This is a genomic window from Mycobacterium sp. NGS61, assembly GCF_059812325.1.
This window is the reverse complement of record NZ_JCALCL010000005.1, coordinates 1-56,184: the sequence shown is the minus strand read 5'-3', so window position 1 is coordinate 56,184 and position 56,184 is coordinate 1. Positions and strand designations below refer to the sequence as shown.

The following is a 56,184-nucleotide window of genomic DNA, read 5'->3' as shown; positions in this document are numbered from 1 at the left end:
GCCCTGAGTGCCCAGGCGGCGCAGTTTCACCAGCAGTTTGTCCAGTTGATGAGCGGTGGTGCGGCGCAGTACGCGGCCGCTGAGGCGGCCAATGTGTTGCAGACCGCGGAGCAGGAAGTGCTCGGCGCTGTCAACGCGCCCACGATGGCGTTGCTGAACCGTCCGCTGATCGGCAATGGCGCCAACGGCGCCACCCCCGGAGCCAACGGTCAGGACGGCGGCATCCTCTGGGGCAACGGCGGGAACGGTGCGATCGGCGCGGCCGGCCAAAGCGGTGGCAACGGCGGCTCAGCTGGCTTCTTCGGCAACGGCGGGTCAGGCGGAGCCGGTGGAGCGGGTGCCAACGGTGCCACTGCGGGTTCGGCGGGCCTGGCCGGTGGCAACGGTGGCGTCGGAGGTGCCGGCGGTTGGCTGTGGGGCAACGGCGGCAGCGGCGGACTCGGCGGCGTCGGGGGAAACGCGACTGAATTCAGCAGCGGCAGTGGGGGATCTGGAGCCAACGGCGGCGTCGGCGGCAACGGTGGGGCCGGTGGTCGCGGTGGCTTGTTCTTCGGTGACGGTGGCCGCGGGGCGGCCGGCGGTGCCGGCGGGCAGGCAACCGGCGCCACAAGTCACAGTCCTTCCGCGGTGGCGGGCACCGGCGGGACCGGCGGCCTGGGCGGCGACGGTGGTCAAAGCGGATGGCTATCCGGCAACGGCGGTCGAGGCGGGGACAGCGGTGCTGGTGGCGGCGCCAACACCAGCGGGATTCCGGCAGTTGACGGTGCCAATGGTGGATCGGCCGGTCTGAGGGCCGGAGCCGGAGGCAACGCCGGGTTGTTTGGCAGGGGAGGTGCCGGCGGTAATGGGGGCCTCGGTGCGGCCGGTGTCAGTGTCGGTGCGACGTCTTACGACGGAGGCGACGGCGGTGCCGGTGGCAACGGCGGACTTGGCGGCCGGGGTGGCTACTTCCTCGGCGACGGCGGTGCCGGCGGATTCGGTGGAGGCGGTGGACAAGGGGGCAACCCGGGCGGCGCCGCCATCACTCCCGTGCCCGGCAATGGTGGCCTCGCCGGCTCCGGAGCCGCGGGTGGGGCGTCGGGGTTGATCGGCAACGGCGGCGATGGCGGCGATGGCGGCAAGGGAGGGGTCCCGGGCCAGCGAACGGTGAATGGCACGACGTATATCGGCAACACCGGCGCCAACGGCAGCGGCGGCCAGGGTGGCAACGCCAGCTTGTACGGCAACGGCGGCCGTGGCGGTCACGGCAACCCGCCGGCTGCCGGCGGCAATATGGGTTTGATTTCGGGGACCGCCGGAACACCGGGCGCGCCCCTGTAGGGGCACACTGGACCGGTGCCCGAACTCCCCGAGATCGAAGCGCTGGCTGATCATCTGCGCCGGCATGCCGTCGGCTTGACCGTCGGCCGGGTCGACGTCGCCGCGCTGAGTGTGCTCAAGACCTTCGATCCGCCCGTCAACGCGCTGCACGGCCGCGCCGTCGTCACCGCCGGCCGGTGGGGCAAGTACCTGGGCCTGCAGGCCGGCGACCTCTGGCTGATCACGCATTTGTCGCGGGCCGGCTGGCTGCGCTGGTCGGACAAATTGGCCGCGGCTCCGTTACGGCCGGGCAAGGGGCCGATCGCGCTGCGGGTGCATCTGGGCACCCCCGGTACGGCGCCAGGCTTCGACCTCACCGAAGCCGGCACCCAGAAACGGCTCGCGGTCTGGCTGGTCAACGATCCCCGGCAGGTGCCGCAGATCGCCGCACTCGGACCCGATGCGCTCGAACTCGGCCCCGATGACCTGGCCCGCATCCTGGCCGGCAACACCGGGCGGATCAAGACCGTCATCACCGACCAGAAGGTGATCGCCGGCATCGGCAACGCCTACAGCGACGAGATCCTGCACGTCGCGCGGATCTCACCGTTCGCGACCGCGGCGAAACTGTCCGACGAGCAGCTCACCGTCCTGCACGACGCGATGATTTCCGTCCTCACCGACGCGGTGAGCCGGTCCGTCGGGCAGGGCGCTGCCATGCTCAAAGGAGAGAAGCGCTCTGGGCTGCGGGTACACGCCCGCACCGGACTGCCCTGCCCGGTCTGCGGCGACACCGTGCGCGAAGTGTCGTTCGCGGACAAGTCTTTTCAATACTGTGCGACCTGTCAGACCGGCGGCAAAGTGCTGGCCGACCGGCGCATGTCCCGGCTGCTCAAATAGCCCCGATATGCTGCCCGGGTGACTCGCCAGAGAATCCTGATCACCGGAGCCAGCTCCGGCCTGGGCGCCGGCATGGCCCGCGCCTTCGCCGCCAAAGGCCGCGACCTGGCCTTGTGTGCCCGCCGCACCGACCGGCTCGAGGAATTGAAAGCCGAACTGTCGCAGCAGTATCCGTCGGTCAAGATCGCGCTGGCGGCGCTGGATGTCAACGACCACGAACAGGTGCCGAAGGTGTTCGCCGAACTCAGCGACGCGCTGGGCGGTATCGACCGGGTAATCGTCAATGCCGGTATCGGCAAGGGCGCCAAGCTGGGCTCGGGCAAGGTGTGGGCGAACAAGGCGACGCTGGAGACCAATTTGATCGCCGCGCTGGTGCAGATCGAGACCGCGCTGGAGATCTTCAACAAGAGCGGATCCGGTCACCTGGTGCTCATCTCCTCGGTGCTGGGCAACCGCGGTGTGCCGGGCGTCAAAGCCGCCTACTGCGCCAGCAAGGCTGGGCTGACGTCGCTGGGCGAGTCGCTGCGCGCCGAGTACGCCAAAGGTCCCATCAGGGTGACCTCCATCGAGCCGGGCTACATCGAGTCGGAGATGACGGCCAAATCCAACAGCACAATGTTGATGGTGGACAACGAAACCGGCGTCAAGGCACTCGTCGCCGCCATCGAACGCGAGCCGGGCCGCGCCGTGGTGCCGCGCTGGCCGTGGGCACCGCTGGTCCAGCTGCTGCGGGTGATGCCACCACCGCTGACCAAGCGCTTCGCCTGACCCTTCTGAGGCCCACTGTGCAATCCACGACACCTGAGCGGCGTGTCGCGTCGTGGGATGCACACTCGGCGCAACAGCAGGCGAATCGCTATTCCGCGCGGCCCCGCTCGGCGCGGTAGCGGCGCACCAACGCGTCGGTGGAGCTGTCCGACTGCTTGGCCGGGGATTCGTTGCTGGTGAGTACCGGGATCAGCGCCTTGGCCTGCGTCTTACCCAGTTCCACACCCCACTGGTCGAAGGAATCGATGCCCCAGATGACACCCTCGGTGAAGACTTGGTGCTCGTAGAGCGCGATCAGCTGGCCCAGCACCGACGGTGTCAACCGGGTGCCCAGGATCGAGGTCGACGGCCGGTTGCCGGGCATCACCTTGTGCGGCACCACCTCGGCCGGGGCGCCCTCCTGAGCGATCTCCTCGGCCGTCTTGCCGAATGCCAGGACCTGGGTCTGGGCGAAGAAGTTGCTCATCAACAGATCGTGCATGCTGCCGTCGCCTTCTGCTGTCGGCAGGTCGTCGAGGGGCTGACTGAAGCCGATGAAGTCGGCAGGTATGAGTCGGGTGCCCTGGTGCAGCAACTGGTAGAACGCGTGCTGGCCGTTGGTTCCCGGCTCGCCCCAATAGATTTCGCCGGTGTCGGTGGTGACCGGAGTGCCGTCGGCGCGCGTCGACTTGCCGTTCGACTCCATGGTCAGCTGCTGCAGATAGGCCGCGAACCGCGCCAGATCGTCGGCGTAGGGCAGTACCACCCGCGACTGGGCGCCGAAGAAGTTGTTGTACCACAGCCCGATAAGCCCAAGCAGCGCAGGCGCATTGGCGTCCAGCGGTGCCGTCCGGAAATGTTCGTCGACGATGTGAAATCCGGACAGGAAGTCCGCGAACGCTTCTCGGCCGATCACCGCCATCACCGACAACCCGATTGCGGAATCCACCGAGTAGCGGCCACCCACCCAGTCCCAGAAACCGAACATGTTGTCGGTGTTGATCCCGAATTCGTCGACGAGACGCTTGTTGGTGGACACGGCCACGAAATGCTTTGCCACCGCGGCATCCCCGAGTTTGTCGGTGAGCCAGCGGCGGGCCGCCGTCGCGTTGGTCAGCGTCTCGAGAGTGGAAAAGGTCTTCGACGCGACGATGAAAAGTGTTGTGGCAGGGTCTAAGTCGGCCAGTACACCGACCAGGTCGGCGGGATCCACGTTGGAGACGAAGCGGGCCGAGATGCCCGCGTCGGCGTAGTGGCGCAGTGCCTGGTACACCATCACCGGGCCCAGGTCGGAACCGCCGATGCCGATGTTGACCACGGTGCGGATCCGCTCGCCGGTGGCACCTTTCCAGTCCCCGGTACGCAGCCGGTCGGTGAAGTCGCCCATCGCGTCCAGCACTTCGTGGACATCCCTGACCACGTTCTGGTCCCCGACGATCAGGTGGGCATTACGCGGCAACCGCAGCGCGGTGTGCAGCACCGCCCGATCCTCCGAGGTGTTGATGCGCTCACCGGCGAACATGGCGTCCCGGCGCTCCTCGAGCTTGGCTGTGCGCGCGAGGTCGATCAGCAGTCCGACCGTCTCGCGGGTGATCCGATGCTTGCTGTAGTCGATGTAGAGGTCTCCCACCGTCAGGGTGAGCTCGCGACCGCGGTCCGGATCGTCGTCGAAGAACTGCCGTAAGTGGGTTTCTCCGATCTGATCATGGTGCTTGCGCAGGGCGTCCCAGGCCGGGGTGGCGGTGATGTCTGATGGCGCGGAGGTCATAAGTCGACCCTAGTGCCGGGACGGTCAGGGCTCGAGACTCATCCGGCGATCTGCAGCCAGAGACCTCTCAGCGTGCGGGCGTGCTGCCCAGCACCTGCTGCAGATCCGGCAGCATCGCCTGCAACTGCTCTCCCCAGTACTGCCAGGTGTGCGTGCCGTTGGCGGGGAAATTGAATACGCCGTTGTGGCCGCCCTTGAGTTTGTAGCGGGCCGCGAAGACCTTGTTGCTGATGCGGGTAGCGCTTTCCAGCAGGCTGGCGTCCAGCTTGGTGCCGAGGTCTGACTCGCCACCGTTGCCGGTGTAGATCCAGATGCGGGTGTTGTTGGCGGCCAGCTTGGCGGCGTTGACCGTGGGGTCGTGATCGGCCCACGCGGGGTCACCGGCGGGCCCCCACATGGCGTCGGATCGGAAGCCGGCTGCTCCCATCTGCACCGCGCTGAGCAGGGTGGGCCAGTTACCCGCGGACAGATTGAGGAAACCCGACATCGACGCGGCGTAGGCGAAGTTCTGCGGATGATCGGCCGCCAGGATCAATGCCGCGGAACCGCTCATCGAGGCGCCCACGACGGCGTTCCCGGTCGTGCTGGTGCCCTTGTTCGTCGCCAACCAGGCCGGCAGCTCCTGCGTCAGGAATGTCTCCCACTTGTAGGTCCACATGCCCTTGTTGCCGACTGCCGGCCGATACCAGTCGGAATAGAAGCTGGCCATGCCACCGGTCGGCAGCACCAACGACAGTCCGGACTGGCCGAACCACTCGAATACCGGCAGGTGGATGTCCCACCCGTTGAAGTCGTCGCGGGCCAGCATCCCGTCGAGCAGATACACCGCGTGCGAGCTCCCGCCGGTTGCCCGGCCCTGGTACTCCACCTTGACTTGGCGATTCATCGACGGCGAGGGGACCATCAGGTACTCGATCGGTTGACCCTGGCGGGACCAGGCGGAACAGATCGCCGTGCTGGCCGAGAACCCACCCGTGACGGCGAGCAACGCTGCGGCTGATAGCGACATCAGCCGACGTAACGGTGAAAGTGCAGCTCTTGACGACGCAGCCATGTCCGGCGGAGCTTACCGGGGCAAATCAGCAAACTGCCGAATGTAACGGCAGGAGTAACCGATTAGTGGCCGAGTCGTCCCCGGCCCAGACGCAGCAGCAGCATCGCGAGGTCTTTTCCTTCCGGACCCAACTCGCTGTAGCGTTCGATGACTTTCATCTCCCGGGTGTGCACCAGCCGAGTGCCGCCGGATGCCATCCGGGCTTTGCCGATCGCCTGGGACACCTCGGCGCGTCTCTTGACGGCGGCAAGGATCTCAGCGTCGAGCCGGTCGATCTCTTCGCGCAATTCGTCGATATCGAGCTCTGCGGTATCGATGGTCTCGGTGTTCATTTCTGCTATCTCCGCATTTTCGTGAGGTGGTGGGTCTGGTCTCATCCGGTTCGGGCCTCACACGAAAGACGAGCCCCGATCGCCGAAGCGGACCACGGGGCTCTGCGAAAGCAGCTACGCCACGGGCACCGCTGACGGGTACCCGTAGAAAAATCGGGGCTGCACGTTGAGCACCAACCGAGTGTGCCACCAATGGCCGCACGCACGCAAAAACTCGGTAATTAGTGGCGGGAAGGGCGTGGGTGTCGGGCAGCGGCGGTAAGTTTGGACGGACATGAGTGTGCACGCGACTGACGCAAAATCCGAAGCCGAGCAACTGCTCGACGGTCTCAATCAGCAACAGCGCCAGGCGGTGGTCCATGAGGGCTCGCCGCTGCTGATCGTCGCGGGTGCCGGCTCGGGCAAGACGGCGGTGCTCACCCGCCGCATCGCCTACCTGGTCGCTGAGCGCGGCGTGAGCGTCGGTCAGATCCTGGCGATCACGTTCACCAACAAAGCGGCCGCCGAGATGCGTGAACGTGTGGTCAACCTGGTCGGTCCGCGGGCCCGCTACATGTGGGTGTCGACGTTCCACTCGTCGTGTGTGCGGATCTTGCGTAACCAGGCATCGCTGATCGACGGGCTCAACTCCAACTTCTCCATCTACGACGCCGACGATTCCCGCCGGCTGCTGCAGATGATCGGCCGCGACATGGGCCTGGACATCAAGCGGTATTCGCCCCGGCTGCTGGCCAACGCCATCTCCAACCTCAAAAACGAGCTGATCGATCCGCACCAGGCGGTGTCCAACCTCACCGACGAGTCCGACGACCTGTCCCGCACCGTGGCATCGGTTTTCGGGGAGTATCAGCGCCGGCTGCGGGCGGCCAACGCCTTGGACTTCGACGACCTGATCGGCGAGACCGTCGCGGTGCTGCAGACATTCCCCGACATCGCGCAGTACTACCGACGCCGGTTCCGCCACGTTCTGGTCGACGAGTACCAGGACACCAACCACGCGCAGTACATGTTGGTGCGGGAACTGGTCGGTCGCGACACCGAGGATGGTGTGCCACCCGGGGAGTTGTGCGTCGTCGGGGATGCCGACCAGTCGATCTATGCGTTCCGCGGTGCCACCATCCGCAACATCGAAGACTTCGAACGTGACTACCCGGACGCGAGAACGATTCTGCTGGAACAGAATTACCGCTCGACGCAGAACATCCTGTCCGCGGCGAACTCGGTGATCGCCCGCAACACGGGGCGCCGCGAGAAGCGGCTGTGGACCGACGCCGGCGAGGGTGAACTGATCGTCGGTTACGTCGCCGACAACGAGCACGACGAGGCCAGGTTCGTCGCCGACGAAATCGACGCATTGGCCGACCGCGGCGACATCACCTACAACGACGTCGCGGTCTTCTACCGCACCAACAACTCGTCGCGATCCCTGGAAGAGGTGTTCATCCGCGCCGGGATTCCGTACAAAGTCGTTGGGGGAGTTCGTTTTTACGAACGCAAGGAGATTCGCGACATCGTCGCTTACCTGCGGGTACTGGACAATCCCGGCGATGCCGTCAGCATGCGGCGCATCCTGAACACCCCGCGCCGCGGCATCGGTGACCGCGCCGAGGCGTGTGTGGCGGTGTACGCCGAGAACACCGGCGCGAGCTTCGCCGACGCACTGCAGGCGGCGGCCGCGGGCAAAGTGCCGATGCTCAACAGCCGCGCGGAGAAGTGCATCGCCGGCTTCGTGGAGTTGCTCGACGAGCTGCGGGGACACCTCGACGACGATCTCGGCGACTTGGTCGAGGCGGTGCTCGAACGCACCGGGTACCGCCGCGAGCTGGAGTCGTCGACCGATCCGCAGGAGCTCGCGAGGTTGGACAACCTCAACGAACTCGTCAGCGTCGCACACGAATTCAGCATCGATCGGGCAAACGCGGCGGCACTGGCAGCCGAAGGCGACACCGACGACGAGGACGTGCCGGACACCGGAATCCTGGCGGCTTTTCTGGAACGGGTCTCCCTGGTCGCCGACACTGACGAGATTCCCGAGCACGGCGCGGGTCTGGTCACGTTGATGACGCTGCACACCGCCAAGGGGCTGGAGTTCCCGGTGGTGTTCGTCACGGGCTGGGAGGACGGCATGTTCCCGCACATGCGGGCGCTGGATGACCCGGGCGAGCTGTCCGAGGAACGCCGGCTGGCCTACGTCGGGATCACCAGGGCCCGGCAGCGGCTCTACCTGAGCAGGGCCATCGTCCGCTCGTCCTGGGGGCAGCCGATGCTCAATCCGGAATCGCGCTTCCTGCGCGAGATTCCCCAGCAGCTCATCGACTGGCGACGAACCGCGCCTAAGCCGTCGTTCAGCGCGCCGGTCAGCGGTGCGGGCCGGTTCGGCACGCCGCGTGCCGCGCCGACCCGCTCGGGTGCGAGCAAGCGCCCGCTCATCGTGCTCGAGCCCGGCGACCGAGTGACGCACGACAAGTACGGCCTGGGCCGGGTCGAAGAGGTGACCGGCACCGGCGAATCGGCGATGTCGTTGATCGATTTCGGCAGTGCCGGGCGGGTCAAACTGATGCATAACCACGCCCCGATCGGCAAGCTCTGACCCGCCCCGGGGAACAGACCGGATTCAGGTGACGGCTGCCGCCGGTGGCCACCGGCGGGCCAGACGTTTGTCGCTGCTGAAGCTCAGTCGGTCCACCGTTTGGTCTCCGGCAGTGCCGCCAGGACCGCGCTGGCGACCGGCAGCAGCGGCAGCGCGTGCACCAACCACGCCACCCGGGCGCCCGCGATGAACACGCCGAGGTAAGTGAGCAGCGCGACCACCGCTCCGGCCGTGATCAGGTGACGCCCGACCGGCCGGCGCAACAGCAGCGCGATCACCCCGGAGACGGTGGTGATCGCAAAGACCAGGGCAAGGAACCCGACCGCGATGCAGAACAGCCGGTCGGTGCGCCACCAGCCGGCGATCAGGTCGGTGGCCACCACCGAGGTGGCCCATCCGCTGACGATGCTCACGGCGCCGGCCGCGACCGCAGTACGGGGGCTGGGCTGCGGGAGACCGGGCAGCGCGGCAATGGGGTCCACCGGGGCCGCGGCGGCACCGGAGGATGGCGCACGCCGGATGATCTGCGTGGGCTGCGCTGAGTCGGGCACCACCGGCAGCGGCTCGGTGGGCGCGCGGCGAATGATCCGGGTTCGTGGCTGTTCGGGAGGTTCGCGTCCGGCAGGGTCGGTCGGCGCGCTCACCGGTCAGCCGGCGTAATTACCGACCGACAGCCCGCGCTTGGCCAGCCACGGTACCGGGTCGATGCGCTCAGAGCCGTTCAAGTGAACCTCGAAGTGCAGGTGCGGACCGGTGGAGAACCCCCGGTTGCCCATCGTTGCGATCTGGTCACCCGCCATCACCCGCTGCCCGACGCTGACCAACGTGGTGTTGACGTGGCCGTACAGGGTGACGGTGCCGTCGGCGTGCAGCAGCTTGACCCACATGCCGTAGCCCGCGGTCGGTCCGGCGTCGATGACGACACCGTCGGAGACCGCGTAAATCGGGGTGCCGATCGAATTGGCCAGGTCGATGCCGGCGTGCAATACACCCCAGCGGTAGCCGAAATTGGAGGTGAAGATTCCCTTGGTCGGCATGACGTAGAGCGGCTGCTGCAGCCGTGCCTCACGCTGGGCGCGTTCCTGTGCGAAGGCCACGCCGCGGGCGAATTCCTCGTTGTGCACGCTGACGTTGCCGGGCTGAGCGGCGATCACCTGGGCGCCCCGCGGCGCGGTCGCCCCGGACCCGCCGGACATCGACGACGCATTCGCGGTCAGCACCGTCTCGATGTTGGGCGTCTCGGATTGGGTGAGTGCGGTGTGCGTGGCAGCAGCGGCCGCACCGGCGGCCATCGCGCCGATCAGTAGCCGACCCTTGGCCGCGCTGGTCGGCTGCTTGCGGTGACTGCCGCCCCGGCGCGGAACCGACGGGACGTCCGTCGTGAGCGACCGGACCGAGACCGGCTCCGGCGCGGGGATGATGACCCGGGCGAGCACCTCGGTGACGGGAGCGGCCAGCCACAGCGGCGTCAGGTCGTCGGTGTCATCCAGATCGTCGAGCTCGGGCGCGTGCAGCAGCTGCTCTGACACGTCGAACTCGGATTCCCCGAAGTCGAGCTCGTCGAGATCGGCGAGTTCCATGTCGTCGAGTTCATCAAAGCCATCTAACGGGATGATCTCGGTGACTTCGTTGGGGTGGTGACGCAGCCAGCGGTCCCGGGACGGGCGAGCCGCTACTGCGCTGGCAGCGCGGGAAATTCGGTGCTGGGACAAAGCTGGGATGTCCTCGGATCGTGACCATAACGTTATCTGGACCATGAGACGGTAACGGCTGAGGGGTAAAACTAGCAACCTCGGTATGGAATCCCGTCGAAATTGTGACTTGGATCACGGTTTCGGGCGAGGATACATTCGGTGACCTGCGCCACAGCGGTGGATGCGGCGGCGGAGACCATTTCGGGTGTCGATACAGTTCCTCCGGGCGCGGTGCCGATTTGGGGCCACCGCCGCCCTAGTGGACTAGCAAGTTAGCCGAGCAAAGGCAGTGACGCCCATGGATCTGTTCGAGTATCAAGCCAAGGAATTGTTCCTCAAGCACGGGGTGCCCGGTACGCAAGGCCGGGTGACCGACACCGCCGAGGGCGCGCGCGCCATCGCCGAGGAAGTCGGCAAGCCCGTCATGGTCAAAGCGCAGGTCAAGACCGGCGGCCGCGGCAAGGCCGGGGGTGTGAAGTACGCAGCCACCCCGGACGAGGCCTACGAGCACGCCAAGAACATCCTCGGCCTGGACATCAAAGGCCACATCGTGAAGAAGTTGCTGGTCGCCGAGGCCAGCGACATCGCCGAGGAGTACTACCTGTCCTTCCTGCTCGACCGGGCCAACCGCAGCTACCTGGCCATGTGCTCGGTGGAAGGTGGTATGGAGATCGAAGAGGTCGCCGCGACCAAGCCCGACCGACTCGCCAAGGTGGCGGTCGACGCAGTCAAGGGCGTCGACCGGGACTTCGCGCGGTCCATTGCCGAGCAGGGGCACCTGCCCGCTGAGGTGCTCGACGCCGCGGCCGTCACGATCGAGAAGCTGTGGGCCGTGTTCGTGGGCGAGGACGCGACGCTGGTAGAGGTGAACCCGCTGGTACGCACTCCCGACGACAAGATCCTGGCGCTGGACGGCAAGGTGACGCTGGACGCCAACGCCGACTTCCGCCAACCCGGTCACGCCGAGTTCGAGGACCGCGAGGCCACCGACCCGCTGGAGCTCAAGGCCAAGCAGCACGACCTCAACTACGTCAAGCTCAGCGGCGAGGTCGGGATCATCGGTAACGGTGCCGGCCTGGTGATGTCGACGCTGGATGTCGTTGCCTACGCCGGGGAGAAGCACGGTGGCGTCAAGCCGGCCAACTTCCTGGACATCGGTGGTGGCGCCTCGGCCGAGGTGATGGCAGCCGGACTGGACGTGATCCTGGGCGACCCGGAAGTCAAGAGCGTTTTCGTCAACGTCTTCGGCGGCATCACCGCCTGCGACGCGGTGGCCACCGGCATCGTCAAGGCGCTGGAGATCCTGGGCGACGAGGCCAACAAGCCGCTGGTGGTGCGGTTGGACGGCAACAACGTCGAGGAGGGTCGGCGCATCCTGGCCGAGGCCAATCACCCGTTGGTGATCCAGGCCGAGACGATGGACGCCGGTGCTGACAAAGCCGCCCAGCTGGCGAACGCCTGAGCAGAGGAGAACCGACCCATGGCTATTTTCCTGAACAAGGACAACAAGGTCATCGTCCAGGGCATCACCGGAGCCGAGGCCACCACACACACTGCGCGGATGCTCAAGGCGGGTACCCAGATCGTCGGCGGCGTCAACGCCCGTAAAGCCGGCACCACCGTCGCGCACAAGGACGCCGACGACAACGACGTCGAACTGCCGGTGTTCGGCACCGTCGTCGAGGCCATCGAGAAGACCGGCGCGGACGTCTCGATCATCTTCGTGCCGCCGAAGTTCGCCAAGGACGCGATCACCGAGGCCATCGACGCCGAGATCCCGCTGCTGGTGGTCATCACCGAGGGAATCCCGGTGCAGGACAGCGCCTATGCGTGGGCGTACAACGTCGCGAAGGGTCAGAAGACCCGCATCATCGGCCCGAACTGCCCGGGCATCATCAGCCCCGGACAGTCGCTGGTCGGCATCACCCCGGCCAACATCACCGGGCCGGGGCCGGTCGGGCTGGTGTCCAAGTCGGGCACGCTGACCTACCAGATGATGTACGAGCTGCGCGATTTCGGCTTCACCACCTCGATCGGCATCGGCGGTGACCCGGTGATCGGCACCACCCACATCGACGCCATCGAGGCGTTCGAGAAAGATCCCGACACCAAGCTCATCGTGATGATCGGTGAGATCGGCGGCGACGCCGAGGAGCGGGCAGCCGACTTCATCAAGGCCAACGTGACCAAGCCGGTCGTCGGCTATGTCGCGGGATTCACCGCCCCGGAGGGCAAGACGATGGGTCACGCGGGAGCGATCGTGTCCGGTTCCTCGGGTACCGCGTCGGCGAAGAAGGAAGCGCTGGAAGCGGCCGGGGTCAAGGTCGGTAAGACACCGTCGGAGACGGCGGCGCTGGCCCGGGAGATCCTGCAGAGCCTGTAGCACCCGCTGGCGCCCGTGCTGGCGCGAGAACTGCCGGCGAGCAGACGCAAAGTCCCCCTGGAACATGTGCTCCGGGGCGATTTTGCGTCTGCTCGGCACTGCGGTAGATAGTAGATCTATGAATCTTGATCCGCGGACGCCCGTCGTCGTCGGCGTCGGGCAGGCTGCCGAGCGTATCGACGATCCGGATTACCGGGCGATGTCGCCGGTGGAATTGGCCGCCGCCGCGGCGCAGGCTGCGCTGGACGACTGCGACGCGAAGGCTGTCGCCGCCGAGATCGACACGATCGCGGCCATCCGGCAGTTCGAGATCTCCGGACCGGTGGCCACCGCCCCGCTGGGCCGATCGAACAACTACCCCCGGTCGGTGGCCAAGCGGGTCGGCGCCGAACCGCGGCGGGCGATCCTGGAGATCATCGGCGGGCAGGGGCCTCAGCACCTGATCACCGAGCTGGCCGGTGACATCGCCGGCGGCCGCTCGGAGGTCGCGCTCATCTTCGGGTCGGACGCGACGTCGACCCTGCGGTATTTCGCGGACCGCGAGGACAAGCCGGACTTCAGCGAGACCATCGACGGGGACCTGGAGGACCGCGGGTCCGGCATCGAAAAGCTGATCAACCGCTACATGGTGATCCACGGTCTGGTCGACGCACCGACCCAGTACGCCCTGATGGAGAACGCCCGCCGCGCGGGCACCGGGCTTAGCCCGGTCGAGTATCTGCGCCGCATCGGGGAATTGTTCGCGCCGTTCACCAAAGTTGCTGCGGCGAACCCGTTTTCGGCTTCACCGGTGGAACGGACCGTCGACGAACTGATCACGGTCACCGACAGCAACCGGATGATCACCGAGCCGTATCCGCGACTGTTGGTCGCCCGCGACCAGGTGAACCAGGGCGCGGCGGCGCTGCTCATGTCGGTCGGGGCGGCGCGCAGGTTGGGTGTGCCGGAAGACAAGTGGGTGTACCTGCGTGGTCACGCGGACCTGGAAGCGCCGCCGTTTCTCGACCGTCCGGACCTCGGGCACGCGCCGTCGGCGGTGCTGGCCGCCCGCGAGGCGCTGGACGTGGCCGGCATCGGCGTCGACGAGGTCGCGACGTTCGACCTGTACAGCTGCTTTGCGGTGCCGGTCTTCAACATCTGCGACGGACTGGGCATCGCCCCCGACGACCCGCGTGGCCTGACGCTGACCGGTGGACTGCCGTTCTTCGGCGGCGCCGGCAACAACTACTCGATGCACGGCGTGGCCGAGACGGTCGCGCGGATGCGAAGCGCGCCAGGACAATTCGGGTTCGTCGGCGCCAACGGTGGCATTCAGAGCAAGTATTCGGTCGGGATCTATTCCACCGCGCCGGGACCCTGGCGTGCGGATCGCAGCTCCGAGCTACAGGCGCAGATCGATGGTGCGCCCCGCGTGCCGGTGACCGAGAACGCCGACGGCGTCGGCACCGTCGAGACCTACACGGTGCGCCGCGACAACGGCCGCCTGACCGGGATCGTCATCGGGCGGTTGGACACCGACGGCAGCCGCTTCCTGGCAACGACCGAAGACGACGACCTGATCTCGCTGCTGACCGACGGCGAACCCCTCGGGTCGGCCGTGCAGGTGAAGTCGTTCGACTACGGAAACCGCTGCCTGCCGCGCTGACGGCTCCCCGGCGCTCGATCCCACCCTCCCCGGCGCTCGTGGGGGCCACACCAGCGTGACGTTCGGCGTGCGGCGTCACGCTGGCGTGACGCTCGGCCCGCGAACCGATCGCGGGGGCGCCCCGGCGCTCGTGGGGGCCACACCAGCGTGACGTTCGGCGTGCGGCGTCACGCTGGCGTGACGCTCGGCCCGCGAACCGATCGTGGGGGCGCCGCCGCTTGCGGGAGAGCTCACGCCAGTGTGACGTTCGGCGTGCGGCGTCACGCTGGCGTGACGCTCGGCCCGCGAACCGATCGTGGGGGCGCCGCCGCTTGCGGGAGAGCTCACGCCAGTGTGACGTTCGGCGTTGGGGGTCGCGCTGGTGTGACGCTCGGCGCGAAATCGATCGCAAGGGTCAGAACGAAGCCAACTTGCCGGCCAGCCGTTCCACATACGCGGCAACCTTGGCCTCGTCGCTGTCCGGCATGCCGAAGAGCACCTCGGTGACGCCCAGCTCGGCCCAGCGCGCCAACTTTTCGGCGTCCGGCTTGAAGTCCAGCGCGACGATCTGTGGCGCCCCCGCACGCCCGGCAGCGGCCCACGTGTCCTGGAGCAGTTTCACCGGCTCGTCGATATCGATGTCACGCGGCGTGGTGATCCAGCCGTCGGCGCTGCGCGCGATCCACTTGAAGTTCTTCTCGTTGCCCGCTGCGCCCACCAGCACCGGAATGTGCGCCTGCACCGGCTTGGGCCACGCCCAGCTCGGACCGAATTTGACGAACTCGCCGTCGTATTCGGCTTCTTCCTGAGTCCACAGCGCCCGCATCGCCTCGAGGTATTCGCGCAGCATGGTGCGCCGACGACCGGCCGGCACGTTGTGGTCGGCAAGTTCGTCGGTGTTCCAGCCGAAGCCGACGCCCAGGCTGACCCGCCCGCCGGACAGATGGTCCAGCGAGGCGATACTTTTCGCCAAGGTGATCGGGTCGTGTTCGACGGGCAGCGCCACGGCCGTCGACAGCCGGACGCGGGAGGTCACCGCCGATGCCGCGCCCAAACTCACCCAGGGATCCAGCGTGCGCATGTAGCGGTCGTCGGGCAGCGAGGAGTCGCCTGTGGTGGGGTGGGCCGCTTCGCGCTTGATCGGGATGTGGGTGTGTTCGGGCACGTAGAACGTGTGGAATCCGTGTTCCTCGGCGAGTTTGGCGGCGGGCGCCGGGGCGATGCCGCGGTCGCTGGTGAACAGAACGAGGCCGTAGTCCATGCCTCAATTTAGAACGTGTTCTAATTTTGTCCGCAGCCGCCCCTGCCGTCTCGGCGCAGATGCAGGCCGGCAGCGGCGCGCGGCTACGGGCATTTACTTTCCGGGGTGCGCTAGCGTGGTTGATCGAATGGCGTCGCACGGCAGCATGCGCACCGACGCCGCCCGGCAGCCGAAGGCACCGGAAGCAACAGGAGGAGTCCATGACCTTATCGCCTGGTAGCCCCGGCTACCCGCCCGGCCAGCCAGCCGGCCCCTACGGTTCCGGCGCCCCGGCCGCAGCGTCCGGGCAGGCCGAGCCCGCCACCCCGGCGGAAAGCAAGCTCGGCCTGTACCTGTCCATCGCGGTGGCGGCGCTGGGTCTGTTGGCCTACTTCTTCAGCTTCGGCCCGATCTTCACCTTCAAGTCTGAAATGGGCGGCATCGGCAGCGACGTGTCCGGTGACGTCGGTTACGCGGTACCGGTGGCCGTGGTGGCAGCGCTGCTGGCCGGAGTGGGACTGCTACCCAAGGCCAGGAGTTACGTCGCGATATCTGCGGTGCTCTCGGTCGTGAGCGTGCTGATGGTCATTTCCTTCACGTTCAGTCGGCCGGACTCTTACTCCGCCGGCTGGGCCCTGTGGATCGTGCTGGCGTGCGTGGTGTTCCAGGCGGTGGCGGCCGTGGCCGCGCTGCTGCTGGAAGCGGGCGTCATCACCGCGCCGACTCCGCGGCCCAAGTATGACCCGTTCAGCGGCTACCAGCAGTACGGACAGTATGGCCAGTACGGCGGTCAGCCGGGCGGGTACTACGGTCAGCCGGGTGCACAGCAGTCCGCGCCGAACTCGGCCCAGGGGGCGCAGCCGCCCGGGTACGGGTCGCAGTACGGCGGCTACTCGGGACCGAACCCGCAGTCCGGCGGCTTCCCGGCGCAGCAGGCCACCCAGGTGGTGTCCCAGCCGCAGCACCAGCCGCCGGCCAGTCACACACCGCCCACCGGGTTCCCCAGCTTCAGCCCGCCACCTCCGGTCAGCGCCGGCGGCGGATCGCAGGCTGGTTCAGCGCCGGTCAACTACTCCAACCCCCCCAGCGGACCGCAGTCCTACGGGCAGGGTCAGCAGTCGCCTGGTGGGGCACCGGTCTAAGCCTGCGCTCTCGCGCCCAGCCCGGTTCGCGCGCGAAGAGTGACAAGGGTGTCGGCAAGCGAGGACAACCGGACCGCGGGTGCCCGTCAGGCACGTGACCTGGCCAGGGTCGCGTTTGCGCCCGCCGTGGTGGCGCTGGTCGTCATCGCCGCGGTCACGCTGCTGGAATTGTTGATCGCCAACAGCGACATGACCGGTGCGCTCGGCGCCGTCGCCAGCATGTGGCTCGGTGTGCACCAGGTGCCGATCTCGATCGCCGGCCGCGAGCTTGGCGTCATGCCGTTGCTGCCGGCGCTGTTGATGGTGTGGGGGACGGCTCGCGCCACGGCGCGGGCGACCACGCGATACTCGTCGTTCCTGGTGGTGCGGTGGGTGATCGCCTCAGCACTGGGCGGGCCGCTGTTGATGACGGCCATCGCGCTGGCGGTCATCCACGACGCGTCCTCGGTGCTCACCGAACTGCAGACGCCCAGCGCGCTGCGCGCGTTCACCAGCGTGCTGGTGGTGCATGCCATCGGGGCCGCGATCGGGGTGTGGTCCCGGGTGGGACGACGAGCGCTGGCCGCCTCCCCGTTGCCGGGATGGCTGGGCGATTCGCTACGCGCCGCGGTCGCCGGGGTGCTGGCGTTGCTGGGCCTGTCCGGAGTGGTGACGACGGGCTCGCTGGTGGTCCATTGGTCGACCATGCAGGACCTGTTCGCAATCACCGACTCCATCTGGGGCCAGTTCAATCTGACGGTGCTGTCACTGTTGTACGCCCCCAACGTCATTGTCGGCGCGTCGGCGATCGCGGTCGGGTCCAGCGCGCACATCGGCTACGCGACCTTCAGCTCCTTCACGGTGTTCGGCGGCGACGTGCCGGCCCTGCCGATCCTGGCCGCCGTGCCCACCCCCCGCCTCGGGCCGGTGTGGGTTGCGCTGCTGATCATCGGCGCGGCCTCGGGGGTGGCACTGGGGCAGCAATGCGCGCGCCGGGCGCTGCCGTTGGTCGCCGCGATCGCCAAATTGCTGGTCGCCGCGCTGGTGGGGGCATCGGCGATCACGGTGCTCGGGTACGGCGGGGGTGGCCGGTTGGGCAATTTCGGTGACGTCGGCGTGGAGTTGAGCAGCCTGTTCCTCGGCGCGCTCTTCTGGTTCGTGGTCGTTGGCGCGATGACGGTGGTGATGGCCGGCGGGATCAGGCGGCGCCCGCGACGGCCCAGACCCACACCGGTGGCCGAACCGGTGCTGGGATCGTTCGACGACGATCTGGAGCCGGGGGAGTCGGCCGATCTGGCCGAGGAGGACGAAACGCCCAGCGACGAGGACGCCGAGGAGCCACAGGAACAGCCGCGCGAGAGTTGAGTATTGTCGCCGTGTGCCAGAACCGCTCCGTGTGCCCCCGAGTGCACCGGCGCGGCTGGTAGTCCTGGCGTCCGGGACCGGATCGCTGCTCAACTCTCTGCTGGATGCGGCCCAGGGTGACTACCCGGCGCGCGTCGTGGCGGTTGGGGTGGATCGCGACTGCCGGGCCACCGGGGTCGCCGCGGACGCCGGGGTACCGTCGTTCACCGTGCGCGTCGGCGACTATCCGAGCCGCGATGCCTGGGACGCGGCGATCACCGAAGCCACCGCTGCCCACCGCCCAGACCTGGTGGTGTCCGCTGGATTCATGAAAATCCTTGGACCGCAATTTCTTTCGAGGTTCAACGGGCGCACCCTGAACACCCACCCCGCGTTGCTGCCGGCCTTTCCGGGCGCACACGGTGTGGCCGAAGCGCTGGCATACGGTGTCAAGATCACCGGTTGTACCGTGCACCTGGTGGACGCCGGCGTGGACACCGGACCGATTTTGGCGCAGCAACCCGTCGAGGTGTTCGACGGTGACGATCCGGAGACCCTGCACGAACGGATCAAGGTCGTGGAGCGGCGACTGCTGGTGGACGTGGTGGCCGCAATAGCGACACGCGGCGTGACGGTGACGGCGAGGAAGGCGACCCTAGGGATGAGCACAACATGAGCATCGGCAAGAAACCGGTCCGTCGCGCACTGATCAGCGTGTACGACAAGACCGGCCTGATCGACCTCGCCCAAGGTCTCGCGGCCGCCGGTGTCGAAATCGTGTCAACCGGATCAACGGCGAAAACCATTGCCGATAAAGCGATTCCGGTGACGCGGGTCGAGGAACTGACCGGTTTCCCGGAAGTGCTGGACGGCCGGGTCAAGACGCTGCACCCTCGGGTGCACGCCGGGCTGCTGGCCGATCTGCGCAAGCCCCAGCACGAGGCGGCACTGGCCGAACTGGGCATCCAGGCTTTCGAGCTCGTCGTCGTCAACCTCTATCCCTTCACCCAGACCGTCGAATCCGGGGCGTCCGAAGACGAGTGCGTCGAACAGATCGACATCGGCGGTCCGTCGATGGTGCGCGCCGCCGCCAAGAATCACCCCAGCGTCGCCGTGGTCACCGATCCACGCGGCTACGACGGTGTGCTGGCCGCGGTCCGCGCCGGGGGATTCACCCTCGGTGAGCGTAAGAAGTTGGCGTCGCTGGCATTTCAGCACACCGCCGAATACGACATCGCCGTCGCGACCTGGATGCAGTCGACGTTGGCGCCTGAGGAGCCCGCGCAGGAATTCCCGCATTTCTTTGCCCGCAACTGGCAGCGCGAGGCGACGCTGCGTTACGGCGAGAATCCGCACCAGCAGGCCGCGCTGTACTCCGACCCGGCGGCGTGGCCGGGTCTGGCGCAGGCCGAGCAGTTGCACGGAAAAGAGATGTCCTACAACAACTTCACCGATGCCGACGCGGCCTGGCGGGCCGCCTTCGACCACGAACAAACGTGTGTGGCGATCATCAAACACGCCAACCCCTGCGGCATCGCCATCTCCGATGTGTCGGTCGCCGATGCGCACCGCAAGGCCCACGAATGCGACCCGCTGAGCGCCTTCGGCGGCGTGATCGCGGCCAACACCGAGGTCAGCGTCGAGATGGCGGAATACGTCAGCACCATCTTCACCGAGGTGATCGTGGCGCCCGCCTATGCACAGGGTGCCCTGGAGGTGTTGACGCGCAAGAAGAACATCCGGGTGCTGGTGGCCTCCGAACCGCTGGCCGGTGGCCACGAACTGCGGCCGATCAGCGGCGGATTGCTGATCCAGCAGCGCGACCAGCTCGACGCCCCCGGCGACGACCCGAACAACTGGACCCTGGCCACCGGGGATCCCGCCGATCCGGACACACTGACCGACCTGGTTTTCGCCTGGCGGGCCTGCCGGGCGGTGAAGTCCAACGCGATCGTCATCGTCGCCGGCGGTGCCACCATCGGCGTCGGCATGGGTCAGGTCAACCGGGTGGACGCCGCCCGGCTCGCGGTGGAACGCGGCGGCGATCGGGTCAGGGGCGCGGTGGCGGCCTCCGATGCGTTCTTCCCGTTCCCGGACGGCCTCGAGACCCTGACCGCCGCCGGCGTCCAGGCGATCGTGCATCCGGGCGGCTCGGTGCGCGACGACGAGGTCACCGCCGCGGCAGCCAACGCCGGGATCACGCTGTACCTCACCGGGGCGCGCCACTTCGCGCACTGAACCCTTGTCGTCCGTCTCCGGCCTTCAGTGCATTCCGGCCAGCGCGCCTGTGCCGAATCCATCGCACCGCCGTAGCGTGGAGAGGTGACTTCACCGAACAATCTGCCCCGCACCGTCGGCGAGCTGCGCGCTTCCGGTCATCGCGAGCGAGGGGTCAAGCAGGAAATCCGCGAGAACCTGTTGACCGCACTGGCCGACGGCGACGACGTATGGCCCGGGATTCTGGGTTTCGACGACACCGTGATTCCGCAGTTGGAGCGGGCCCTGATCGCCGGCCACGACTTCGTCCTGTTGGGCGAACGCGGCCAGGGCAAGACCCGCCTGCTGCGCGCGCTGACCGGTCTGCTCGATGAGTGGACGCCGGTGATCGCCGGGGCCGAACTCGGCGAGCACCCTTACACCCCGATCACCCCGGAGTCGATCAAGCGGGCTGCCCAGTCCGGTGAGGATCTGCCGATCGCCTGGAAACACCGCAGTGAGCGTTACACCGAGAAACTGGCCACCCCCGACACCAGCGTCGCCGACCTGGTCGGTGACATCGACCCGATCAAGGTCGCCGAGGGGCGCAGCCTGGGCGACCCCGAGACCATCGCCTACGGCCTCATCCCGCGCGCGCACCGCGGCATCGTGGCGGTCAACGAGCTGCCCGACCTCGCCGAGCGCATCCAAGTGTCGATGCTCAATGTGATGGAGGAGCGCGACATCCAGGTCCGCGGTTACACGCTGCGGCTGCCGCTCGACGTCCTGGTGGTCGCCAGCGCCAACCCCGAGGACTACACCAACCGCGGCCGCATCATCACCCCGCTCAAGGACCGGTTCGGTGCGGAGATCCGCACCCATTATCCGCTGGAACTGTCCGCCGAGATCGGCGTGATCGCCCAGGAGGCGCACCTGAGCGCGCAGGTTCCCGACTACCTGCTGCAGGTGATCGCCCGGTTCGCGCGGTATCTGCGCGAGTCCAGCTCGGTCGATCAGCGCTCCGGCGTCTCCGCCCGATTCGCCATCGCAGCGGCCGAGACGGTCGCCGCCGCGGCCCGGCACCGCGCGGCGATCCTGGGCGAGTCCGATCCGGTGGCGCGGGTGGTCGATCTGGGCACCGTGATCGACGTGCTGCGCGGCAAGCTGGAATTCGAGTCCGGCGAGGAGGGCCGCGAACAGGCCGTGCTGGAGCACTTGCTGCGCCGCGCCACCGCCGACACTGCGTCGCGGGTGCTGGGCGGTATCGACGTCGCCACCCTGGTGACCGCCGTCGAACGCGGTTCCGCGGTGACGACGGGTGAGCGGGTGTCGGCCAAGGATGTGCTGGCCGCCGTGCCGGGCCTGCCGGTGGTGGACAAGATCGCAGCGAAACTGGGCGCGGAATCCGAAGGGGAGCGCGCGGCGGCATTGGAATTGGCTCTGGAGGCGTTGTACCTGGCCAAGCGGGTCGACAAGGTGTCCGGGGAAGGGCAGACCGTCTATGGCTAGCAGCGGGCACTCCGCGCGGTATTCGGCGTACACCGGCGGGCCCGACCCGCTGGCTCCGCCGGTGGATCTGCGTGAGGCGCTCGAAGCGATCGGGCAGGACGTCATGGCGGGCACCTCGCCGCGACGGGCGCTGTCCGAGCTGCTGCGTCGCGGCACCGAGAACATGCGGGGTGCCGACCGGCTGGCCGCCGAAGCGAATCGTCGCCGCCGGGATCTGCTGCGGCGCAATAACTTAGACGGCACGCTGCAGGACATCAAGAAACTCTTGGATGAGGCCGTGCTCGCCGAGCGCAAGGAGCTGGCCCGCGCCCTGGACGACGACGCCCGGTTCAGCGAACTGCAACTGGAGGCGTTGCCGCCGTCGCCCGCCAAAGCGGTCCAGGAACTTTCCCAATACGACTGGCGCAGCGGCGAGGCGCGGCAGAAGTACGAGCAGATCAAGGACCTGCTGGGCCGCGAGATGCTGGACCAGCGGTTCGCCGGCATGAAGGAGGCGCTGGCCGGCGCCACCGACGAGGACCGCCAGCGCGTCAACGAGATGCTCGACGATCTGAACAACCTGCTGGACAAGCACTCTCGGGGTGAGGACACCCAGCAGGACTTCCAAGACTTCATGGACTCCCACGGCGAGTTCTTTCCGGAGAACCCGAAGGACGTCGACGAGTTGCTGGACTCGCTGGCAAAACGGGCCGCCGCTGCGCAGCGATTCCGCAACAGTTTGAGTCAAGAGCAGCGCGACGAGCTGGATGCGTTGGCGCAGCAGGCGTTCGGCTCACCGTCGTTGATGCAGGCACTGAGTCGCCTGGACTCCCACCTGCAGGCCGCGCGTCCGGGCGAAGACTGGACCGGATCCCAGCAGTTCTCCGGCGACAACCCGTTCGGCATGGGTGAGGGGGCCCAGGCGCTGGCTGACATCGGTGAGCTCGAACAACTGGCCGAGCAGCTGTCGCAGGCCTATCCCGGCGCCACGATGGACGACGTCGACCTCGACGCGCTGGCCCGGCAACTGGGTGAGGAAGCTGCCCTCGACGCCCGGACGTTATCCGAACTCGAACGCGCGCTGCTCAGCCAGGGCTTTCTGGATCGCGGTACCGACGGACAGTGGCGGCTGTCCCCGAAAGCGATGCGCCGATTGGGTGAGACCGCGTTACGCGATGTGGCGCAACAGCTTTCCGGTCGGCACGGCGAGCGCGACCACCGGCGTGCGGGGGCGGCCGGGGAGTTGACCGGCGGGACCCGGCCCTGGCAGTTCGGGGACACCGAGCCGTGGAACATCCCCCGCACCCTCACCAATGCTGTACTGCGCCAAGCGGGTACCCACACGCTGGATGGTGCCCGCCCGTCGCTGAAGATCACCGTCGACGACGTCGAGATCTCCGAGACCGAGACCCGCACCCAGGCCGCGGTGGCGCTGCTGGTGGACACCTCGTTCTCGATGGTGATGGAGAATCGTTGGCTGCCGATGAAGCAGACGGCTATCGCGCTGAATCATCTGGTGTCCACCCGGTTCCGCTCGGATGCCCTGCAGATCATTGCATTCGGCCGTTATGCCCGCACCGTCACCGCTGCGGAGCTGACCGGCCTGGAGGGTGTGTACGAACAGGGCACCAACCTGCATCATGCGCTGGCCCTGGCCGGACGTCATCTGCGCCGCCACCCGAACGCGCAACCCGTGCTGCTGGTGGTGACCGACGGCGAACCCACCGCACACCTGGAGGACCTCGGCGGCGAGGGCACGTCGGTCTTCTTCGATTACCCGCCGCACCCGCGGACCATCGCGCACACGGTGCGCGGATTCGACGACATGGCCCGGCTGGGTGCGCAGGTCACCATCTTCCGGCTGGGCAGCGATCCGGGCCTGGCCCGCTTCATCGATCAGGTTGCCCGACGGGTGGAGGGTCGCGTCGTGGTGCCCGACCTGGACGGGCTGGGGGCCGCCGTGGTGGGCGACTACCTGCGGTCGCGGCGACGCCGCTGACTAGCGCGGGCCCAGCGCGGGTGGCCGGATGAGGTCGTCGGGCAGACCGGCCAGCACCGCCGCCATGTTGTAGGCACTCATCCGCAGCTGCCCGTTGCTGCCCAGCCGGCCGTAATCCGAGTGACCGTAGGCCCGCTCGTGCAGTTGCCCGTCGCCGTACGCGTTCGGCGGCGCTACCCCCGTGGCCGTCGACAAGGGCACCATGCCGGGCACGTCCTGCAGCCCGGCGCCGAATGCGCCGAAGCCGGGAATGGTCTCTGCCACCACGTCTTCGCGACCGATCATGTAGTAGGCATGACCGGGTTGCACACCGAGTTGCGAGGCGTTGCTGAGCTCACCCCCGGGCGAACCGTAGAGCACCACGTCGCTCACCGGCGCACCCTGCTGCAACGCCAGGCTGGTGACCAGCGAGCCGTAGGAGTGCCCGAACGCCGTGATGTGTTGGTCTGCAACGTTGCTCGCCGCGGCCAAGCCCTGGTAGAAGCTGTTCAACCGGCGCGCACCGTCGCGGGCATGCCAGTCGTGCGTCACATCCCGCAGACTGTCCGGTGCGTCATAACCCAACCAGGCGATCGATGCGACAGCACCGGGGTTGCGCCGGTGTGCCGAGGCCCGCAAGTCGCGCGCCTTATCCCGTTGCAGGGCAGCCTGATTGGTTAAATCTGCGGCAGTGGCGCTGACTCTGGAGTTCAGGCCGGGCACCATGACCCCCACGCATTCGGCGTTGTCGACATCGCCGACTCCGACCGCCGCCAACACCTTCCCCGGGATCCCCGTGGTGTCCAGCAGAATCAGACCGGACTCGGGAACGGTCTCCAGGGTGTGCCGCAGCGCTTGCAGGTCGGCCAGCTTCTCGGGATCGGTGCGCCAGTATCCGGCCCCGTCGTACCATCCCTGCCCTAGCCGGGTGATTTCGTGTTGCAGCTCAGTCCTGTTGAGCCGGCTGCGGACAGCGACCGGAATACCGTCGAGGTTGCGGATGGCGGACGGAAGGCATTCCCTGACCTGATCCTGCTGGCCGGGCAGCAGTGCATGCCACCACCGGCTCACCTGATCGGCGGTGCTGTGGTCCGGGGGTACCGCAGGGACCGCAGGCAGCTGGTGGCTGAGTTGCGCGTCGATCTGAGTCGGCGAGAGGTCGCCGTCGGTGCCGCGGATCGCCGCGGCCAGATCCTCGTCGGCGAGCTCGGCGGCCGCCAGCAGGGTGCGCACGTCTTCGGCCAGCCGCAGCGCTGCGTCGAATATGCGTTGCAGTTCTGCGGCGGACCGCGAATACACGTTGGACGGTGGCAGGACCGCGCCGGTCTGGTCGTCGATGGCCAGCTGGTTTTCCGCTGCGAAGTCGCGCATCGCCCGCAGCCGAGACTTGATGCCGGTCACTTCGTCGGCGGATTGTTCAGCCGCCCGTGCGACAGCTTCACAGGCGCCGGCGTGGTCGTCCAGGACGACGTTGGTGTGCTGGGTAGCCGCCTGCGCGGCTTCGGCGGCGACACCGCCGAAGTTGAGCAGCCGCATCATCTCCGCGACCGCGGCCGATGCGGTGCGGGTGCCGTGTGCGCGGCGGATCGCGGCATCGAACACCGTCCGGATCGCCTCGGGATCCCAGCGGTCGACGTCGGCCAGAGTGACCGTCATGACGCCGACGGGCCGGCCAGGCGCGCAGCGCTGTGCTGCTCGGACTCGGCGAAACCGCCGGCGGTGACATGCAAGCCGACGGAATGTTCGCCGAGTCGGCTGATGTGCACATCGCTGGCCGCCGCCCAATGGTCCAGCAACGTCGATAAGGCGGTAGCCGAGGAACCCACCCACCCCGCCCGGGCACCGTCGGCGTCGCGGTGGCACACCTGTTGCAGGTTCCACAACACCTGACCGTGGTCGGCCAGCGCGGTGCCGACCCGGATGAGCTCGTCGGGAATCGCCCGTAGTTGTTCTGCCATATCTGCCCGTCTGCCGAGGTGACTTTGGGCGAAAGATTGGCAGCGCGCAAAACAGCGGACCACTCACCAGGAGTGGCCCGTGTGGATACCGAAATGGCGTTGTGGATTACTTGCGCGGTTTGCGCGCCTTGCGCCGGATTCCCACGCCGCCCCAGAAGGAGAACCCGCGGATCCGCACGTTCGGCGCTCCCGGGCTGCCCCCGGCGACCACCGATTGATCGAAGTTGCCCATGATCCCCCGGCCGTCGATCTCGACGTTGACCTCCGGTGGCAACAGGATGGTCTGGGCGCCCATGATCGAGTACGCCCTGATCTCGACCTCGGTGGAGGTGAAGTCGGCGTAACGCAGATCGACCACACCGTTGCCCCAGAATGTGACGGTGGTCAGCTTCTTCGGCACGTTCCACCGGCCGCGGCGCTCGAAGCCGCTCATGATGGCCAGCAGCAACGTCGACGGCGCCGGATTGCATTTGCCGCCGCGGCGCGAGCTCACTGCCGTACCGGGCAGGTCGGCGCGCAGTTCGTCGAGCTCCTGATAGGTCGTCGCCGCGTAGGCCTTGGTTAGCCGATCTTCGTAGTCGTTGAGTTGCAGGCGTCCCTGTTCGGCCGCGTAGGCCAGCAACTGCGCGACTTGGATGCGGTCGGTGTCGGCCGCGCGCGCCATATCGTCGCGCGAGGTTTGAACGTCATGCTGGGCTGGGTTGGTCATCTCACCCGCGAGCTTACGACTTCACGATTTTGCTGCAAGAGGTGTTGGCTAAACTGCAACGTTCGTCCGCTGCGAAACGCCGTCTCAGGACGAAGAAGCCCAGCTCGGCGCGCGTTTCTGCAGAAATGCGAGCATGCCTTCGCGGGCTTCCTCGGAGACGAACAATCGGGCCGATTCCTCGGTGAGCCGCTGTGCGTCGCGGTCGAACCCCTCGAGCACGGCGGCGGTGGTCAGCGCCTTGGACGCCGCCAGACCCTGCGGAGACCCGCGGCTGACGTCGGCGACCAGCCCGGCCACCGCGGCGTCCACGTCGTCGGCGGCCAGGCTGATCAACCCGATCTCGGCGGCTTCGCTGGCGCCGAACGTTTCACCGGTGAGGTAATAGCGGGCTGCCGCCCGGGCGGAAAGTTTCGGCAGCAACGTCAGCGAGATGATCGCCGGGGCGACCCCGATCCGGGCTTCGGTCAAGGCAAAGGTGCTGCGGGGTCCCGCGACCACCATGTCGCACGCGCCGATCAGACCGAACCCCCCTGCGCGCACGTGCCCGTTGATGGCACCGATCACCGGCAACGGCGAGGCGACGATCGCGCGCAGCAGGTTGGTCATCTCCTGTGCCCGCGCCACGGCGAGGTCGAAGGGGTCGCCGCTGGCGCCCTGGCTGAGGTCGGCGCCCGCGCAGAACGTGCCACCGGCATGGCCGAGTACCACCACCCGCACCGCCGGGTCTTGGGCGGCGGCCCGCAGGCCGTCGTGGAGTTGGCTGACCAGGGCGGTCGACAGGGCGTTGCGGTTGTGCGGCGAGTTCAGCGTCAGCCTGGCGGCCGCACCGTCGCGGGCGTACTCGACGAGGGTGTCCATCAGTACGAACGGGGCAGACCGAGCGAGGTCTGAGCGACGAAGTTGAGCACCATTTCCCGGCTGATCGGCGCGATCCGCGCCAGCCGGGATGCGGTCAGCATGGCGGCCACGCCGTACTCCTTGGTCAGCCCATTGCCACCCATGGACTGCACGGCCTGGTCGACCGCGCGCGTCGAGGCCTCGCCGGCTGCGTACTTGGCCATGTTGGCCGCCTGGGCGGCGCCACCGTCGTCGCCGGCGTCATAGAGCGTCGCCGCCTTCTGCATCATCAGCTTGGCCAGTTCCACCTCGATGTGACACTGCGCCAACGGGTGCGCCAGCCCCTGGTGCGCGCCGATCGGAGTGCCCCAGACCTGGCGGGTCTTGACGTATTCGACTGCCTTGTCCAGCGCGAAACGTCCCATGCCGACGGCGCTGGCCGCGCCCATGATGCGTTCCGGGTTCAGCCCGGCGAACAGCTGTGCGATGGCGGCGTCTTCGGCGCCGACCAGCGCGTCGGCGGGCAGTCGCACATCGTCCAGAAACACCTGGAACTGACGCTCGGGACTGATGATCTCCATATCGATGGGCGTGAAGGTGAAGCCCGGAGCATCGGTGGGCACCACGAACAACGCCGGGCGCAGCTTGCCGGTCTTGGCCTCTTCGGTCCGGCCCACCACCAATACCGCCTGCGCCTGGTCGACACCGGAGATGTAGACCTTCTGCCCCTTGAGGATCCAGTCGCTGCCGTCGCGGCGGGCGGTGGTGGTGATCTTGTGCGAGTTGGAGCCGGCGTCGGGTTCGGTGATGGCGAACGCCATGGTCAAGGAACCGTCGGCGATGGCGGGCACCCAACGCTTCTTCTGTTCTTCGGTGCCGAACTTGCTGATGATGGTGCCGTTGATGGCGGGCGAGACCACCATCAGCAGCAACGCGCTGCCCGCCGCTGCCATCTCCTCCATCACCAGTGACAGCTCGTACATGCCGGCACCGCCACCGCCGTACTCCTCGGGCAGATTCACCCCGAGAAAGCCGAGTTTGCCTGCCTCAGTCCACAATTCGTTGGTGTGCTCTTGGGCGCGAGCCTTCTTCAGGTAGTAGTCGGCACCGTAGCCGGACGCCCATTCGCGCACCGCCTTGCGCAGTGCCTGACGATCTTCGCTTTCAATGAAGCTGGTTTCGGTCATTGGGAATCCCCTTCTGATTCGGGTGCTTCGACGCGTGCTAGCACAGCGCCGACTTCGACTTGCCGGCCTGGTTGGACATTGAGTTCGGCGAGGACGCCGTCGTTCGGTGCGGTGATGGTGTGTTCCATCTTCATCGCCTCCAGCCAGATCAGCGGCTGGCCGGCGGTGACGGTGGCGCCGACTTCGGCCCCGATGCGAATGACGTTGCCCGGCATGGGTGCGATGAGTGAGCCTTGCGCGACGGCCGATTCCGGTTCGGGATAGCGGGGTAGCGCGACGAGGTGCACCGGTCCGCGCGCGGAATCGATGTAGACGTCGTCCCCGAAGCGGGCGACCCGAAAACCGGTGGCCACGCCGTGCTCCGCCAGCACCACTTCGTCGGGCGACGCGGCGACCAGTTGCACGCTCGGATCGTCGGGCAATGCCAATCCGGTTCTGGTGTAACGGTATTGGATCCGCTGCTCGGTCTCGGCGTCATCCCGGTAGGTCTTGACCTGGAACCCCGACGTCAGGTTACGCCAGCCACTGGGGAGCGCGGGCAAGGCCGTGGCGGTGGCGCGGTTGTGCGCGGCGTCGGCCAGCGCCGCCGCGATCGCCGACAACCGGACGGTCTCGGCATCGGCCAGCGGCGCCGAGAGTTCGGCCAGGCCGTGGGTATCGAAAAACGCTGTGTCGGTGGCACCGTCGAGGAACGCAGGGTGGCGCAGCACGTGCACCAGCAGCTCACGGTTGGTGCGCAGGCCGTGCACCCGGGCGCGGGCCAGCGCGTCGGCGAGCACCAGCGCCGACTGCCGGCGGGTCGGTGCGTAGGAGATGACCTTGGCCAGCATCGGGTCGTAGTAGATCGATACCGCCGAGCCGTCGACGATGCCGGAGTCCAGCCGGATGCCGGTCCGGTGACCCAGGGTCTCGAACTCGGCGCGCACCGAGGGCAGTCGCAGCGCGTGCACCACCCCGGCCTGCGGCTGCCAGCCCTGCGCCGGATCCTCGGCATAGAGCCGGGCCTCGATCGAATGACCTTGAGCTGCAGGAGGTTCGGCGCTGAGCCGGCCACCGTCGGCCACTTCGAGTTGCAGCTCGACCAGGTCCAACCCGGTGGTTTCCTCGGTGACCGGGTGCTCGACCTGCAGGCGGGTGTTCATCTCCAGGAAGAAGAACTCCCCGTTGTCGTCGGCGAGGAACTCCACGGTGCCCGCACCGGTGTAGCCGATCGCGGCGGCGGCCAGCCGGGCTGCCTCGAAAAGCTTCTCGCGCATGCCCGGGGTCCGCTCGACCAACGGCGACGGCGCCTCTTCGATGACCTTCTGGTGTCGTCGCTGAATGGAACACTCCCGCTCGCCGATGGCCCAGACCGTGCCGTGCTTGTCGGCCATCACCTGCACCTCGATGTGGTGTCCGGTGGGCAGGTAGCGCTCGCAGAACACCGTCGGATCGCCGAACGCGGATTGGGCCTCGCGCTGCGCGGCCTCGACTTCGCCTGGCAACGCCGATAATTCGCGGACGACCCGCATCCCACGCCCGCCGCCGCCGGCGGACGCCTTGACCAGCACCGGCAGTTGCGCCTCGGTGACGGTGGCCGGGTCCAGTTCTTCCAGGACCGGGACCCCGGCGCCGGACATCAATTTCTTGGATTCGATCTTGGAGCCCATCGCGCGCACGGCGTCCACGGGTGGTCCGATCCAGGTCAGACCCGCGTCCTGCACCGCCGCGGCGAATTCCGCGTTCTCCGAGAGGAAGCCGTATCCGGGGTGGACGGCGTCGGCCCCGGCGGCCTGTGCGGCTGCGATGACGGCATCAGCGTTGAGGTAGTCGGTCGTCTGCGGAAGGCGCACCGTGGCGTCGGCCTCGGCGACGTGCGGTGCGGCGGCATCCGGGTCGGTGTGGACCGCGACGGTGCCCAACCCGAGTCGTCGGCACGTGGCGAACACCCGCCGGGCGATCTCGCCACGGTTGGCCACCAGCACTCTCGTGATTCCCATGCCGCTCACATCCGGAAGACGCCGAAGCTCGACGTCCCCTCGATCGGGCCATTTGCAATGGCGGACAGACACATTCCCAACACGGTGCGGGTGTCGCGCGGGTCGATCACGCCGTCGTCGTAGAGCATCCCGGACAGCACCAGCGGCAGCGACTCGGCCTCGATCTGTCCCTCGACGGCCGCACGCATCGCGGCGTCGGCCTCCTCGTCGACCTGTTGGCCACGGGCTTCGGAGGCGGCCCGGGCGACGATCGACAACACCCCGGCCAATTGCGCGCCACCCATCACCGCGGACTTGGCGGTGGGCCAGGCGAACAGGAACCGCGGGTCATAGGCGCGGCCGCACATGCCGTAGTGGCCCGCGCCGTACGATGCGCCGATCAGCAGCGAGATGTGCGGGACCTTCGAGTTGGACACGGCGTTGATCATCATCGAGCCGTGCTTGATCATTCCGCCTTCCTCGTAGTCCTTGCCCACCATGTAGCCGGTGGTGTTGTGCAGGAACAACAGTGGCGTGTCGTAGCGGTTGGCCAGCTGGATGAACTGGGTGGCCTTCTGCGATTCCTCGCTGAACAGCACACCGCGGGCGTTGGCCAGGATGCCGATCGGATAACCGTGCAGTTGGGCCCAGCCGGTCACCAGCGACGAGCCGTAGAGCGGTTTGAACTCGTCGAATTCGGAGCCGTCGACGATGCGGGCGATCACCTCGCGCGGGTCGAACGGGATCCGCAGATCCGCGGGCACGATGCCGATCAGCTCCTCGGTGTCGAACAGCGGTTCGGTTACCTGCCTGGGTGTCGGTCCCTGTTTGCGCCAGTTGAGCCGGGCCACGATGCGGCGTCCAATGCGGATCGCGTCGACCTCGTCCTGCGCGAAGTAGTCACCCAAACCCGAGACTCGGGAGTGCATTTCGGCACCGCCGAGGGACTCGTCGTCGGATTCCTCACCGGTGGCCATCTTCACCAGGGGCGGGCCGGCCAGGAAGACCTTCGAGCGCTCTTTGATCATCACCACGTGGTCGGACATTCCCGGCACATAGGCCCCACCCGCGGTGGAGTTGCCGAATACCAGTGCGATGGTGGGTATTCCGGCCGCGGACAGCCGAGTCAAGTCGCGGAACATCCGCCCGCCGGGGATGAAGATCTCTTTCTGCGTCGGCAGGTCCGCACCGCCGGACTCCACCAGCGATATGACGGGAAGCCGGTTCTCGAAGGCGATCTGGTTGGCCCGCAGGATCTTTTTGAGGGTCCACGGATTGCTGGTGCCGCCTTTGACGGTGGGGTCGTTGGCGACGATCATGCATTCGACGCCTTCGATCACCCCGATTCCGGTAACCGTGCTGGCGCCGACTCGGAAAGCGCTGCCCCACGCCGCCAGTGGGCTCAACTCGAGAAATGGTGAGTCGGCGTCGACGAGTAGCTCGATACGTTCGCGTGCCGTGAGCTTGCCGCGGGCATGGTGGCGTTCAACATATTTGGGGCCGCCGCCGTCGATTGCGTTGGCGAACTCGGCAGCGATCTCGTCGAGCTTGGTGGTGGTCGCGGCCGCCGCTTCGGCAAAGGCCGCACCGGTGGGATCCAGGGTGGACTGCAGTGTGGTCATTGCCAACTCCGACGATGCAGAGCGCCGCGATAGGTAACTGTGATCATTGTTGATACCCCAGGAGTTTGGCGGCCAGTGCGGTCATGATCTCAGTGGTTCCGCCGCCGATACCCAGGATCCGCATGTCCCGATACTGGCGTTCGATCTCGGATTCAGCCATATAGCCCATGCCGCCGAACAATTGAACGCCCTGGTTGGCCACCCACTCACCCGCTTCGACCGCGGTGTTCTTGGCGAAACACACCTGCGCGATCAGGTTCGTCTCACCCGCCAACTGACGCTCCACCACGTTGCGCGAATACACCCGGGCCACGTCGACCCGGCGGGCCATCTCGGCCAGCGTGTTCTGCACCGCCTGCCGGGAGATCAACGGCCGGCCGAAGGTCTCCCGGTCCCGGCACCACTGGGCGGTGATGTCCAAACACCGCTGCGCACTCGAATATGCCTGGGCGGCAAGCCCGATGCGCTCGGAGACGAAGGCCTGCGCGATCTGACCGAAGCCGCTGTTCTCCGCGCCGACCAGGTTTGCCGCCGGTACCCGGACATCGGTGTAGGACAGCTCCGCGGTGTCGGAGGACCGCCAGCCCATCTTGTCCAGCTTGCGGGTGACCTCGAAACCGGGTGTGCCCTTGTCGACGACGATCAGCGACACCCCCGCCGCGCCGGGTCCTCCGGTGCGCACCGCGGTGACCACGAAGTCGGCCCGCACCCCGGAGGTGATGTAGGTCTTGGCGCCGTTGATCACGAAGTGGTCGCCGTCGCGCACCGCGGACGTGCGCAGGTGCCCGACGTCGGAGCCGCCACCGGGTTCGGTGATGGCCAGCGCGCCGATCTTCGCACCGGCCAGCGTCGGACGCACGTAGGTGTCGATCAACCTCTGGTCACCGGTGGCGATGATGTGCGGCACGGCGATGCCGCAGGTGAACAGCGAAGCGAAAACCCCACCGGGAGCGCCGGATTGGTGGAACTCTTCGCAAATGACCACCGCGTCGGCGCCGTCGCCCCCGCCGCCGCCGACGGCTTCGGGGAAGTTGGCACCCAGCAGCCCGGCTTCCCCGGCGCGCAGGTGCAAGGCGCGGGGCAGGTCACCGAAGCGTTCCCACTCGGCGACGTTGAGCAGGATCTCCCGTTCGACGAATGACCTCGTGGTCTTGCGCAGCTGTTCGCGCTCGGGTGTGGTCCAGATGCTCATAGAAAACTTTCCGGCATGTCGACGTGACGGCTGCGCAACCATTCACCCAGCCCCTTGGCCTGCGGGTCGAAGCGCGCCTGGTAGGCGACGCCCTGACCGAGAATTCCCTCGATGACGAAGTTCACCGCCCGCAGGTTCGCCAGCACGTGGCGGGTGACCTGCAGCGGCGCCGCTTCGGGCAGCAGCTCTTTGAGTAACTCCACGGTCAGCGTGTGGGCCAGCCAGCGCCACTGGTCGTCGGTGCGCACCCACACACCCACGTTCGCCGAGCCGCCCTTGTCGCCGCTGCGGGCGCCGGCGATCAGGCCCAGCGGGACGCGCCGGGTCGGTCCGGCCGGCCACGGCTCGGGCAGAGCTGGCGCATCGGCCGGTTCCAAGGTCAAAGTCTCGATGGCGCAGGGAATGTCGGTCCGGGTGCCGTCGGCGTGGACCGCGACGTGGGGCACCAGGGCGGCGTCGACGTAACCGGGGGTGAACACCCCGTACACCTGGCCGTCACCGGGCGGGGTGGTGGCGGTGAACCCCGGGTAGCTGGCCAGCGCCAATTCGACTGCCGCAGCGGAGAATTTGCGTCCCACGTTGGCGGGGTCGGGGTCGCGGACCACGCAGCTGAGCAGCGCGCTGGCGGTCTCTTCGGTGTCGGCGTCGGGACGGTCGGTGCGCGACAGTGTCCAGTCCAGCTCGGCCGGCTTGACGGTCAAGGTGGCCTCGAGCTGGTGGCGCACCAACTCCGCCTTGGCCTCGATGTCCAGCCCGGTCAACACGAAGGTCATGGCGTTGCGGAATCCGCCGATGCTGTTCAGCGACACCTTCAGCGTCGGCGGCGGTGGTTCGCCGACAACGCCGCTGATCCGCACCCGGTCCGGGCCGTCGCTGGACAACGAGATGGAGTCCAGCCGGGCCGTCACATCCGGGTTCGCGTAGCGGGCGCCGGTGACCTCGTAGAGCAACTGCGCGGTGATCGTGTCGACGCTCACCAGACCACCGGTGCCGGCGTGCTTGGTGATGACCGACGAACCGTCGGCATACACCTCGGCGAGCGGGAAACCCGGGTAGGTCAGGTCCGCCACCTCGGTGAAGAACGAGAAGTTCCCGCCGGTGGCCTGGGTGCCACACTCGATGACGTGACCGGCCACCACCGCCCCGGCCAGCTGGTCGTAGTCGGTGCGGCGCCAATCGAAGTGCGCGGCCGCCGAACCGACGATCACCGAGGCGTCGGTGACCCGTCCGGTGACCACCACGTCGGCGCCGGCGTTGAGGCAGTCCGCGATGCCCCAGCCGCCCAGGTAGGCATTGGCCGTCAGCGGCGAACCCAGACCCAGCTCGGCCGCCCGGGGTTGCAGGTCGTCACCCTCGACATGGGCGACCCGGACCGGGACGCCCAGCCGCTCGGCCAGGGCGCGCACCGCCGCTGCCAGTCCGGCCGGGTTCAGGCCACCGGCGTTGGCGACGACGCGCACACCGCGCTCGTGAGCCACGCCCAGGCATTCTTCGAGCTGGGTGAGAAACGTCTTCGCATAGCCGCGGTCGGGGTTCTTCATCCGGTCGCGACCCAGGATCAGCATGGTCAGCTCGGCCAGGTAGTCGCCGGTGAGGAAATCGATCTCACCGCCGATCAGCATCTCGCGCATCGCCGAATGCCGGTCACCGTAGAAACCGGAGCAGTTCGCGATCCGGACAGCGCCCGGAGATGCCATGCGCATCCTCCCCTCACGGATCAGCGTGCATCGAACCAACCAACCGGTAGGTTAGCGGGTACCGGCGGTGTCGCGTCAACCCGGCTCCAGCCCCGCGTTGCCCCAATTTTGGTGACGGGAAGGTCGACCGACTATTCTGGTCAGCAACTGTCGCCGTGCGGCCAATCAGCCTGGAACCGCGACACGCCCCACCGAAACCCCGAACGAGGAGTTAGGCCCGACCATGGCCGTACCCAAGCGCAGGATGTCGCGCTCGAATACCCGCAGCCGGCGCTCGCAGTGGAAGGCCACCGAGACCGGTCTGGTCGGCGTCAACGTCGCCGGTCAGAAGCACAAGGTGCCGCGCCGGCTGCTCAAGGCCGCTCGGCTGGGCCTGATCGACCTCGACAAGCGCTAGCCGGTGCGGCGTCGTCTCTGACGCCCGTTTCGGCGCGCCTCTCAGCCCAGTCTCAGGCGTCCATACGAAACTGGACCGCGTGCGAATACTTGTCGTCGACGACGATCGCGCGGTGCGCGAGTCGCTGCGCAGATCGCTTTCCTTCAACGGCTACTCGGTGGAGTTGGCTCACGACGGTGTCGAGGCGCTGGAAAAGATCTCCAGTGACCGGCCCGACGCGGTCGTGCTGGACGTGATGATGCCCCGGCTGGACGGGCTGGAAGTGTGCCGTCAGCTGCGCAGCACCGGTGACGACCTGCCCATCCTGGTGTTGACCGCGCGTGATTCGGTTTCCGAGCGCGTAGCCGGCCTGGATGCCGGAGCCGACGACTACCTGCCCAAGCCGTTCGCCCTGGAAGAGCTGCTGGCCCGGATGCGGGCGTTGCTGCGCCGCACCAAGCCTGAAGACGCGGCGGAGTCGGTGGCGATGACGTTCTCGGACCTGAGCCTGGACCCCGTGACCCGGGAGGTGATCCGCGGGCAGCGTCGCATCAGCCTGACCCGTACCGAGTTCTCCCTGCTGGAGATGCTGATCGCCAACCCGCGCCGGGTGTTGACCCGCAGCCGCATCCTGGAGGAGGTGTGGGGGTTCGACTTCCCCACCTCGGGCAATGCCCTGGAAGTGTACGTCGGATACCTGCGCCGTAAGACCGAAGCCGACGGCGAGCCGCGGCTGATCCACACCGTGCGCGGGGTGGGTTACGTGCTACGCGAAACACCCCCCTGATGCTCGGTCTGCGCCGCAAACGGCGGGCGCCGCTGCGAGCGACCAGTTCCCTGTCACTGCGCTGGCGGGTCATGCTGCTGGCGATGTCCATGGTGGCGATGGTGGTGGTGCTGATCTCGGTGGCCGTCTACGCGGTGATTTCGGCGGCGTTGTACAGCGACCTCGACAACCAGCTGCAAAGCCGTGCGCAGTTGCTCATCGCCAGTGGTTCGCTGGCCGCCGACCCTGGCAAAGCCATCGAGGGCACCGCCTATTCGGACGTCAACGCCATGTTGGTGAACCCGGGACGGTCGATCTACACGGCCAACCAGCCGGGGCAGACACTGCCGGTCGGAAGCCCGGAGAAGGCGGTCATCCGCGGTGACCTGTTCATGTCCCGGCGCACCGCCGCCGGCCAGCGGGTGCTCGCCATCCACCTGCCCAACGGCAGCTCACTGCTGATCTCCAAAAGCCTCGAGCCGACCCAGCACGTGATGAGCAAGCTGCGGTTCGTGCTGCTCCTGGTCGGTGGCGTGGGTGTCGCAGTGGCCGCGGTGGCCGGCGGGATGGTGACCCGGGCCGGGTTGCGGCCGGTGGGTCGGCTCACCGAGGCGGCCGAGCGGGTGGCCCGCACCGACGACCTGCGTCCCATACCGGTCTTCGGCAGCGACGAGCTCGCCAGGCTCACCGAGGCGTTCAACCTGATGCTGCGCGCGCTGGCCGAATCGCGGGAGCGCCAGGCGCGTCTGGTCACCGACGCCGGACACGAACTGCGCACCCCGCTGACGTCGCTGCGCACCAATGTCGAGCTGCTGATGGCGTCGATGGCGCCGGGGGCACCGCGGCTCCCGGAACAGGAAATGGTCGGCCTGCGCGCCGACGTGCTGGGGCAGATCGAGGAATTGTCCACGCTGGTCGGCGATCTGGTGGATCTCACCCGCGGTGACGCCGGTCAAGCGGTACACGAACCGGTCGACATGGGCGAGGTCATCGATCGCAGCCTGGAGCGAGTTCGACGTCGCCGCAACGACATTCACTTCGACGTGGAGGTGGTTCCGTGGCAGGTCTACGGTGACCCCGCCGGGTTGTCGCGGGCGGCGCTCAACCTGATGGACAACGCGGCCAAGTGGAGTCCGCCGGGCGGCCGGGTGGCGGTGCGGCTGCGCCGGGTCGATGCGTCCCACGCCGAACTGGTGGTCGCCGACCACGGGCCGGGCATCCCGCCGCAGGAGCGGCGCCTGGTATTCGAGCGGTTCTACCGCTCCGCGTCGGCACGCGCGATGCCCGGTTCGGGTCTGGGGCTCGCGATCGTCAAGCAGGTGGTGCTCAACCACGGCGGATCGTTGCGCGTGGAGGACACCGACCCGGGCGGCGACCCGCCGGGGACGTCGTTCTACGTGCTGCTGCCCGGTCGTCCGCTGCCTGGTCCGGACTATCCGTCATCCGCCGACGAGCCCGAGAGTTCACGGGGTTCGGCGAATGTCATCTCAGTCGATTCTTAGTCCGCGCGCGCAAGGTGGTTGTGCAGTTAGTGTTGAAAACCAAGCCATGCAAGCAACGCATGCTCCAGTAGGCCTTCAGTAAGCCCCTAGAAGTAGAGGAAGAGCGTCTTAGCGACATGACGAATCACCCGAGGTATTCGCCACCGCCGCAGCAGCCGGGATACGGTGCCACATCTAGTCAGCCGGTACCGCCCGCCTATGCCCAGGGGCAGCAGAGTTACACCCAGCCGTTCGACTGGCGCTATCAACCGCCGTCGCATCAGCAGTACCGCTCCTACGACCCGCTCAGCGGCACCGGGGCCGGGCCGATACCGGGCAACACCGGATCGGGTGCGATACCCGGCGGTACCGGTTCGCGTCCGATACCGACCGTGTCGGGTCCCGGTCCGCTGCCGGGTCAGACCATGCATGGTCCAGTGCCCGGGATGATGCCCCCGATGGCGCCGCCGCGCCGACGGCGGTCAGGCGGCCTGATCCTCGGTGCGCTGGCGATCGCGGTGGTGTCCGCCGGTATCGGAGGCGCCGCCGCGTCGGTCGTCGAACTGGGCCACCAGGCCGGCGGCGGTAAGAGCACCACGGCGTCGTCCGGCGCGGCCCCCAGCGTTCCGGCGGCCAACATGCCGCCAGGATCGGTCGAGCAGGTGGCTGCCAAGGTGGTGCCCAGCGTCGTCATGCTGGAAACCGATCTGGGCCGGGCCTCCGAAGAGGGATCCGGCGTCATCTTGTCCGCCGACGGGCTGATCCTGACCAACAATCACGTCGTCGCGGCGGCCGCCAAGCCGCCGGCCAACGGCCCGGCGCCGAAGACGACGGTGACGTTCTCCGACGGGCGCACCTCCACCTTCACCGTGGTCGGCGCCGACCCGACCAGCGACATCGCCGTCGTACGCGTCCAGGGCGTCTCCGGATTGTCCCCGATCGCGATGGGATCGTCGTCGGGCTTGCGGGTCGGTCAGCCGGTGCTGGCCGTCGGCTCACCCCTGGGCTTGGCGGGCACGGTGACCACCGGGATCGTCAGCGCGCTCAACCGGCCGGTGTCGACGACGGGTGAGGCCGGCAACCAGAATACGGTGCTGGATGCTATCCAGACCGATGCCGCCATCAACCCGGGTAACTCCGGTGGCGCACTGGTCAACATGAACGCGCAACTGGTCGGCATCAACTCGGCGATCGCCACCCTCGGCGCCGACTCCGGCGACGCGCAAAGCGGCTCGATCGGACTGGGCTTCGCAATCCCGGTCGACCAGGCCAAGCGCATCGCCGACGAGCTGATCAGCACCGGTAAGGCGTCGCACGCCTCGCTGGGCGTTCAGGTCACCACCGACAAGGGTGCCCCGGGCGCCAAGGTGATGGAAGTGGTGGCCAACGGCGCGGCGGCCAATGCGGGGGTGCCCAAGGGGGTCATCGTCACCAAGGTGGATGACCGTACGATCAACAGCGCCGACGCGCTGGTGGCCGCGGTGCGTTCCAAAGCACCCGGAGACAAGGTGTCGCTGACTTATCAGGATCCAGCGGGCGGCAGTCGCACTGTGCAGGTCACCCTCGGAAAGGCGGACCAGTGATGAAGGCCGAGGCGCAGCTGTCGGACCTCGGATATACGGTGGCACCCATGGAACAGGGCGCTGAATTGGTGGTCGGACGGGCTCTTGTCGTCGTCGTCGACGACCGCACCGCGCACGGGGATGAAGACCACAGCGGCCCGCTGGTCACCGAATTGCTGACCGAGGCAGGGTTCGTCGTGGACGGCGTGGTGGCGGTCGAGGCGGACGAGGTCGAGATCCGCAACGCGTTGAACACCGCTGTGATCGGCGGGGTCGACTTGGTGGTGTCCGTCGGCGGGACCGGGGTCACGCCCCGTGACGTCACGCCCGAAGCCACCCGCGACATCCTGGACCGGGAGATCCTCGGCATCGCTGAGGCGATCCGCGCTTCGGGCTTGTCCGCCGGGATCACCGACGCGGGTCTGTCCCGCGGGCTGGCCGGCGTGTCCGGCAGCACCCTGGTGGTCAACCTGGCTGGATCCCGCTATGCGGTACGCGACGGGATGGCGACCCTGAACCCGTTGGCGGCCTACATCATCGGCCAGCTGTCGAGTCTGGAGATATAGCTCTCCGGACCGGGTCAGCGGTCGGCGCGGGGCCCGTAGTTCGGCGGCGGCGACAGCGGGGTGGCTTCGACCGCCGGTGCGCTGCCGTGGCGGCCGGACGATGCCGCACCGTTGGTCTGTGCGAGCAGGTCGCGGATCTCTTCGAGGAGGACGACCTGTGCGTCGTCGGCCTGCTCGACTTCACCCTGCCTGCGCAACTTGCTGTACGGCAGCACAACCAGGAAGTACACCACCGCAGCCACCAGCAGGAAATTGATTGCGGCCGACAGCACCACGTTGAGGTCGATGAATTGATCGGTGCCCGGAATCTGGATTTTCAGAAGTCCGTGTTCCTGCTTCTGGTTCATGCCGATCGAGCTGACCAGCGGTTTGATGATGCTGTCGGTGAAGGCGGTGACCAGCGCGGTGAACGCGGTACCGATGACCACTGCAACGGACAGGTCGACGATATTGCCGCGCGAGAGAAACTCTTTGAACCCTTTGAGCATGGGGACGTCCTTTCTGCAGCGGGCATCCGATGATCCCGGAATTTGACCCCAGGAAAAATTTAACTCAGTTGGTGGCGTTTGCCACGACCCCCTCCGTGTCGTCCCGCCCGGAGTGCACGCAATCGATCAATGTCGAGAAGGCATGACGGGCCGCGCAGTCCGGTAGACCGGCCAGTTCCGCGTGGGCCAGATCGGCGTACCGCGCCGCGCCGGGGTGGGACGCGAGGTGCGATACGGTGCCGACCAGCCGGCCCAGTCGCGACAGCCGCTGCACGGTGCCGTCGGGCGCCCCGGCGCACAGGGCGCCCAGCTGTCCGCAGGCGGCGATCAACGAGCCGGAGCGCTCTTGCGCCACCCGCAGCTGATGTTCGGCGGGATCGACGGTCGCCGCGCTGCCGCGGGTTGCGCGCAGCTGTCCGGTCACCAGCTCGCCGAAGGTCTCCGCGATCACCGAGAAAGCCTCCGGACCCAGCCGCGAACCCAGCCGGGACGCCGCCGCGTACCGGTAGTCGCCCGCGAGGATCGCCAGGTTGCTGTTCCAGCGGGCGCCGGCGTCGTCGGCCACGTCGGCATCGTCGGCGACGCCCGCGTGACACAACGTCGCCAGGTGGATCAGCTCGAGCGCGGCTCCGACGACGCTGACCTGCCAGGCGTCCGATTCGGGGCCGAGCTGCGCCGCCAGCACCGTGAAGAGCGGCCGGAGCTGAGTGCGTTCGTCGGCAAACGGATGCTGCATAGCATCGCGAATCATGTCGTCACCCAGGGTGAGCTCGCTGCTCATCAGCGCCTCGATGCGGGCGACACCGTCGCGCACGCCGGCGGCGAATCGGGAGTCGTCGAGCTGCAGACACTCGAGCGCGCTCCCCGGTGCAATGCTCACCGGTCCAACAGTAGGGGGTGCGCCGCCGCGACGCCGTTTTGCGTTGGCACGGCACGGATTCGCCGTCAGTGCAGAACGAGGGTCACCGTCTGGCCCAGCGCCGCTCCCGCCACCGCCGCTGCCAACCGGGCCGGCAGTGCCACCAGCACCACCCGATCGTTGCCCGGCCCCAAGGCCTTCTGCTGGGCGGAGATCAGGACCACGATCGCGTCGGTGGCCAGCAACCGCGAGGGGGCGGCCGCGTCGGATGCCGGCGCGGCCAGCACGTCGACGACGTCGCCGACCCGCACCAGGTCGATCAGGGCGGCGTCGGCCAGATGCAGCGGCACGATCCGGGCGTTGGGCCCGGCGGCGGAATCGGCCAGCCGGCTGCCCAGCAGCCGCAGGTCGGTGAGCACTTCGCCGCGCCGAGTGGGACTGGCCAGCGTCGATCCGAGCACGACCTCGAGCTTGCCCTGAGATCCATCGGGAACCGTTGCCGCCGAACGCTTTTCGAGCCGGACATCATTGGCGCTGAGGGCGGTGCCGGACTTCAGGTCACGGGCGGCCACCAATACGTCGACCCGGTCACCGTCCGGGTTCGAACGCACCGCGGCAACGCAGGCGAGGACGACGAGGGCGCCGGCGGCCACCCGGCGGGCCCGCACAGTCCGCATCCAGTCCGGCCGCAGCACGGTCGAAATGCGGTTCAGCAGTGAGGGATTGAGTGAGGACGATTCCCGCACCTCCCCAGGGTAGGCAGGGTGGGGCCAGGCTGGTTGCGCGTCGGAGGCCGGTTGTGGATAACTAGCTGGCGGAGCTGGCCGCGGCCGCCTTGGAACTGCCGGCCTTGTCGCCCGAGCCCGCTGATTTGCTGTCACTGGAACTCGAAGACTTGGCGTCCGCGGACCCCGAGTCGCTCGTCGAGGAGCCGTTGGTCGAACTCTTCTCTTTCTTGCCGGCCTCGCGACTGTCGGTGCGGTAGAACCCGCTGCCCTTGAACACGACCCCGACCGAGTTGAACAACTTGCGCAGTCGGCCTGAGCATTGGTCACAGGTCGTCAGGGCATCGTCAGTGAAGGCCTGCACCTTGTCGAAGCGGTTGTCGCATTCGGTGCACGCGTAGCTGTACGTGGGCACAAGAACCTCCGGGTGAATGTAAGTCTGCTGCGTTAGCACTCTACCGTCTCAAGTGCTAGAACCGCCACGTGTTGCCGGTCATTCCCGGATCGGCAGCGCGAGCAGGCCCCGCGCGGGGGTCAGCACATGGCTCATCGGCACGTCATGCGGCTCCGACGGCAACTCGTCGACCAATTCCACATCGCGGACCACCGCCACCAGCGCCGCCTGCGGATCTCGCGCCGGCAGGGATCGGTCGTAAAAACCGCGACCGCGGCCCAATCGCACACCGCGCCGGTCGACCGCCAGGGCGGGCAGCAGCACCATCCCGGCCTCGCCCAGCGCACTCGCCGGCAGCCACGGCCCGGGCGGCTCGAGAAGTCCCCAGCGCCCGGTCCTCAGCGCGCCAGGGGAATATTCGCCCCATGACAACGGCAGCGCGGTGTCGTCCGGACCGGTGCGCGCCACCGGCAACAGCACCCGCCCGGCGCGGCGCAGCAACACGTCGAGCATGTCGATCGATCCGGGTTCGGTGCCGACCGGAACATACGCACAGACGGTGACACCGCTGGTCACCACCTGTTCCAGCTGCCGGATCAGCATTTCGGCCTCGGCGGCGCGGACGCCGGCCGCAACGTGCCGGCGAGCCCGAGCCAGCTGGCTGCGCAACGCGGCCTTGCCCCCCGTGGTCATGGTGCTAACGATGACAGACCCCGGCGGGCGCGGTGTTCTCGCCGACCGCGCGGCCGGTGCGGGCTATGGTTGTGAACGATGTCACGACCGCAAACATCGATCCCGTTCACCGCGATCGTTCCCGCCGCCGGCCTAGGAACCAGGTTCCTGCCCGCGACCAAGACAGTGCCCAAAGAGCTGTTGCCCGTCGTGGACACCCCCGGCATCGAGTTGGTGGCCGCCGAGGCGGCCGACGCCGGCGCCGAACGCCTGGTGATCATCACCTCCGAGGGCAAGGACGGTGTCGTCGCGCACTTCGTCGAGGACCTGGTGCTGGAAGGCACCCTGGAAGCGCGGGGCAAGAAGGCCATGCTGGCCAAGGTCCGTCGCGCCCCGGCGCTGATCAAGGTCGAGTCGGTGGTGCAGGCCGAGCCGTTGGGCCTGGGGCACGCGATCAGCTGCGTCGAGCCCACCCTGATGCCCGACGAGGACGCCGTCATGGTGCTGCTGCCGGATGACCTGGTGCTGCCGACCGGGATCCTGGAGACGATGTCGCAGGTCCGGGGCCAGTACGGCGGCACGGTGCTGTGTGCCATCGAGGTCTCGCCCGAGGAAATCAGCGCCTACGGCGTGTTCGACGTCGACCCGCTGCCCGACACCACCGACGTCCTGCGGGTCAAGGGCATGATCGAGAAGCCCAAGACCGAGGACGCGCCGTCGTTGCTCGCCGCCGCCGGTCGCTACGTGTTGGACCGGGCGATCTTCGACGCGCTGCGCCGCATCGACCGGGGTGCCGGCGGCGAGGTGCAGCTCACCGATGCCATCGCGTTGCTGATCTCCGAAGGGCATCCGGTACACGTCGTCGTTCATCGCGGATCCCGACACGACTTGGGAAATCCCGGCGGCTACCTCAAGGCTGCGGTTGACTTTGCATTGGATCGTGATGACTACGGCCCGGACTTGCGGCGGTGGTTGGTGGCGCGATTGGGCCTGACCGAACAGCAGTAGGCGCTCGGGTCCGGTTCGCCAGACCGCGCCCGCCACTTTGGGGGCAGGAAGGCGCTGCACTGTGCGTTCTGTGGAGGAGCAACAGGCCCGGATATCGGCGGCCGCGGTGGCCCCGAGGCCGATCAAAGTCGCCATCGCCGAGGCGCAGGGACTGCTGTGTGCCGAAGAGGTGGTGACCGAACGTCCGCTGCCCGGCTTCGACCAGGCCGCCATCGACGGGTACGCAGTGCGCAGCGTCGACGTGCTCGGCGTCGGTGACGGTGGCGCGAGTGAACCCATAGCGGCCGTCGCCGACGACGGCAGCGTCGAAGCCCGTGCCGTCGTGACCCTGCCGGTGATGGGGACGATCGAGGCCGGGGCCCGCACGCCCAGCCGGCTGCAGCCGCGCCAGGCCGCCCGGGTACAGACCGGGGCGCCGTTGCCCACCCTGGCCGACGCGGTGTTGCCGCTGCGCTGGACCGACGGCGGCATGAACCGGGTGCGGATCCTGCGCGGTGCGCCGTCCGGCGCCTACGTGCGGCGCGCCGGCGACGACGTGCAGCCCGGCGACGTGGCGGTGCGGTCGGGCACCATCATCGGCGCTGCTCAGGTCGGATTGCTGGCGGCGGTGGGCCGTGAACGGGTGCTGGTGCATCCGCGCCCGCGGTTGTCGGTGATGGCCGTCGGCGGCGAACTCGTCGACATCTCGCGCAATCCGGGCAACGGGCAGGTCTACGACGTCAACTCCTACGCGCTGGCGGCGGCCGGCCGCGACGCCGGCGCCGAGGTCAACCGCGTCGGCATCGTCAGCAACAACCCCAAGGAACTCGGCGAGATCGTCGAAGGCCAGCTCAACCGGGCTGAAGTGCTGGTGATCGCCGGGGGAGTAGGTGGTGCGGCGGCCGAGGCGGTGCGTTCGGTGCTGTCCGAACTCGGTGACATGGAGGTGGTGCGGGTCGCCATGCACCCCGGCTCGGTTCAGGGCTTCGGGCAGCTCGGCCGCGACGGTGTGCCGACCTTCCTGTTGCCCGCCAACCCGGTCAGCGCGCTGGTGGTGTTCGAGGTGATGGTGCGCCCGCTGATCCGGCTCTCGCTGGGTAAGCGGCACCCGATGCGCCGGGTCGTGCAGGCGCGCACCCTGTCACCGATCACGTCGGTGGCCGGACGCAAGGGTTACCTGCGCGGCCAGCTGATGCGCGACCAGGAGAGCGGCGAGTACCTGGTTCAGGCGCTGGGGGGTGCGCCCGGTGCGTCTCACCTGCTGGCCACGCTGGCCGAGGCCAACTGTCTGATTGTGGTCCCCAGCGGCGCCGAGCAGATTCGCACCGGGGAGATCGTCGATGTCGCCTTCCTGGCTCAGCACGGCTGAGCGCGCTTCGGTCCCGTGAACCTGCTGCGATCCAGCTCCCGCCACCCTGGCTGGCCGATGAGTGTCGGTTCGCTGCGCGTCGCCGCCGGGGTGATCCGGTTGCGGCCGGTGCGGATGCGCGACGGCGCACAGTGGAGCCGGATCCGGCTGGCCGACCGCGCGCAGCTCGAACCGTGGGAACCGAGCGCCGACGGCGACTGGGGCATCCGGCACACGGTGGGCGCGTGGCCGGCGGTCTGTTCCGGGTTGCGCGCCGAGGCACGCAAAGGTCGGATGCTGCCCTATGCGATCGAACTCGACGGACGGTTCTGCGGGCAGTTGACCGTCGGCAACGTCGTGCACGGGGCGCTGCGGTCGGCGTGGATCGGCTACTGGGTGTCCAGTGAATGCACCGGCGGGGGCGTGGCGACCGGTGCGGTGGCGTTGGGACTCGACCACTGCTTCGGTCCGGTGATGTTGCACCGCGTAGAGGCCACCGTGCGTCCGGAGAACGCGGCGAGTCGGGCAGTTTTGGCCAAGGCCGGGTTCCGGGAGGAAGGCCTGTTGCGGCGTTATCTCGAGGTCGACCGGGCCTGGCGGGACCATCTGCTGGTCGGGTTGACCGTCGAAGAGGTATACGGCTCGGTCGCATCGACGCTGGTCAGGGCGGGTCACGCCAGCTGGGTCTGACGGTTGCGGGTGCACGCCTGCCCGAGCGTTTGCGGGTCGTCGCCCGCCGAGCGTCACGCCAGCGTGGCGTTCGCTGCCGAGCGTCACGCCAGCGTGGCGCCGGCCGGGCGTTGCGGATCCTTGCCCCGCCGAGCGTCACGCCAGCGTGGCATTCCCCGCCGAGCGTCACGCCAGCGTGACACCGACGCGGCAATGGTGCACAAGTCGAAATAATTCTGTGGCTAACGTGACATATGTGGCGTGTGATGCTTGGAAAAGGCAAATTACAGGTGTGTAATTGCCCTGGTCACTACAGACCCGGCCGCGCAGGTCACCCGAGGGGCCTCGCGGGGATCGGAACCGAAGAGAGCAGGTCATGATGCCAAGCATCCCGCAGTCGTTGTTGTGGATATCGCTTGTGGTGCTGTGGTTGTTCGTGTTGGTGCCGATGCTGATCAGCAAACGCGACGCTGTCCGGCGCACCAGCGACGTGGCATTAGCCACCCGCGTGCTCAACGGGGTCGCCGGTGCCCGCCTGCTCAAGCGGACCGGACCCGCGGCCGGTCATCGCAGCGACCCGGACTGGAAGCCGGAAGAGGAATGGGAAACCGAGCCGATCGACGGACCGTACGCGGACGCCGACCAGAACCACGACGAGGACATGCCCGTCCTCGACGACGAAGACACCGATGTGGTGATGCGCCGCCGGTCGGTGGTCACTGCGTTGAGCAAGACGGACAAGGTCGAAGAGCCGGCAGAACCCGACTACCTCGACGTCGACGTGATCGACGAAGATGCGGCCGCGCTGCCGGTGGGTGCCAGTGCCCAGGCGGAAGCGACTCCGCAGCCCACGGCCGACGACGCGGCTGAGCAGGACGAGGGGCTTGCCGACGACGAGTACGAATACGTCGACGACTCTTCGGGTTTGGAGCCCGAGGAGGACGAGGTGGACGACGCCCCGCCCGTCTACGCCTCGGGTGTGTCGCGTCGGCGCCGCTATGACAGCAAGACCGCCGCCGCGGTCAGCGCGCGCAAGTACGCCTTCCGCAAGCGGGTGCTGGTCGCGATGGCGCTGGTGCTGGTCGGCTCGGCGATCACCGCCTTCGAAGTGACCGACACGGCATGGTGGATCTGCGGAACCGCCACCACCATCACCCTGTTCTATCTGGCCTACCTGCGTCGACAGACCCGCATCGAAGAAAAGGTGCGTCGCCGCCGGATGAAGCGGATGGCCCGGGCCCGTATGGGCGTCGAGAACACCGAGGACCGCGACTACGACGTGGTGCCGTCCCGGTTGCGGCGCCCCGGTGCAGTGGTCCTGGAAATCGACGACGAGGACCCGATCTTCCAGCACCTGGAATATGCGATGTCCGCCCGCAACTACGGGTGGCCGCGGGACCTGCCGCGCGCCGTCGGGCAGTAGCCGCGCGGTTCGGCCCATCGGGGTGGCGGCTGGTAGCCTGCTAGCGGTCAGGGGCTATGGCGCAGTTGGTAGCGCGACTCGTTCGCATCGAGTAGGTCGGGAGTTCGAATCTCCCTAGCTCCACAGGGTTCCAGCACGTCAGGTCAGCGATCGCTCGGCTCTTTCAACGCCCATCGCCTGTTCGGCCATAATCACGATGATCTTGGTCGCACAGCGCGGGGGGACATGTGGACGACGGCAGGGCCGGCAGCGCCGAATCCTCGGGATCGGCACGCATGGCGCGCTGGGCAGGCACGCTCGGGGTACTGCTCCCGGCCCTCGGGATCGTTGTCTATCCGATCTGGTCGTTCCCGCTCACCAGCACGCCGGGCGCCGACGTCGGGCGGTGGGCCGCCACCTACCACGACCGGCTGGCGGCGACGCAGACTCTCTATACGGTCGGTGTAGCCCTGTGGCTGGTGTTCGGGGCGGCGGTCTGGGCTTTCCTGCGGGAGCGCCTACCCTCGGGGTCCCCGTTGCCGCCTGTATTCGCCGCCGGCTTCGTCGCACTGGTCACGCTGATACTCGCCGGGTTCACCGCGTTCAACCTCCTGCTCTACCGCGACCGTGGCGCCGAGCAGGCGACGCTGCTCTACGACCTGACCTTCGGGCTGTTGGCGATGTCCGGAATGCCCACAGCCGTGGCCCTGGGAGCATTCGCCACCGCGGTCTATCGCCACCGGGTGCTGCCGCCCTCAACCGCTCATCTGGCGATCGTTGCCGTCGTTGGGCACGTGCTCCTGCTCGCCGCTTTCATCGTTCACGACGGTCCGTTGTCACTCGAAGGTTTCTTGACCACCTGGGGGATCCCGATCTTGCTGTTCGCCTGGATACTGCGAACCGCCTTGACAATTCCCCGCCGCTCCCACTGACCCGCCGGGTTCGTCAACGCCCGCGAAATCGTGGATACTGGTAGAAATCGGTTCAGAAACGATGCCGAGCGGCTCGATTCCGGCCAAGAGTGAGGCAATGCCCACCGTTCTGCTCGATACCACAGACCTAGACCACGCCCAGAGCGCGTTGAGCGCAAACTTCTCCAGGATGCACATCCACGCGAAGTCTGGGGCGCAATCCACTTCGATGCGGGTGGAGCGGCATTTCGTCGGACCTGTCTGCATCGATTCCGCCGACTACGGCCGTGATTTCAGCTACGCCATGGACCCTCCCGAACAGATCCTGGTGTGCCAGGTGGTCTCCGGTCTGCTCGAAGCGGGCCACGCACGGCAGCCGGTTGCCCGGTATCGACCCGGGGACTTCTACGCGTTCGGGGCCGTCGACGGCGCGTCCTACAACGGCCGCGTCCGGCCGGGGCACTACAACCACCTCGTCGTGAACCGCAGGGAGTTGAGTACGTTCGCGGCGGCATACCGCGGCGCCGATACCACGGTCCACCTGACCGGATCTGTTCCCGTGTCGAGGTCGGCCGGCCAACGCCTCACCAAGGGCATCAGTCATGCGCATCGTCTTGCCGCCCGCGGCGACGCCGAGGCCAACCCGCTACTCGGCGCCCGATTGGCGCGCTACCTGGTGAGCTTGCTGTTAGCCACGTTTCCGACTACCGCGGTGCCGGAACCCGCCGTCGAGCACCAACTCGACAGTGCGACGATGCGCCGTGCCGCGGCATTCATCGACGACAATGCCCACACCGACATTTCGCTGAGTGATATCGCGGCGGCGGTGTACGTCACGCCGCGGACCTTGCAGTACACCTTCCGCAAGCACCAGGACTGCACCCCAATGGAATACGTCCGGCGGGTGCGCCTGGGTTACGCCCACCTCGACCTGCTGGCCGGTGACCCCGCCACCGTCACCGTCGGCGATGTCGCCCGGCGCTGGGGGTTCGGGCACGTCGGACGTTTCGCGGTCTACTACCGGCAGACCTACGGCCAGAGTCCGCACGTCACCCTGCGCAGCTGACCCCGCTAATCCGAACTGCCATCGCGCTCAGCTGAGAACAGTTCCGCTGCAACGGGTTTGGTCGCATACGTGCGCGCTCCGGACGAGACCGTCAGAACGAATTGAGTCGGTTCCGAAGTGGTGCCCTCGGCGAAATGCTGAGCGTGCTGCAGTTCGGTCAGGAAGACGGCGGTACCCCCCGGCGGGATGTCGTGCGGAATCTCGGCCCCGGCGATCGGCTTCTCCAACGGCACCAGCGACGTGCCGTCTGCATCGGAGCGGATGGCCCACCCAGCAACGTGAAAAGCCAGTCGGCCCGCGTTGACGACCTTCACGCCGATGATCGTGTCCTCGGGCCGTTCGGCGGCATTGGCCAGCGCCTCGCGCACGTCGCTGCCGGCGTCGTTGGTCACCAGCCCGTCGGGCGTCAATCGACCGACCAGGGGCGTCAGTTTCGGCCGCGGTCTGTGGCGCAGGAATGTGCCGAGCTGCCAGCCCAGTGCGATCACCGCCAGCACGGTCCCGACCAGACCGAGGACGAATCCGGCGACGCTCACTGCCCAACCCTGATGTCATCCATGGCGCCAACGCTACTGGCATGGATCTGGGAGCCGGGGCGAAGGCTGATGACTAACAAAAATTCCGCTGAGCATTCGCTGAGATCGGGGTTTTGGGCTCGGTTCCGGCGCCCGCTCACCCCTAGTGTCAGACCGATGAGCACCAAGTACTACTTGCGCAAGGTACCCGTCGAATCCGTCGAGCCGGGATTCTCACTGGCCATTCCGAACGGCGGCAAGTATCGGCTTTTCCAGGTCGAATGCACTCAGATGTCTTATCGCAGTGGACAACCCGCGCTGATTACGTTGATTTCGAAGGGCCATCCCGACCAGGTGCTGGAGTACGAATTCGGCACACCGGTGGTCCGGCTCTTCGGCGTGTGCGAAGCTGCTGCGTCGTAGCTCTCAATCCGGCTTGGCTGCGGTGACGAACTGCAGGGCACGCTGGGCGTGCTGCTCGATGTCGATCAAACCGGCGGAGGAGAACAGGTCGACGAAGGCGTGCCCGTCGAACATAGTCAGTCCGATCGCCCGCGCGGTGGTTTTGAGGGCGAAGCTGATCGGCTGGGGTTGATCGGCGTAGCTGGTCAGGATGGCGATGCGACCGCCCGGACGCAGCACCCGCACCATTTCGTGGGCGACCCGAAACGGTTCGGGGATCAGGTACAGGGCGCCGAAACAGCAGACCGCGTCGAAGGTTTCGTCGTCAAACGGCAGATCGCGCGCGTCGCCGCGCACGTAGCAGGTGCGCGGGCCGCTGTTGTCCTGCACGGCCCGGGTCAACATCGGTTCGGAGATGTCGAACCCGACCGCGAGGCTGCCGGTGGCCAGCTTTGCAGCCAGCGGTGCGGTGAAATTGCCGGGCCCGCAGGCAACGTCGAGCAGCCGCGTCGCGCTGCGCAATTGTAGGGCGGTCGCCGCGCGTCGCTGCTCGGCTCCGGTGGTGACCCCGCTGGCCAGGTAGAACGATGTCGGTCGCCACAGCCGCTCATAGACCGTCGCGACCAGCGGACTGTTCATCGCAAGCTGCGCGACCGTCGGGACGGGACTCGCCGTGGATTCACCCAGCACATCGAGGTAGCCGTGCCGCAACACGGCGGGCTTGTTGAGCAGACCCCGAGTCAACTCGAGTCGGTCCTGGTTATCGATCATCGTCGGTTCATCCCTCCCGTCGCCCAGGCTAGTGCCCGTGTTTGCAGGGTCGGCAACCTTACCCATAACGTGGGCCATAGCCTGGGGCCGCAGCAGACCCCGGAGGGGTGGCGGAATTGACCGGCGTGGGGATCGCGGAACTCGCGGAAATGGACATCTTTCAGGGATGCCCTGTCGAGGACCTGTTGCCGCTGGCCTCGTGCCTCGCCCCGTTACATGCCCGCACCGGTCAGGTGTTGATGCGCCAGGGTGAGCAGGCTGTCTCCTTCCTGCTGATCGCGTCCGGCAGCGCCGAGGTGATGCATGTCGGGGACGACGACGCGGTGATCGTGGAGCTAGCGGTGCCGGGCATGATCGTCGGTGAGATCGCTTTGCTGCGCGATATTCCGCGAACAGCGACGATCACCACTCTGGAGCCGTTGACCGGCTGGATCGGCGGCAAGGACGCGCTGACCCAGATGGTGCACGTCCCGGGGATCATGGACCGGTTGGTGCGCACGGTGCGCCAACGCCTCGCCGCGTTCATCACGCCGATCCCGGTCCGGCTCCGAGACGGATCTGAGCTGATGCTGCGTCCGGTGCTGCCCGGAGACAGCGAACGCACGGTGCACGGACACGTCCACTTCTCCAGTGAGACGATCTACCGGCGGTTCATGTCCGCGCGGGTGCCGAACCTGGCGATGATGCAGTATCTGGCCGAGGTCGACTACGTCGACCACTTCGTCTGGGTGATGGTCGACGGCACCGATCCGGTGGCCGACGCACGTTTTGTTCGCGACGCGACGGACCCGACGGTCGCCGAGATCGCGTTCACGGTCGCCGACGCTTATCAGGGACGTGGAATCGGGACTTTCCTGATCGAAGCGCTGTCGGTGGCAGCGCAGGTCGATGGCGTCGAAAGATTCTCTGCGCGAATGCTTTCGGATAATCTGCCGATGCGCACCATCATGGATCGCACCGGCGCGGTATGGCAGCGCGAGGACATCGGTGTCATCGCCACGGTGATCGACGTGCCACGCAAGCTGAGCCTGGACCGCAAGATGGTCGAACGGATCAGGCAGGTCGCCCGGCAAGTCATCGATGTGGTGAGCTGAGTCAGAAGGCTGGCTGGCGCGCGGTGAATCGTGCCGTCACATTGCCGATCGGCGATTCGTCATAGGCGTCGACCGCGCTCGGCTGACCACCTTCGCTGAGGTAGAGACCGTCGAGTTCAACCCAGATCGCATTCGGGCTGGTGATCAATTGAAAGAAGTACAACCGATCGGTGAGATCGGACTCCGGCAGCAGCGCAAGGTAATTCGCCGCCCGCTGGAAGCGGTCGACGGGATTGACGTTTCCGCGCAACGGCATATCTCGGCTGGAATGGGAAAAGTATTGTCGCGAAAGCAATTCGCGTCGCTTGTTGTAGCTGGGATCGTTGGTCATCAGGGTGTATTGACGGCCTTGGTGCACCACCATCTGGCCGTGGTCGAATCCGATGCTCGCGGAGTCGCCGGCGGCGTCCTCGAGGGCCAGGCGCAGCGTGCCCTGGCGTCCGCGGGCACCGACCATCACCAGCTGCACCTCATCCATCAAACTGAGCGCCTCGGCGACGGTGCCGGCCTGGTCGAGCAGGCATTGCGCCTGCAGGCCGGTGTGCAATGCCGGTCTGGCGGGTCGCGCGAGCCGACATCGGTGGATTTCAGGTACAGCGCAGGCGCGGCCAAGCCGTGTTCGTTGACGCCGTCCACGGTTCCGATGCCGTAGACGATGATGACCAGGCCGCCGTACCGACTGGTCCAGCGCCTGGCACTGTCGGCGACCACCGGCTGCCCGCCCAGCAACCCGCTGCCGCGCGGAAACGCCACGATCAGCGGTTCGGTGGTCTCCCGCCAATCCATGCTCCGGCCGCACAGAACGGGATGGCCGTCGGTATTCCACAGCACTCGGGTGCACACGACCGCCGAGCTACCGGACTCCGCCCGGCACCCGTGATATCAACGATCATGCGGCCGTCGTGGATTGGCCCCCCGCTGGTGGTCCTGCTGGCCGCATGCGGCCCGCAGAGCGCACCGCCGCCCGTGTCCTCGTCGTCGTCTCCGGAGCTACCGACTGTCGCGGTAACCCCGGCAAACATCAGGCGGGTTGCCCGCGAGCTGCCGCCCGGGTACGAGGTGACGCAGGTGCCACGCGCGCCGTCGCCGCGGGCAATCTGGGGACTCGGTGCCGATACTGCGGCGGATCCTGCGGCCTGCACCACGCTGTCCGATCCGGCCGGCGGCCGCGAAAAGTCCGCCCAGGGCGTTTCCGGGTCGGGGTCGGGCGGCATCGTGGATGCGGTGGTGGTGGCGCTGCCGAGGCCCGCGCAACTGGACCACCATGTCGTAACCGGTTGCGCGCACTGGGATCTGACTGCGGGGCGCACTGTCGCGAGTATCGCGCTGATCGATGCGCCGCACATTGACGGCGCGCAAACCGTCGGCATGGTCGCCGACATCCGGTCGGCCGTCGAGTCGGGCAGCGAAATCGTTTCCCGGGCATACACATTCGGCGCCTATCTGGGCGATTTCTACGTATTCACCACGTTGACCAACGACCCGGGCTCGATGCTGCCGGCGCTGCCGGCGCAGTACGCCGCCGATCTGCTGGTCAAAACCGTGTCGACGTTACGCAGCTGAGCATCCGCGTTGGGTAGATTGGCGACGATGTTCAAGCTGGTGCTCGCCCTCGGATCGGTGTGCGTCCTGGTCGGCTGTTCGCCGGATTCCAAGTCCGCGCAGCCGATCAAGGCCGACATCGCCAAGATCGCGGAGGCGAAGTCCACCTTCGGGCCGGAATTCAAGGTCACCAACATCACGCCGCAGGCGATCGATCCCCAGTTTTTCGCCGCACGCAAGCTGCCCGACGGGCTCACCTTCGATCCGGCGAGTTGCGCCAAGGCAGCGGTCGGGCCGGACATGCCGCCGGGCCTGCAGGGCAACATGGCCGCCATCTCAGCCGAAGGCAACGGCAACCGGTTCGTGGCGATCGCGATGGAAACCTCCACCGCGCTGCCGGTCAACGATCCCGGCAAGGACTGCGCGCGCGTGGGCTTCGCCGGTGCTCAGCTGCGCGGCGCGATCGAAGTCGTCGACGCACCCCACATCGACGGGGTCCACACCCAGGGCGTGCACCGCGTGCTGCAGGCACTCCTTCAGGGCGCGGCCCGCACCGGCGAACTGTACGACTATTCCGCGCAATTCGGGGACTACCAGGTGATCGTGATCGCCAACCCGCTGGTGATACCGGGTCAGCCGGTGGCCAAAGTCGACACCCAGCGCGCCCGCGACCTACTGGTCAAAGCGGTTGCCGCAGTGCGCGGTTGACGCTTGGGATCTATCGCACATTGCGGGGGCGGAACTGGATGCTCACGCGTGGACCCGCCGACGCCGACGTCTTGGGCACCGAATGCTCCCAGGTGCGTTGGCACGAGCCGCCCATCACCAGCAGATCCCCGTGCGCCAGCGGCAGGCGCAGCGACGGCCCGCCGCCCCGCGGACGCATGGCGAAGGTGCGGGTCGCGCCAAGGCTGAGGATCGCCACCATGGTGTCTTCGGAGCTGCTGCGCCCGACCGTGTCGCCGTGCCACGCCACGCTGTCCGATCCGTCGCGGTAGCAACACAGCCCGATGGTGGTGAACGGCTCACCCAGTTCTCCGCCGTAGATGTCGTTGAGTCGACGCCGCAGCCGGGACAACTCGGGATGCGGTGGATCCTCGACGGTCAGGTCATGAAAGCTGACCAGTCGAGGCACGTCGACCACCCGGTCGTACATCTGCCGGCGCTCGGCCCGCCACGGCACGCAGGTCAGCAGTGCTTCCAGCAGACCATCACAGCCGCGCAGCCAGTTCGCCCGGACATCGATGAAAGCACCGTCGCCGAGGAATCGTCGCTCGTTGTGCTCGAATAGCGAGCCCTGAACCGCGATCGCCACGGGCCGAGTTTATCGCACATCAGTTCGATGTCGCGCCTGCTGGCCCCGGCGCGGCTACCGTTTGAGGCGTGTCAGCGGCGTGGGGGACCAATTCCGAGGTGGGGACGTTGCGGGTCGCCATCCTGCACCGGCCGGGCGACGAACTGCGTCGACTCAACCCGCGCAACAACGACCAACTGTTGTTCGACGGGTTGCCCTGGGTTTCGCGTGCGCAGGACGAACATGATCAGTTCGCTGACGTGCTGCGATCGCGCGGCGTGGAAGTACTGCTGCTCGCACAGCTGTTGACCGAGGCGCTGCAGCACAGCGGTGCCGCGCGGATGCAGGGGGTTGCCGCGGCCGTCGACACGCGCCGACTCGGAACGCCTCTGGCGCAATCACTTTCGTCCTACCTGCGCGGACTCGAACCTGAGGCGCTGGCCCACGTGCTGACGGCCGGACTGACCTTCGACGAATTGCCGGCCGCTACCCGTCCCCAGGTTTCCCTGGTGTTGCGCATGCAGCACGGCGCGGACTTTGTCATCGACCCGCTGCCCAACCTGGTGTTCACCCGTGACTCGTCGATCTGGATCGGGCCACGGATGGTGATTCCGTCGCTGGCCCTGCGGGCGCGGGTCCGCGAGGCGTCGCTGACCGACATCATCTATGCCCACCACCCGCGGTTCACCGGCGTGCGGCGCGCCTACGAATCGCGCACCGCTCCGGTCGAGGGCGGTGATGTGCTGCTGCTGGCGCCGGGGGTGATCGCGGTGGGGGTGGGGGAGCGAACCACCCCGGCCGGTGCAGAAGCGTTGGCGCGCAGTCTGTTCGACGACGACCTGGCGCATACCGTGCTGGCGGTGCCGATCGCCCAGCAGCGCGCGCAGATGCACCTGGACACGGTGTGCACCATGGTCGACACCGATGCCGCGGTGATGTACGCCAACGTCGTCGACACGCTCTCGGCCTTCACCGTTGCGCGCACCGCTGAGGGGGTGACCATCAGCGACGCCGTCCCGTTCGTCGCGGCCGCCGCCGAGGCGATGGGGATCGACAAGCTGCGAGTGATCGACACCGGCGACCCGGACGTCGCCGAACGCGAACAGTGGGACGACGGGAACAACACACTGGCGCTCGCGCCGGGTGTTGTCGTCGCCTACGAACGCAATGTGGCGACAAACGCCTGCCTGCAGGACGCCGGCATCGAGGTGCTCACCATCGCCGGGTCGGAATTGGGGACGGGGCGCGGCGGGCCCCGGTGCATGTCCTGTCCAGCCGCCCGCGACCCGCTGTGAGCTCTTGTGTCGGGTGGGGCGTCACGCTGGTGTGACGCTCGGCGTCAGCGGGGGTGCGGTTCGGCGATGCGTGGGGGGCGT

Annotated in this window: 53 protein-coding genes, 1 tRNA gene and 2 pseudogenes (1 of these 56 only partly in view); 31 read left to right on the top strand and 25 right to left on the bottom strand. The window is 67.6% G+C overall.

Annotated elements, in window-relative coordinates:
- The 4 genes and pseudogenes from AC5Y3Z_RS12805 to AC5Y3Z_RS12790 all read left to right on the top strand — a co-directional run.
- Positions 1-1,320, top strand: partial view of a PE family protein gene (locus AC5Y3Z_RS12805; protein ID WP_463827382.1) — the 3' portion only. It extends 189 nt beyond the left edge of the window; only the last 1,320 of its 1,509 coding nucleotides appear in the window; its start codon lies off the left edge, out of view; it ends in the stop codon at positions 1,318-1,320.
- A 15-nt stretch (positions 1,321-1,335) separates the two neighbouring features.
- Positions 1,336-1,578: pseudogene (locus tag AC5Y3Z_RS12800) on the top strand (DNA-formamidopyrimidine glycosylase family protein); the annotation flags it as partial.
- Positions 1,579-1,731: 153 nt separating this feature from the next.
- On the top strand, positions 1,732-2,199 hold the full coding sequence (locus AC5Y3Z_RS12795) for a zinc finger domain-containing protein (protein WP_463827510.1): 468 nt from the start codon (positions 1,732-1,734) through the stop codon (positions 2,197-2,199).
- An 18-nt stretch (positions 2,200-2,217) separates the two neighbouring features.
- Complete coding sequence (locus AC5Y3Z_RS12790) at positions 2,218-2,967, top strand: SDR family oxidoreductase (RefSeq protein ID WP_463827383.1); 750 nt, start codon at positions 2,218-2,220, stop codon at positions 2,965-2,967.
- 88 nt (positions 2,968-3,055) lie between these two features.
- Here AC5Y3Z_RS12790 and pgi read toward each other — a convergent pair whose 3' ends face one another.
- From pgi to AC5Y3Z_RS12775, 3 genes are all read right to left on the bottom strand, one after another.
- Positions 3,056-4,714, bottom strand: a complete 1,659-nt coding sequence (gene pgi / locus AC5Y3Z_RS12785; RefSeq protein ID WP_463827384.1) for a glucose-6-phosphate isomerase — start codon at positions 4,712-4,714, stop codon at positions 3,056-3,058.
- A gap of 67 nt (positions 4,715-4,781) precedes the next feature.
- The gene (locus tag AC5Y3Z_RS12780) at positions 4,782-5,723 is read right to left on the bottom strand and encodes an esterase family protein (RefSeq protein ID WP_463827385.1); all 942 of its coding nucleotides are present in this window, start codon (positions 5,721-5,723) and stop codon (positions 4,782-4,784) included.
- A 107-nt stretch (positions 5,724-5,830) separates the two neighbouring features.
- Positions 5,831-6,145, bottom strand: a complete 315-nt coding sequence (locus tag AC5Y3Z_RS12775; RefSeq protein WP_463827386.1) for a chorismate mutase — start codon at positions 6,143-6,145, stop codon at positions 5,831-5,833.
- A 229-nt stretch (positions 6,146-6,374) separates the two neighbouring features.
- Here AC5Y3Z_RS12775 and pcrA point away from each other — a divergent pair, with 229 nt between their 5' ends.
- On the top strand, positions 6,375-8,690 hold the full coding sequence (gene pcrA / locus AC5Y3Z_RS12770) for a DNA helicase PcrA (protein WP_463827387.1): 2,316 nt from the start codon (positions 6,375-6,377) through the stop codon (positions 8,688-8,690).
- A gap of 83 nt (positions 8,691-8,773) precedes the next feature.
- Here pcrA and AC5Y3Z_RS12765 read toward each other — a convergent pair whose 3' ends face one another.
- Both AC5Y3Z_RS12765 and AC5Y3Z_RS12760 read right to left on the bottom strand, forming a co-directional pair.
- Positions 8,774-9,334, bottom strand: coding sequence for a hypothetical protein (locus AC5Y3Z_RS12765; RefSeq protein WP_463827388.1), 561 nt, complete (start codon positions 9,332-9,334; stop codon positions 8,774-8,776).
- A gap of 3 nt (positions 9,335-9,337) precedes the next feature.
- Positions 9,338-10,447: a M23 family metallopeptidase gene (locus AC5Y3Z_RS12760; RefSeq protein ID WP_473139696.1), complete on the bottom strand. Its 1,110-nt coding sequence runs from the start codon at positions 10,445-10,447 to the stop codon at positions 9,338-9,340.
- A 235-nt stretch (positions 10,448-10,682) separates the two neighbouring features.
- Between AC5Y3Z_RS12760 and sucC the strand changes: the two genes are divergently transcribed.
- From sucC to AC5Y3Z_RS12745, 3 genes are all read left to right on the top strand, one after another.
- Positions 10,683-11,846, top strand: coding sequence for an ADP-forming succinate--CoA ligase subunit beta (sucC, locus tag AC5Y3Z_RS12755; protein WP_463827389.1), 1,164 nt, complete (start codon positions 10,683-10,685; stop codon positions 11,844-11,846).
- An 18-nt stretch (positions 11,847-11,864) separates the two neighbouring features.
- Entirely contained in the window at positions 11,865-12,767 is a 903-nt protein-coding gene (sucD, locus tag AC5Y3Z_RS12750; RefSeq protein WP_463827390.1) for a succinate--CoA ligase subunit alpha, read from the top strand.
- Positions 12,768-12,885: 118 nt separating this feature from the next.
- Positions 12,886-14,412 (top strand): acetyl-CoA acetyltransferase, encoded by a 1,527-nt coding sequence (locus AC5Y3Z_RS12745; RefSeq protein ID WP_463827391.1) that lies wholly within the window; start codon positions 12,886-12,888, stop codon positions 14,410-14,412.
- 394 nt (positions 14,413-14,806) lie between these two features.
- Here the strand turns inward: AC5Y3Z_RS12745 and AC5Y3Z_RS12740 are convergent, their stop codons facing one another.
- Positions 14,807-15,652 (bottom strand): LLM class F420-dependent oxidoreductase, encoded by an 846-nt coding sequence (locus AC5Y3Z_RS12740; protein ID WP_463827392.1) that lies wholly within the window; start codon positions 15,650-15,652, stop codon positions 14,807-14,809.
- Between the two features lie 200 nt (positions 15,653-15,852).
- On the opposite strand from AC5Y3Z_RS12740, the gene AC5Y3Z_RS12735 reads away from it, so the two are divergent.
- The 6 genes and pseudogenes from AC5Y3Z_RS12735 to AC5Y3Z_RS12710 all read left to right on the top strand — a co-directional run bounded on the left by AC5Y3Z_RS12735 (position 15,853) and on the right by AC5Y3Z_RS12710 (position 23,779).
- A complete protein-coding gene (locus AC5Y3Z_RS12735; protein WP_463827393.1) occupies positions 15,853-16,773 on the top strand; it encodes a DUF5336 domain-containing protein in 921 nt (306 codons plus the stop codon).
- Positions 16,774-16,812: 39 nt separating this feature from the next.
- Positions 16,813-17,985, top strand: a pseudogene (locus tag AC5Y3Z_RS12730) (cell division protein PerM); the annotation flags it as partial.
- Between the two features lie 145 nt (positions 17,986-18,130).
- Complete coding sequence (gene purN, locus AC5Y3Z_RS12725; RefSeq protein ID WP_463827394.1) at positions 18,131-18,772, top strand: phosphoribosylglycinamide formyltransferase; 642 nt, start codon at positions 18,131-18,133, stop codon at positions 18,770-18,772.
- Entirely contained in the window at positions 18,769-20,334 is a 1,566-nt protein-coding gene (gene purH, locus AC5Y3Z_RS12720; protein WP_463827395.1) for a bifunctional phosphoribosylaminoimidazolecarboxamide formyltransferase/IMP cyclohydrolase, read from the top strand. The genes purN and purH overlap by 4 nt, the downstream gene beginning before the upstream one ends.
- Positions 20,335-20,418: 84 nt before the next feature.
- Positions 20,419-21,801 (top strand): sigma 54-interacting transcriptional regulator, encoded by a 1,383-nt coding sequence (locus AC5Y3Z_RS12715; RefSeq protein ID WP_463827396.1) that lies wholly within the window; start codon positions 20,419-20,421, stop codon positions 21,799-21,801.
- A complete protein-coding gene (locus AC5Y3Z_RS12710) occupies positions 21,794-23,779 on the top strand; it encodes a vWA domain-containing protein (RefSeq protein ID WP_463827397.1) in 1,986 nt (661 codons plus the stop codon). The genes AC5Y3Z_RS12715 and AC5Y3Z_RS12710 overlap by 8 nt, the downstream gene beginning before the upstream one ends.
- Here AC5Y3Z_RS12710 and AC5Y3Z_RS12705 read toward each other — a convergent pair whose 3' ends face one another.
- The 9 genes from AC5Y3Z_RS12705 to AC5Y3Z_RS12665 all read right to left on the bottom strand — a co-directional run bounded on the left by AC5Y3Z_RS12705 (position 23,780) and on the right by AC5Y3Z_RS12665 (position 34,918).
- Positions 23,780-25,414 carry an alpha/beta hydrolase gene (locus AC5Y3Z_RS12705; RefSeq protein ID WP_463827398.1) on the bottom strand — a complete coding sequence of 545 codons (1,635 nt, stop codon included), beginning with the start codon at positions 25,412-25,414 and terminating at the stop codon, positions 23,780-23,782. It abuts the gene before it with no gap.
- Entirely contained in the window at positions 25,411-25,716 is a 306-nt protein-coding gene (locus tag AC5Y3Z_RS12700; RefSeq protein ID WP_463827399.1) for a WXG100 family type VII secretion target, read from the bottom strand. Before AC5Y3Z_RS12700 ends, AC5Y3Z_RS12705 begins: the two co-directional genes overlap by 4 nt.
- Before the next feature lie 106 nt (positions 25,717-25,822).
- Positions 25,823-26,425, bottom strand: coding sequence for a DUF1707 SHOCT-like domain-containing protein (locus AC5Y3Z_RS12695; RefSeq protein ID WP_463827400.1), 603 nt, complete (start codon positions 26,423-26,425; stop codon positions 25,823-25,825).
- A gap of 84 nt (positions 26,426-26,509) precedes the next feature.
- A complete protein-coding gene (locus AC5Y3Z_RS12690) occupies positions 26,510-27,283 on the bottom strand; it encodes an enoyl-CoA hydratase family protein (RefSeq protein ID WP_463827401.1) in 774 nt (257 codons plus the stop codon).
- Positions 27,283-28,449 carry an acyl-CoA dehydrogenase family protein gene (locus tag AC5Y3Z_RS12685; protein WP_463827402.1) on the bottom strand — a complete coding sequence of 389 codons (1,167 nt, stop codon included), beginning with the start codon at positions 28,447-28,449 and terminating at the stop codon, positions 27,283-27,285. The genes AC5Y3Z_RS12690 and AC5Y3Z_RS12685 overlap by 1 nt, the downstream gene beginning before the upstream one ends.
- Positions 28,446-30,428, bottom strand: a complete 1,983-nt coding sequence (locus AC5Y3Z_RS12680; protein WP_463827403.1) for an acetyl/propionyl/methylcrotonyl-CoA carboxylase subunit alpha — start codon at positions 30,426-30,428, stop codon at positions 28,446-28,448. The genes AC5Y3Z_RS12685 and AC5Y3Z_RS12680 overlap by 4 nt, the downstream gene beginning before the upstream one ends.
- A 5-nt stretch (positions 30,429-30,433) precedes the next feature.
- The gene (locus AC5Y3Z_RS12675) at positions 30,434-32,029 is read right to left on the bottom strand and encodes an acyl-CoA carboxylase subunit beta (protein WP_463827404.1); all 1,596 of its coding nucleotides are present in this window, start codon (positions 32,027-32,029) and stop codon (positions 30,434-30,436) included.
- 43 nt (positions 32,030-32,072) lie between these two features.
- Entirely contained in the window at positions 32,073-33,221 is a 1,149-nt protein-coding gene (locus AC5Y3Z_RS12670) for an acyl-CoA dehydrogenase family protein (protein ID WP_463827405.1), read from the bottom strand.
- On the bottom strand, positions 33,218-34,918 hold the full coding sequence (locus AC5Y3Z_RS12665) for an acyclic terpene utilization AtuA family protein (protein ID WP_463827406.1): 1,701 nt from the start codon (positions 34,916-34,918) through the stop codon (positions 33,218-33,220). Before AC5Y3Z_RS12665 ends, AC5Y3Z_RS12670 begins: the two co-directional genes overlap by 4 nt.
- Before the next feature lie 223 nt (positions 34,919-35,141).
- Between AC5Y3Z_RS12665 and rpmF the strand changes: the two genes are divergently transcribed.
- The 5 genes from rpmF to AC5Y3Z_RS12640 all read left to right on the top strand — a co-directional run bounded on the left by rpmF (position 35,142) and on the right by AC5Y3Z_RS12640 (position 39,669).
- Positions 35,142-35,315 (top strand): 50S ribosomal protein L32, encoded by a 174-nt coding sequence (rpmF, locus tag AC5Y3Z_RS12660; protein ID WP_463827407.1) that lies wholly within the window; start codon positions 35,142-35,144, stop codon positions 35,313-35,315.
- A gap of 79 nt (positions 35,316-35,394) precedes the next feature.
- Positions 35,395-36,081, top strand: a complete 687-nt coding sequence (gene mprA / locus AC5Y3Z_RS12655) for a two-component system response regulator MprA (protein ID WP_463827408.1) — start codon at positions 35,395-35,397, stop codon at positions 36,079-36,081.
- A complete protein-coding gene (locus tag AC5Y3Z_RS12650) occupies positions 36,081-37,562 on the top strand; it encodes a HAMP domain-containing sensor histidine kinase (protein ID WP_463827409.1) in 1,482 nt (493 codons plus the stop codon). Before mprA ends, AC5Y3Z_RS12650 begins: the two co-directional genes overlap by 1 nt.
- Positions 37,563-37,678: 116 nt before the next feature.
- Entirely contained in the window at positions 37,679-39,124 is a 1,446-nt protein-coding gene (locus AC5Y3Z_RS12645) for a S1C family serine protease (protein ID WP_463827410.1), read from the top strand.
- Complete coding sequence (locus AC5Y3Z_RS12640) at positions 39,124-39,669, top strand: MogA/MoaB family molybdenum cofactor biosynthesis protein (protein WP_463827411.1); 546 nt, start codon at positions 39,124-39,126, stop codon at positions 39,667-39,669. Before AC5Y3Z_RS12645 ends, AC5Y3Z_RS12640 begins: the two co-directional genes overlap by 1 nt.
- 14 nt (positions 39,670-39,683) lie before the next feature.
- Here AC5Y3Z_RS12640 and mscL read toward each other — a convergent pair whose 3' ends face one another.
- The 5 genes from mscL to AC5Y3Z_RS12615 form a co-directional block, all read right to left on the bottom strand.
- Positions 39,684-40,157 carry a large-conductance mechanosensitive channel protein MscL gene (gene mscL, locus AC5Y3Z_RS12635; protein ID WP_463827412.1) on the bottom strand — a complete coding sequence of 158 codons (474 nt, stop codon included), beginning with the start codon at positions 40,155-40,157 and terminating at the stop codon, positions 39,684-39,686.
- Between the two features lie 64 nt (positions 40,158-40,221).
- Positions 40,222-41,037 carry a polyprenyl synthetase family protein gene (locus AC5Y3Z_RS12630; protein WP_463827413.1) on the bottom strand — a complete coding sequence of 272 codons (816 nt, stop codon included), beginning with the start codon at positions 41,035-41,037 and terminating at the stop codon, positions 40,222-40,224.
- 65 nt (positions 41,038-41,102) lie between these two features.
- Positions 41,103-41,762 (bottom strand): SAF domain-containing protein, encoded by a 660-nt coding sequence (locus AC5Y3Z_RS12625; protein ID WP_463827414.1) that lies wholly within the window; start codon positions 41,760-41,762, stop codon positions 41,103-41,105.
- 61 nt (positions 41,763-41,823) lie between these two features.
- Complete coding sequence (locus tag AC5Y3Z_RS12620; protein WP_463827415.1) at positions 41,824-42,156, bottom strand: FmdB family zinc ribbon protein; 333 nt, start codon at positions 42,154-42,156, stop codon at positions 41,824-41,826.
- Between the two features lie 78 nt (positions 42,157-42,234).
- Positions 42,235-42,828, bottom strand: coding sequence for a 5-formyltetrahydrofolate cyclo-ligase (locus AC5Y3Z_RS12615; protein WP_463827416.1), 594 nt, complete (start codon positions 42,826-42,828; stop codon positions 42,235-42,237).
- Between the two features lie 78 nt (positions 42,829-42,906).
- Here AC5Y3Z_RS12615 and AC5Y3Z_RS12610 point away from each other — a divergent pair, with 78 nt between their 5' ends.
- The 7 genes from AC5Y3Z_RS12610 to AC5Y3Z_RS12580 all read left to right on the top strand — a co-directional run bounded on the left by AC5Y3Z_RS12610 (position 42,907) and on the right by AC5Y3Z_RS12580 (position 49,190).
- A complete protein-coding gene (locus AC5Y3Z_RS12610; protein WP_463827417.1) occupies positions 42,907-43,815 on the top strand; it encodes a UTP--glucose-1-phosphate uridylyltransferase in 909 nt (302 codons plus the stop codon).
- 61 nt (positions 43,816-43,876) lie between these two features.
- The gene (gene glp, locus AC5Y3Z_RS12605; protein ID WP_463827418.1) at positions 43,877-45,163 is read left to right on the top strand and encodes a molybdotransferase-like divisome protein Glp; all 1,287 of its coding nucleotides are present in this window, start codon (positions 43,877-43,879) and stop codon (positions 45,161-45,163) included.
- Positions 45,164-45,178: 15 nt separating this feature from the next.
- Positions 45,179-45,832 carry a GNAT family N-acetyltransferase gene (locus AC5Y3Z_RS12600; RefSeq protein ID WP_463827419.1) on the top strand — a complete coding sequence of 218 codons (654 nt, stop codon included), beginning with the start codon at positions 45,179-45,181 and terminating at the stop codon, positions 45,830-45,832.
- A 358-nt stretch (positions 45,833-46,190) separates the two neighbouring features.
- Positions 46,191-47,234, top strand: a complete 1,044-nt coding sequence (gene sepX, locus AC5Y3Z_RS12595) for a divisome protein SepX/GlpR (protein ID WP_463827420.1) — start codon at positions 46,191-46,193, stop codon at positions 47,232-47,234.
- A 50-nt stretch (positions 47,235-47,284) separates the two neighbouring features.
- Positions 47,285-47,357 (top strand) — tRNA-Ala (locus AC5Y3Z_RS12590).
- 104 nt (positions 47,358-47,461) lie between these two features.
- Positions 47,462-48,145, top strand: coding sequence for a hypothetical protein (locus AC5Y3Z_RS12585; protein ID WP_473140092.1), 684 nt, complete (start codon positions 47,462-47,464; stop codon positions 48,143-48,145).
- Between the two features lie 97 nt (positions 48,146-48,242).
- Entirely contained in the window at positions 48,243-49,190 is a 948-nt protein-coding gene (locus tag AC5Y3Z_RS12580; protein WP_463827422.1) for a helix-turn-helix transcriptional regulator, read from the top strand.
- Positions 49,191-49,195: 5 nt separating this feature from the next.
- On the opposite strand, the gene AC5Y3Z_RS12575 is transcribed toward AC5Y3Z_RS12580, so the two are convergent.
- Positions 49,196-49,726 (bottom strand): hypothetical protein, encoded by a 531-nt coding sequence (locus AC5Y3Z_RS12575; RefSeq protein WP_463827423.1) that lies wholly within the window; start codon positions 49,724-49,726, stop codon positions 49,196-49,198.
- 156 nt (positions 49,727-49,882) lie between these two features.
- On the opposite strand from AC5Y3Z_RS12575, the gene AC5Y3Z_RS12570 reads away from it, so the two are divergent.
- Complete coding sequence (locus AC5Y3Z_RS12570; RefSeq protein ID WP_463827424.1) at positions 49,883-50,128, top strand: hypothetical protein; 246 nt, start codon at positions 49,883-49,885, stop codon at positions 50,126-50,128.
- A 3-nt stretch (positions 50,129-50,131) separates the two neighbouring features.
- On the opposite strand, the gene AC5Y3Z_RS12565 is transcribed toward AC5Y3Z_RS12570, so the two are convergent.
- A complete protein-coding gene (locus AC5Y3Z_RS12565) occupies positions 50,132-50,878 on the bottom strand; it encodes a class I SAM-dependent methyltransferase (protein ID WP_463827425.1) in 747 nt (248 codons plus the stop codon).
- A 107-nt stretch (positions 50,879-50,985) separates the two neighbouring features.
- On the opposite strand from AC5Y3Z_RS12565, the gene pat reads away from it, so the two are divergent.
- Complete coding sequence (pat, locus tag AC5Y3Z_RS12560) at positions 50,986-51,972, top strand: acetyltransferase Pat (RefSeq protein WP_463827426.1); 987 nt, start codon at positions 50,986-50,988, stop codon at positions 51,970-51,972.
- A 1-nt stretch (position 51,973) separates the two neighbouring features.
- Here the strand turns inward: pat and AC5Y3Z_RS12555 are convergent, their stop codons facing one another.
- A complete protein-coding gene (locus tag AC5Y3Z_RS12555; RefSeq protein WP_463827427.1) occupies positions 51,974-52,450 on the bottom strand; it encodes a linear amide C-N hydrolase in 477 nt (158 codons plus the stop codon).
- Positions 52,450-52,758 (bottom strand): Ntn hydrolase family protein, encoded by a 309-nt coding sequence (locus AC5Y3Z_RS12550; RefSeq protein ID WP_463827428.1) that lies wholly within the window; start codon positions 52,756-52,758, stop codon positions 52,450-52,452. The genes AC5Y3Z_RS12555 and AC5Y3Z_RS12550 overlap by 1 nt, the downstream gene beginning before the upstream one ends.
- Before the next feature lie 105 nt (positions 52,759-52,863).
- On the opposite strand from AC5Y3Z_RS12550, the gene AC5Y3Z_RS12545 reads away from it, so the two are divergent.
- Both AC5Y3Z_RS12545 and AC5Y3Z_RS12540 read left to right on the top strand, forming a co-directional pair.
- Positions 52,864-53,535, top strand: coding sequence for a DUF5642 family protein (locus AC5Y3Z_RS12545; RefSeq protein ID WP_463827429.1), 672 nt, complete (start codon positions 52,864-52,866; stop codon positions 53,533-53,535).
- Between the two features lie 27 nt (positions 53,536-53,562).
- Positions 53,563-54,222 (top strand): DUF5642 family protein, encoded by a 660-nt coding sequence (locus AC5Y3Z_RS12540; RefSeq protein ID WP_463827430.1) that lies wholly within the window; start codon positions 53,563-53,565, stop codon positions 54,220-54,222.
- A 10-nt stretch (positions 54,223-54,232) separates the two neighbouring features.
- Here the strand turns inward: AC5Y3Z_RS12540 and AC5Y3Z_RS12535 are convergent, their stop codons facing one another.
- Entirely contained in the window at positions 54,233-54,829 is a 597-nt protein-coding gene (locus AC5Y3Z_RS12535; RefSeq protein ID WP_463827431.1) for an alpha-ketoglutarate-dependent dioxygenase AlkB, read from the bottom strand.
- Positions 54,830-54,897: 68 nt separating this feature from the next.
- On the opposite strand from AC5Y3Z_RS12535, the gene arcA reads away from it, so the two are divergent.
- Complete coding sequence (gene arcA, locus AC5Y3Z_RS12530; RefSeq protein ID WP_463827432.1) at positions 54,898-56,103, top strand: arginine deiminase; 1,206 nt, start codon at positions 54,898-54,900, stop codon at positions 56,101-56,103.
- Positions 56,104-56,184: the final 81 nt, after the last annotated feature.

Coding starts and splice junctions, on each gene's coding strand:
- pgi (WP_463827384.1), bottom strand. CDS start 4,714: ATGACCTCCGCGCCATCAGACATCACCGCCACCCCGGCCTGGGACGCC.
- AC5Y3Z_RS12780 (WP_463827385.1), bottom strand. CDS start 5,723: ATGTCGCTATCAGCCGCAGCGTTGCTCGCCGTCACGGGTGGGTTCTCG.
- AC5Y3Z_RS12775 (WP_463827386.1), bottom strand. CDS start 6,145: ATGAGACCAGACCCACCACCTCACGAAAATGCGGAGATAGCAGAAATG.
- pcrA (WP_463827387.1), top strand. CDS start 6,375: ATGAGTGTGCACGCGACTGACGCAAAATCCGAAGCCGAGCAACTGCTC.
- AC5Y3Z_RS12760 (WP_473139696.1), bottom strand. CDS start 10,447: ATGGTCCAGATAACGTTATGGTCACGATCCGAGGACATCCCAGCTTTG.
- sucC (WP_463827389.1), top strand. CDS start 10,683: ATGGATCTGTTCGAGTATCAAGCCAAGGAATTGTTCCTCAAGCACGGG.
- sucD (WP_463827390.1), top strand. CDS start 11,865: ATGGCTATTTTCCTGAACAAGGACAACAAGGTCATCGTCCAGGGCATC.
- AC5Y3Z_RS12745 (WP_463827391.1), top strand. CDS start 12,886: ATGAATCTTGATCCGCGGACGCCCGTCGTCGTCGGCGTCGGGCAGGCT.
- AC5Y3Z_RS12740 (WP_463827392.1), bottom strand. CDS start 15,652: ATGGACTACGGCCTCGTTCTGTTCACCAGCGACCGCGGCATCGCCCCG.
- AC5Y3Z_RS12735 (WP_463827393.1), top strand. CDS start 15,853: ATGACCTTATCGCCTGGTAGCCCCGGCTACCCGCCCGGCCAGCCAGCC.
- purH (WP_463827395.1), top strand. CDS start 18,769: ATGAGCATCGGCAAGAAACCGGTCCGTCGCGCACTGATCAGCGTGTAC.
- AC5Y3Z_RS12710 (WP_463827397.1), top strand. CDS start 21,794: ATGGCTAGCAGCGGGCACTCCGCGCGGTATTCGGCGTACACCGGCGGG.
- AC5Y3Z_RS12705 (WP_463827398.1), bottom strand. CDS start 25,414: ATGACGGTCACTCTGGCCGACGTCGACCGCTGGGATCCCGAGGCGATC.
- AC5Y3Z_RS12700 (WP_463827399.1), bottom strand. CDS start 25,716: ATGGCAGAACAACTACGGGCGATTCCCGACGAGCTCATCCGGGTCGGC.
- AC5Y3Z_RS12695 (WP_463827400.1), bottom strand. CDS start 26,425: ATGACCAACCCAGCCCAGCATGACGTTCAAACCTCGCGCGACGATATG.
- AC5Y3Z_RS12690 (WP_463827401.1), bottom strand. CDS start 27,283: ATGGACACCCTCGTCGAGTACGCCCGCGACGGTGCGGCCGCCAGGCTG.
- AC5Y3Z_RS12685 (WP_463827402.1), bottom strand. CDS start 28,449: ATGACCGAAACCAGCTTCATTGAAAGCGAAGATCGTCAGGCACTGCGC.
- AC5Y3Z_RS12680 (WP_463827403.1), bottom strand. CDS start 30,428: ATGGGAATCACGAGAGTGCTGGTGGCCAACCGTGGCGAGATCGCCCGG.
- AC5Y3Z_RS12675 (WP_463827404.1), bottom strand. CDS start 32,029: ATGACCACACTGCAGTCCACCCTGGATCCCACCGGTGCGGCCTTTGCC.
- AC5Y3Z_RS12670 (WP_463827405.1), bottom strand. CDS start 33,221: ATGAGCATCTGGACCACACCCGAGCGCGAACAGCTGCGCAAGACCACG.
- AC5Y3Z_RS12665 (WP_463827406.1), bottom strand. CDS start 34,918: ATGGCATCTCCGGGCGCTGTCCGGATCGCGAACTGCTCCGGTTTCTAC.
- rpmF (WP_463827407.1), top strand. CDS start 35,142: ATGGCCGTACCCAAGCGCAGGATGTCGCGCTCGAATACCCGCAGCCGG.
- AC5Y3Z_RS12650 (WP_463827409.1), top strand. CDS start 36,081: ATGCTCGGTCTGCGCCGCAAACGGCGGGCGCCGCTGCGAGCGACCAGT.
- AC5Y3Z_RS12645 (WP_463827410.1), top strand. CDS start 37,679: ATGACGAATCACCCGAGGTATTCGCCACCGCCGCAGCAGCCGGGATAC.
- AC5Y3Z_RS12640 (WP_463827411.1), top strand. CDS start 39,124: ATGAAGGCCGAGGCGCAGCTGTCGGACCTCGGATATACGGTGGCACCC.
- mscL (WP_463827412.1), bottom strand. CDS start 40,157: ATGCTCAAAGGGTTCAAAGAGTTTCTCTCGCGCGGCAATATCGTCGAC.
- AC5Y3Z_RS12615 (WP_463827416.1), bottom strand. CDS start 42,828: ATGACCACGGGGGGCAAGGCCGCGTTGCGCAGCCAGCTGGCTCGGGCT.
- AC5Y3Z_RS12610 (WP_463827417.1), top strand. CDS start 42,907: ATGTCACGACCGCAAACATCGATCCCGTTCACCGCGATCGTTCCCGCC.
- sepX (WP_463827420.1), top strand. CDS start 46,191: ATGCCAAGCATCCCGCAGTCGTTGTTGTGGATATCGCTTGTGGTGCTG.
- AC5Y3Z_RS12580 (WP_463827422.1), top strand. CDS start 48,243: ATGCCCACCGTTCTGCTCGATACCACAGACCTAGACCACGCCCAGAGC.
- AC5Y3Z_RS12570 (WP_463827424.1), top strand. CDS start 49,883: ATGAGCACCAAGTACTACTTGCGCAAGGTACCCGTCGAATCCGTCGAG.
- AC5Y3Z_RS12565 (WP_463827425.1), bottom strand. CDS start 50,878: ATGATCGATAACCAGGACCGACTCGAGTTGACTCGGGGTCTGCTCAAC.
- AC5Y3Z_RS12555 (WP_463827427.1), bottom strand. CDS start 52,450: ATGGATGAGGTGCAGCTGGTGATGGTCGGTGCCCGCGGACGCCAGGGC.
- AC5Y3Z_RS12550 (WP_463827428.1), bottom strand. CDS start 52,758: ATGGATTGGCGGGAGACCACCGAACCGCTGATCGTGGCGTTTCCGCGC.
- AC5Y3Z_RS12545 (WP_463827429.1), top strand. CDS start 52,864: ATGCGGCCGTCGTGGATTGGCCCCCCGCTGGTGGTCCTGCTGGCCGCA.
- AC5Y3Z_RS12540 (WP_463827430.1), top strand. CDS start 53,563: ATGTTCAAGCTGGTGCTCGCCCTCGGATCGGTGTGCGTCCTGGTCGGC.